Raw genomic sequence first — 55,225 nt, 5'->3', positions numbered from 1 at the left:
ATTTCCCCTGCTCCATCTCAATTGCTACCGGACAGACCCTGTCGCCATCGGCTGGCCGGAGTGGATCAGCGCACACGGGTACAGGAAGACTGCTGCGGAACGGGGCATCCGCTATGCCCATGTCCTCCAAGCACTTGAGGCGGTATTTTCCGATGCCGGGATGCTGATCTGTGGCCTGGCTCTGGTTCAGAGCCAGTTGGAGAGCGGGATAATCTCTTTGCCGTTTGCAATATCCCAGGGGGCATGGACAGAGCATGCATATTACGCGGCTTTCCGCGAAAGCGCCGTTCGCCGGACGCAAGTTGCCGCATTCCGCTCTTGGCTCCTGGAAAAAAGCAGCGAAACAACTGGGCATCTGGAGAAACTGTTGGCGCGAGATTAATCGTTCAAGCCCGGTCTTCGGAGAGCATCCACAAATCTGATGTCCCGATGAGCCGACCCTGCCCGACAAGGCGCGGATGTCCGGTCGCCAGGCCGGCCAGGCAGGGAACGCTACGCTGGCCAGATCCACCGATCGAGAATGGGGGCCGCATCACCCGCCATTGCTTCTGACGGTAAGCCGGAAAGTTGGGGTTCTAAGCCGGAGTTCATAGTGGTGGCGGACTGAATGGTGGGCCCGGAGGGACTCGAACCCCCAACCAAGCGGTTATGAGCCGCCGGCTCTAACCATTGAGCTACAGGCCCCACGCCGGCTGGATAATGTTTTTCCTGTCGCCGCACAAGGCTTTCCCGACGGGCTTCCGCAGATCGCCCAAATCAACCCATAATCGCGCTCTACGCAACCTTTGCGAGCAGATCGCAGACCAAGGAGATTTTCATGACCAGACGCCTTTTGCCTCTCGCGCTCACCGCTGCAATTGCTTTTCCGGCGATGGCTGGAGCCACCGATTTGCCGACGCTGCCCCGCATCATCGTGTCGGGCGAAGGCGAGGCAACCGTAGCCCCCGATCTGGCGGTCCTGACGCTGAGCGTCATGCGAGAGGCCAAGACCGCGCGCGCCGCGCTCGACGCCAACAATGACGCCATGGCCGCCGTGATCGCGGCGATGAAGTCGGCCGGCATCAACGACCGCGACCTGCAGACCGCAGGCATCCAGATCAATCCGCGTTACAACTACACCAACAAGCCGGACGGCAGCCAAGAGGCCGAACTGGTCGCCTATCAGGTGACCAACACGCTTTCGGTGCGGGTGCGCGATGTCGACAAGACCGGCGAGATCCTCGACAAGGCGGTGTCGCTTGGCGTCAACCAGGGCGGCGGCATCGCCTTCACCAATGACAACCCGGCGGCAACAGTCACCGAAGCGCGCAAGAAGGCGGTCGCCAATGCGATGGCCAAGGCCAAGACGCTGGCCGGGGCCGCCGGCGTCAGCCTCGGCAAGGTGCTCGAGATCACCGACCAGAACATCGCGCCGACGCCGATGCCGATCAACGCCAAGGCCTTCGACGCCGCGGGTGCCGCGGCTCCGGTGCAGGCCGGCGAGAATTCCTACAATGTGCAGGTCACCGTCACCTTCGAACTGAACTAAGCGGGCTCTGACGATCCATGGCTGAGGCTTGTCCAGCCACGGATCCGACCACCAGCCACCAACGCGCATGAAAAACCCCGCGGGATCGCCCCCGCGGGGTTTTTCGAGCCACACCCTTCCGGCGGAAAGGGGGCCCGTTAGTCCAGACCGACCTTCGCAGAAGGTCGTATCCCGGCTGATCCTCGCAGAGGATCATGCCGCCTGATCTTCGCAGAAGATCATGTTCTCAGGTTGATTGTCGCAGCAGGCTCATCCACGCAGAAGATCATGCTTCTATGAGTACGGATGAGTCCGGCCTCAGCCTTAGCGGTAGATAACCGGGCAACCGCGCTCGTTGGCGAACACGACCACGACGCGGTCGCCGTCCTGGCGGCCCATCACCTTCACCGTACGACGGCTGACGTCGACGATGCGGGCACGGTAGAGGCCCATGCGTTCGGCCTTGTCGAGGGCGCGGTCCGGCGAACAGCCACGATGCCAGCCGCCGCGGCGTTCATCACGCCAGTCGCCGCGGCGTTCATCATGGCGATAGCGATAGCCGTCGTCGCCGGTATAGACGCCGAAACGCGGGTCGTTGTTGTTGCCGAAGCCAAGATAGAGGCTGTCGGCATGAGCGGGAATAGCCGTCAGCGTGCCGAGACCGACCAGAGCCGAAAGGGCTGCCGTCTTGATGGTGGTGAACATTGTCTTCTCTCCTTTTTGCGGGCTTTCGTCCGTCCTCGTGAACCGATGGAGGGAGAATGCACTGGCCTGTCTGAACTCTTTGCGAACCTGACGTTCATCTCTGGTTCATGTGGCGGGAAAAAGGAAATTGCCCACCATTCGTTCCCGTCCCGGTGAACGATAGGAACGCCGCCTGTTTCCGATCCAACCGATTGGCTGAGGGTCAGGCCTCCCCGGCGCGAACCCTGTGGTTCGTCGTCCCAGCGCGAGCCTCTGGCTCGTCGTCCCCAGCGCGAGCCTCTGGCTCGTCGTCCCAGCGCGAGCCTTACGGCTCCTCGTCGAGCATGTAATCAAAATAGTCTTCCGGCTCGGCGAGATCGGTTTCGCTCGCCTTGACCCGGCCGCGCATCGACATGCCGGCTTCATGCACGGTCTCGGCGCTGCCCGACACCAGCCGGTGCCACCAGTAGAGATCGCGGCCCTCTGCCACCAGCCGGTATGCGCAAGTGCTGGGCAGCCAGGTGATGGTGCGGACATTCTGTGGCGTCAGCCCGACGCAGTCGGGGACGCGTGCCAGCCGGTTGGTGTAGTCCGAACAGCGACAGGTCTGGGCGTCGAACAGCCGGCAGCCGACGCTGGTCCAGTAAATCTCACCAGAATCCTCATCCTCAAGCTTCGACAGGCAGCATTTGCCGCAGCCGTCGCAGAGCGATTCCCACTCGGTCGGGCTCATCGCCTCCAGGGATTTGGTTTTCCAGAATGGCGTTTCCATCCCCGGCATGTGGCCCCAGCCGCCGGCAAGGTCAAGCATGGCAACGGGAGGAATGCGCCGGCGGCGGGTGAAAGACACGAAGTTGCCTTAAAAAGGGCGGCCAATCGCCCTGCGCGGCCTCTATTCACGCCAAACCGGAACCAATCGGCGCAAGATAGGTTTCGGCAAGGATGGGACCCCATAAGGAGAGTTTTCGATGAAACGCCAACCACGGATTCTGGCCGGCACCGCACTTGGCCTGCTGATGGCATCCACGCCTTTGGGCGCGTTCCCGCTTCAGGAAAGTGCCGCGTTCGGCCCTACCCAGCGCACGTCGGTCCCATTCAATTTGGCGCAAGCAGCATGCGCCGAGGGCGAATCAGCAGAAGCCTGCGCAAAGAAGCAGCAGGCGGAGCCGAAACAAAAGCCCGAGCGCAAGAGGCCCGAGCCTGAACAGCAGGCAGCGCCTGCCCAGCGCGAGCAGCCCGCCGAGGAGCAGCAGCCACGCAGGAAGAAGCGCGATCAGCAGCAGCAGATCCAGCAGGCACCGACCGAACAGGCCGCTCCGGCCGAGGAACAGCAGCCGCGCAGAAAGAGGCGCGATCAGCAGCAGCAGATCCAGCAGGCGCCGGCCGAACAGGCCGTTCCGGCCGAAGAACAGCAGCCGCGCAGGAAGAGGCGCGATCAGCAGCAGCAGATCCAGCAGGCGCCGGCCGAACAGGCCGTTCCGGCCGAGGAACAGCAGCCGCGTAGGAAGAAGCGCGATCAGCAGCAGCAGACCCAGCAGGCGCCTGCCGAACAGGCCGCTCCGACCGAGCAACCACAGCCGCGCAGGAAGAAGCGCGACCAGCAGCAGCAGACGGAGCAGGCGCCGGCTGAACAGCCTGCACAGCAGGCCGCCCCGGCAAACGACAACAATCCACAGCCCCTGCGCAAGAAGCACAAGCAGGACCAGCAGATCGAAGCCGCACCCGCCGAACAGGCGCCAGCCAGGAAGCAAGCGCCCGCCGGCGAGCCGGTTCCGCAGGCCGAGCCGCTTCAGCCCGAGCAACAGGCGGCGCCGACCGAGGGCAAACAGCCTCAGGAAAAGAAGAAGCGCGGCAAGAAGCCTGTCGGCCAACAGCCGGCAACGGCAGAGCAGCCGGCCACCGGAGAACAACCATCGACGGCCGAACAACCCGCCAATGGCCGGCAGCCTGTGACTGGCAAACAGCCGGCCCCAGGTGGACAGCCGGCCCAAGGTGAAAATGCGACCCAGACTGAGGCCCCGGCCGACAAGAATGCAGCCCCCATCCTAGACAGCCAGAAGGATGTCCTGCGCAAGCGCAAGGGCAAGAATGGCCGGCAGGGAGGCGAGAATGCGAGTGAGCAGGCCAACCAGCCCACCCAGCAGAATGGTCAGCAGGCGCAGGCTCCAAAGCCTGCTCCGGTCGACCAGGGACCACCACCCACCGACGACAGGGCGGCCCAGCAGGCAATCCAGCCTGAAAAGATCGCTCCCGTGACGGAGGAAAAGGGCAAACGCGTCGAGCGCGCACCCGATGAGAACGTCCGCGACCGCCGGCGTCCGCAAGGCGTCGACGTCGTCAGGGAACTCGGCGACCGCGTCATCCTCCAGTTCAACAACCAGACGATCGTGGAAAGCAGTGACGCTCCACGTATGCATCGCGGCGCCAGGAACGTGTATTATGAGGACCTGTCGGGCGATCGCACCCGGGAAATTGTCGAGCGTGACAACGGTGTCCGGATCATCACCATCCGCAACCGCTACGGCGACATCATCCAGCGTTCGCGAATCGCTCCGGACGGGCACGAGTATGTGCTGAGCTATGTCGACGAGAGCCAGTATGAGGATGAGGGCGACTGGCGCGATCCGGGCGACGACCTGCCGCCGATGCGGCTCACCATTCCGCGCGAGGAGTACATTCTGGACTCCGAGAATGTAGAGGATCCGGACGACTACTACACCTTCCTCGAACAGCCGCCGGTGGAACGGGTGCAACGCCTCTACTCAATCGACGAGGTCAAGCGCTCGGCCCGCGTGCGCGACATCGCACGGCGCGTCGATCTCGATACGCTCAACTTCGATTTCGGTTCGGCCTCGATCTCCGACACCGAGGTGCAGAAGCTCGAGGGCGTCGCCACCGCCATGGAGAAGCTGTTGAAGAAGAACCCGGCCGAGACCTTCCTGATCGAAGGCCACACCGACGCGGTGGGCACGCCGGAGGCAAACCTGGCTCTGTCCGACCGCCGCGCGGAAGCGGTGGCGCAGGCGCTGACCAACGCGTTCGGCATTCCGCCGGAAAACCTGACGACACAGGGCTATGGCGAGGAGTATCTGAAGGTCAACACGGCGGGACCCAACCGCGAGAACCGACGCGTTGCGATCCGCCGTATCACCCCGCTGGTGGCGCCTGTCGCCAGCAACAATTAAGCCATGATTTCAATGCCATGACCTGGTTTGTGGAATCGGCACGAGAAGCATCCATCCCCGGCTTCACCGGGGATGGATCGACGTCCCAAGTTCAAGAAATGTTCCGGTATGCAACCGGGCTCATTGAATAGAAGGCACACCTACCCCAGATTCAGGATTGGGCGTTCCCTGCCCCGTCCCGACTCCAGCGGGACGTATTGAGCCCCGCCGGACCCTCTCCGGCGGGGTTTTGTCTTGCAAATTGCAAGCCGGAGCGACCTAACCGAAATAGCTCCGCAGCCCGCAGGCCGACCGGAACCAGGCGGAGCTCGCTCAGCCCACGGACACGCCATCACGGATCAGCTGACAGCTCGTCAATCGACGCTTGTGGCTCCGCGCTTCTGAGTTCTCCGGAAAACTGCTCTAACTCTTTGTTTTGACGCAATTCCCAAGGGAAAGCCGTTTCACACTTTTCCTGGAATTGCTCTAATAGATCCCTCTTATCTCCGTGCTCGAATTAGCAAACACCTCGTCCGGCACAAAAAAGTCGCCGGCCAGAGGTCCCGTCGCATCTGGTGAATAGGCCGAGAAGTCGCTGACGCCCTCGGCGCGCAGCACCTCTTCGTCGATGTAGAAATTGCCCGTGGTCTGGCGCGCCGGCCGCATGAAGATGGCATGCGCGGCATCGGCCATGATGTCGGGCAAACGGCTCATCGCCGCCACTGTCGCGCCGCCGAGCAGATTGCGCACCGCCGCCGTGTCGATGGTCGAGATCGGCCACAGCGAATTGACCGCAATGCCGTCCCTGGCGAATTCGGCGCTCATCCCCAGCGTGCACATCGACATGCCGAACTTGGCCATCGTGTAGGCGACGTGGTTCTTGAACCATTTGGCCTTCATGTCGAGCGGCGGCGCCAGATTCAGGATATGAGGATTGCTGGCTAACTTCAGGTGTGGAATGCACATTTTGGACACGAGGAAGGTGCCGCGCGTGTTGATCTGATGCATCAGGTCATAGCGTTTCATGTCGGTTTCCAACGTGCCGTTGAGCTGGATGGCGCTGGCATTGTTGACGCAGATGTCGATGCCGCCGAACTTTTCGACGGTTCTGGCGACCGCGTCGGCAACCTGCGCCTCTTCACGGATATCGCACAGCACAGGCAGCGCCTTGCCTCCGGCCCGCTCGATCTCTTCAGCCGCCGTGTAGATCGTGCCCGGCAGCTTGGGATGCGGCTCGGCGGTCTTGGCGGCGATCGTCACATTGGCGCCGTCACGCGCGGCACGCAGCGCGATCGCCAGCCCGATGCCACGCGACCCGCCGGAGATGAACAGCGTCCTTCCCTTGAGCGACATTTTTCCTCCGCCTGCGTATTTTTCCTTGCGCAATCCTTGCCTGTGGCGGTCACGGATACAAGAGCTTGCGGCGGGATGCCATGGTGACGCTGCGGCCTACGGTCCAAACCTATTGGAATTGCTGAGCGTTCGATGTATATATTCTATACAGATAGGTGGAATATAGCATGGCACTGTCGATTAAGAACATGGAAGTCGAGCAAATGGCGCGCGAACTCGCTCGCCGCCGCCGCGTGTCGGTGACCGAGGCCATCCGCCAGAGTCTCGAGCGCGAAGTTGCGCGCGAGCGATTGGTGCCGCGCGATGAAACCAGCGACCTGTTTCAGCGGTTGATGGCTATCTCCGACAGTGCCGGAAAAATCCCCAAACGCGAAAATGCGATGACCGACGACGAAATCCTCGGTTACGACGAGTTCGGGATCCCGACGAAATGATCATCGATTCCTCGGCCCTGGTTGCTATCCTGCGCGCCGAGCCTGGTTACGAGCGTTTCGTGTTGGCGATCGCACAGGCCAAAAGGCGGCTGTTGGCGGCGCCAACGTTTCTTGAAACGACGATGGTGCTCGCCGGCGGCAGGCAGGATGAAATCCTTGATCGCCTAGACGACTTCCTGCGCACCGCCTCGATCGAGACCGTTGCCTTTACCGCCGACCATGCCGCGGTCGCACGCCAGGCCTTCCTGCGCTACGGCAAGGGCCGGCATCCGGCCGCGCTGAATTTTGGCGACTGCATCGCCTACGCCACGGCGCGTCTCGAAGCCATGCCGCTGCTGTTCAAGGGTGATGATTTCCGGCTAACCGACATCGAAGCGGTGTGATGTACAATTAGACCAGCACCAGCCCCTGCCGCATCGCGATAGCGATGGCATCTGTGCGGTTGGCGGCGCCAAGCTTGATCAGGATCGCGGCGACATGAAACTTCGCCGTGTGCACGGAAATGTTCAGCCGCCGTGCGATAACCTTGTTGGGCGCTCCCTCGGCCAGCAGCGCCAATACTTCCGCCTCGCGCGGCGACAGTGTTGGGCGGATCGCATGCTCGTCGGAGGCTTCATCCTCGAACGGCTCGCCGTCGCCCGGATGGAAGTCCTCAAGGCGCCCGCTTCTGCCGTCGCCCGACACGCGATAGCCGGCCGCAGCCAGTCGCGCCGCGGCAGCGATCAACAAATCGTCCGCGTCCACAGGCATGACGGCCAATACCTCGCCAGCGGGTCGCCCGCCATTGGCGCGTCCCGACAGCAGCACCCGTGGCGTGGACACCGGCACGGCGTCCACGCTCCTGTCGTCGATGATGGCGACATCGGCTTTGCCATCACCGGCCACGACCGGCAGCAGGTCTTCGCTCGCGGCAAGCGAGGCAGCCAGGCGCTCGGCGCGCGACGCGTCACCAAGCGCAATCAGCACCACCAGCCGCCGCGAGACGGCACCGTCAGTCATGATCCGGTCGCTGGTGAGCGTATCCATCACTCCTCTCAGGAAAGCGGCTTTTCGCCGACGGACAGCGCGACATCGCGCTGTTCGCCGCCGCGTACGACGCCGAGCGTCACCGAAGCGCCGGCGCTGTCGGGCCCGAGCCTGCGGATCAGGTCGCGCGGACCATGCACGGCCTCGCCGTTCCACGCTACGATGATATCGCCAAGAGAGAGGCCGGCAGCCTTGGCCGGGCCATCCTCGTCGAGGCTCATCACCATCGCGCCATGCGCGTCGCGGTCGCGCACCGGATGCAGGCCGGCGCCCAGATATCCACGCGCGACATGGCCCTTTTCGCGCAGCGTCGCGACCGCTCGCTCGATCGTCTCGTAAGGCATCACCAGCGCACGGTGACGCGGTCCGAACAAGAGCATGCCGATCAGTGCGCCCTTGGCGTCGAGCACCGGGCCACCCTCGAAGCGGCCGCCGGCACCGACCGCAAGATTGATGCGCCGGTCGATGCTGCCGCCGCGCATCGAGCGCCAGGCCGGACCGACCTCGCAGACCGAGCCCGACACGGCCAGAGCGGAACCGTCACTGTTGCCGATGGCGATGGCGACATTGCCGGGCCGAACCGCACCGGCCTTGGCCAAGGGCGCTGCGTTGACGGCAGCAGCCGGCTTCAGCAGGGCAACGCCGGTCGAAGGATCGCGGCCGACGAGCTCGGCCTTCACCGTCTCACCGGAGGCCAACAGCAGCTCGATCTCCTCGCCTGCCTCGACAGCCTCTTCGGCGGTGACGAAGTAGCCGTCACGCCAGTGGAAGGCGCTTGCCGTCCGATGCTGATGCGTGGCAAAACTTGCCGTTGTCGGTGCCGCCTTGGCGGCGAGATCGGCGATGGCTTCCGAAAACGCACTCAGATTGAAATCGCTCATATTGGTCTCCTGGGTTTTCTCATGCCCCAGATATCGCTCGACAGCGCGCCCGAAGGTACTCGCCTGACGGCTAGTTGGCGGTTTGACTGGCCATCTGGTCAGGTCGCGGCCGGTCCGGCCGCTCCGCACATATAGTGCGTGTCGCCCAAAAGTGCTCAGCGGTTTTGGGACCACGGCACGCGCAGGAAAAATCGTCCTTGCGCCCGACAACACGGAACCCCGCCGATGGCCCTCCTCGCCCCGAAATTCGAAACTGACGACAGATTAGCCGACGGCACGCTCCTCGACGCCTATTCGACGACGGTTGCCGACGCGGTCGACCGCATCGGCCCTGCCGTCTGCCGCATCGAGCGCATCAGCGGTCAGGGCGGCCATGGCTCGGGCTTCGTCATCGCGCAGGACGGGCTGGTCGTCACCAATTTTCACGTCGTGGGCGACGCAAGAACGGTGCGCGTCTCGATGCCGGACGGCGCCTCGCGAGAAGGCCACGTGCTCGGCCGCGACCCGGACACCGACATCGCGCTGGTGCGCGCCGACGGCAGCTTTGCCGATATCGCGCCGCTGGGTGATTCCAAACGGCTGCGGCGCGGCCAGATCGCCATTGCCATCGGCAACCCCCTGGGCTTCGAATGGACCGTCACCTCCGGCGTTGTCTCGGCGCTGGGGCGCTCGATGCGCGCTTCCACCGGCCGGCTGATCGACGATGTCATCCAGACCGATGCGGCACTCAACCCCGGCAATTCCGGCGGACCTCTGGTTTCTTCGGCCGGCGAGGTTATCGGCGTCAACACCGCCATGATCCATGGCGCGCAAGGCATCGCCTTCGCGGTCGCTTCCAACACCGCCAACTTCGTCATTTCGGAGATCATTCGTTTCGGCCGCGTGCGCCGCGCCTTCATCGGCGTCTCGGCCGACACCACCATTCTGCCACGCCGCGCCGCGCTTCTGTCGCAAGTGTCGAGCAAGACGGCGGTCCGGCTGCGCAGCGTCGAGAAGAACGGCCCGGCGGCAAAAGCGGGCTTCAAGGAAGGCGACATCATCGCCGCCATCGATGGCCGCCCGGTCACCGGGGTCGACGATTTGGTGCGTATGCTCGACGCCGATCGCATCGGCCGCGAAACGCTGTGCACCGTCGTGCGCCGCACCGGCGTCAGCCAGGTGACGGTGACGCCGGTGGCAAGGGCTGGGTAGGGCTGGCGCTCAGGCTCCCGCCGCCCCGTCCGCATACTGCGCCAGAAATTCCTCACTCGGCGCAATCGGCTTGATGACGTCGATCAGCACGCCATTGGGATCCTTGGTGATGAAATGGCGCTGGCCGAAGGGTTCGTTGCGCAGAGAGCGCAGGATCGGCAGGCCGGCGGCGAGGATCCGCTCATAGACCGCGTCCGGGTCGCGCACCTCGAAATTGATCAACAGGCCCGATGTGCGGCCCCGCCCCTCCTCAGGGATCGTCTCGTGGTCGCCTTGGACAATGCCGAGATTGACACGTTTGCTCTCCACCGATTGCAGATGCACGTACCAGTCGCTTTCAAACAGCGGCTGGAAGCCGAAATGCTCGACATAAAAAGCCGTTGTGCCGGCGACGTCGCCGGTCATCAGCACCGGATAATAGCTCGTGGTCTTCATCTTTCCTTCTCCCGTCTATTAACATACAGTCTGCATGTAGGTTGAATTAACATACAGGCTGCATGTATGCAACAGTACTCCGCGCGCCGTTCCAACCGCGACCGCACCGAGGCGACGCGCGCCGATCTGATTGCCGCTGCGCGAAAGCTGTTCACCGAAAAGTCCTATGCCGAGACCGGCACGCCCGAGATTGTCGCCGCCGCCGGCGTCACGCGCGGCGCGCTCTATCACCATTTCGCCGACAAGCAGGCGCTGTTTGCAGCCGTGGTCGAGCAGGAGGCGGCAGTTGTCGCCGAGGAGATCGAACACGCCTCGCCGCCCTCGCTCAATGCGCGCGACGCGCTGATTGCCGGTTCATGTGCCTATCTCGCGGCCATGCGTGCGCCCGGCCGCACACGGCTGCTGTTACTCGATGGGCCAGCCGTGCTTGGCCGCGCCGCCATGGACGAGATCGACAATCGTCACGGCAACCGCTCGCTGCGCGAAGGTCTGGTTGCGGCAATGCGGGCGCAGACGATGACGAGATTGCCGGCGGAGGCGCTGACGGCGCTCTTTGCCGCTGCCTTCGACCGCGCCGCGCTCGCCATCGAGGCCGGCGCATCAGCGCAGGATTATCACGCCGTGCTCATGGCGCTGATCGATGGGCTGTCTCCGGCCCGTCTTCAGGCACCTCGCCCGGCTCGAACTCGTTGAAGCAGCCGAGTTGGCGCTTGAACCGATCGATCAGCCAGGCCGCTGCCGGCTTCGGGCTGCGATCGTTGCGGTGCATGGCAAACAAGGGAGAGCTCACCTCCCTGAAGGACTCGAGATCGATTTCGACCAGCCGGCCGCTCGCCAGATCGTCGGCGATCAGCCAGCGCGGCAGCCCGCCCCAGCCCAACCCCTCGCGCATCAGCGTATGCTTGGTGCGCATGTCCGTCAGCCGCCATGTGCGGTAGGCGTAGACGCCAAAGTCACGTCCCTTGGTGCGCTCCGATTGGTCGGTGACGACCAGCTGGGTGTGTTCGCGCGCATCCTCGATCGCCACCGGTTTTGGCAGCAACGCCAGCGGGTGGGTGGGCGCGGCTGCCAGCACGATCGACATGAAGCCGATACGCACAAGATGCACGTCGACCTCGCCCAGCAGGCCGCCAATGCCAAGGTCGGCCTGCCCGCTGACGACATGATCGGGGATCAAGCCAAGCGTACCGATGTGCACGCGTAACATCACGGTCGGAAACTGTGCCTCGAATGCCTTCAGCACTCGAACCAGCACCGGTGAGGGCAGCGCCGCGTCGACCGACAGCGCAATTTCAGCCTCAAGTCCCTGATGATGGCTGTCGACGCGCGAGCGCATGCGTTGCAGCACGCCGATCATACGACGCGCATCTTCCAGCATCGCCCGCCCGATATCGGTCAGCTGCGGCTCGCGCGTCCCCTCGCGCTCGAACAGTTTCAACCCAAGCTGCGCCTCAAGATTGGCAATGCCGTAGCTGATGACGGATTGCGATCGGTTGAGCTTACGGCCGGCTGCCGAGAAGCTGCCGCTTTCGGCGACCGTCACCAGTATCTGAAGTTGGTCGAGCGTCGGGTTGGGCTGCATCGCCATATCTACTTTATGGATGGATCGTATAGAAATTATACCCGTTTATCGAATGGGTTGGTAGCCCCATATGAGCCGGGACAAATCATCACAACCCGCTGGAGAGCCAACATGTCCATTCTTCTTGTCACCTCAAGCCCGCGTGGCGCTGCTTCGCACTCGACCCGCATCGCCACCGAATTCGCCGAGAAACTGCTTGCCGCCGATCCGTCCAACACGCTCGTGGTGCGTGATCTGGTTGCCAACCCCCTGCCGCACATCGATGCCGACTATGCGACCGGCATCTATACGCCGGCCGAAGCCCGCTCTGAGCGTCAAGCCGAGGTGGTCGGCGTTTCCGATGTCGTGCTGGACGAGCTGTTCGCCGCCGATACGGTGATCCTCGCCACCGGCTTCATCAATTTCAACATCTCCTCGACGCTGAAGTCCTGGGTTGATCACATCGCCCGCTCCGGCAAGAGCTTTGCTTATGGCGAGAACGGCCCCAAGGGCCTCGTCACCGGCAAGAAGGTCTATATCGTGCTGGCTTCCGGCGGCATCTATTCGGAAGGTGCTGCCGTGCAGTTCGATCACGCCATTCCCTACCTGCGCGGCGTGCTCGGCTTCCTCGGCATGACCGATGTCGACGTCATTCGCATCGAAGGCGTCAGCATGGGGCCTGACGCGGTGGCATCGGCGCTCGCCAAGGCGACCGCAAAGGTCGACGCCGTGGTGGCCGCCACCCGGGATGTCGCGGCGGCAGCGTAAGTCACACCGATCATCTGGATTGAAAAGGCAGGCGCGGCGCGCCTGCCTTTTTTCGTTCTAGCCAATCAGATGCCGCAACAGCCCCGCCGAAGCGACCCCGATCAGAACGGTCGGTAGCATGGACAGCCGCGTCGCGGCGATCAAAGTGATCGCCAGCGCCAGAAGGTCGGCAGGATTCCTCGAAACGAAGGCCGGCGCAATCACCGAGATCAGCACGCAACCGGGCGCTGCCTCCATCGCCGCCGTGGCGCGGGCGCTGAGCGTGCGGTTGCGCAGCAAGACATAGCCGCCGATCCGCGTCAGGTACGTAACGCCGGCCATCAGCACGATGGTAAGCACGGTCGTTGCGTCGATCATACATCACCGGCCATCAGCCAGGCCGCGACCAGCCCCGACACCGCACCGGCGGCGACATACCAGGCGCCCGGGATGAAGAGATAGAACAGCGCCGCGACGACGAGACTGACCAGCCAGGGCCGCGCGGCCGCCATGCCCGTCCACATGCCGCGCATCAGCACCAGGAAGACGGCCGGGAACGCCATGTCGAAACCGTAGGTCTCGACACAGCCCAGCATCGGGCCGAGCAAGGCACCCAGCGTGGTGAAGGCCACCCAGGTGAGATACATCGCCAATGCCGCGCCCATGTAGTAGCGCGGGCTGAAGGCCGGCGTGATGCCGGCAGCCCTGCGCTGCCTGGCGTCGGCCAAGCCCAGCGCCCAGCTTTCGTCGCACATCAAGAACAGCGCCGGAAAGACCTTGCGCCGCGGCAGGGAGCGCAGGAACGGCGCCAGCGCCGCCCCCATCAGCAAATGACGGCTGTTGACGAGGAAGGTGATGGCGACGATGAGCACGATGTGCGGCGGCGACGTCCACAACTGGATCGCCGCGAATTCCGAACCGCCGGCAAAATTCAGTCCCGTCATTGCCGACAGTTCGACAACGCTCAAGCCTCTCTGCGTGGCCTGTGCGCCAAGCACCAGCGCGTAGGGGATGGTGCCGAACACGACAGGCGCGCATGACGCCACGCCACGCCGGAATTCGGATCCGGAGCCATCGCCCGCCGTCTCGACTGCCTGTGTAAAACTCATGGTTATCCATCGACTGGCCTCGCGGCCGCCGCTTCCCTGCGTTTGAAATCAACTGATGTCGCGGCAAACATAGCGATATCGGCCCGCAATTTGGTTGCAAAGATTGTTGTGTTTCATGGAATTTTGGCATTTGGTGTCACCAATCACCGTATAAATGGAATCGAACGCCATGAAACTTGACGAGATCGACAGACGGATCCTGCGGGCGCTGCAACGCGACGGCCGCATGGCCAACAACGATCTGGCCAATGAGGTCGGGCTTTCGCCTTCACCTTGCCTACGGCGCGTGAAGCTGCTGGAGGAAGCCGGCATCATCGACCGCTATGTGGCAGTGCTCAACCCGGCCAGCATCGGCAAGGGCCTGACCTTCTTCACCCGGATCTGGCTGAAGGCACAGGACGAGGACACGATCGAGCATTTCGCCACCGAAGTCGCCAAGCTGCCGCAGGTGATGGAGTGCTATCTGATGCTCGGCGACTGCGATGCCATGGTGCGCGTGGTGGCGGCCGGCATCGATGATTATCGCCGCTTCCAGTCGGAGCATCTGAGCCGCATCAAGGGCGTGCAGAACGTCAAGACGGACGTTCCCAGCCAGACGATCAAATACACGTCGGAACTGCCGATCTGACGCATGCCGCCCAAAAGTGCGAAGCGGTTTCAGGATAATGACGTGCGTCCAAAAAAGGACCACCGAAAAACAGCGCCGTTCAGACTGGATAAAAAATGCAACCGGATTGTAGGATCGGCCTCGATGCCAGCGTCCTTCGGATGCAAGCAGCGTGCAGCGCTGCCCTCTGGCATGGGAGATTTGAATGAGCCTTTCCTATCGTTGGGTCATCGTCGCCGCTGGCGCGCTGATGTCCTGTGTCGCCATCGGAACAATGTTTTCGCTGGCGATCTTCCTTGAGCCGATGGCGATCGACACCAACTGGTCGCGCGCCGGCATTTCGAGCGCCATGACGCTCAACTTCCTGGTGATGGGCCTTGGCGGCTTCGCCTGGGGCGCCCTGTCGGACCGTTTTGGGGCCCGCATCGTCGTGACGATCGGGGCGGTGCTGCTCGGGCTGGCGCTGGTGCTGGCCAGCCGCGCCGGCTCGCTCCTCACCTTCCAGATCACCTATGGCGTGCTGGTCGGCCTCGCCGCCAGCGCCTTCTTTGCGCCGATGATCGCATTGACCACCGGCTGGTTCGACACCAACCGCAGCCTTGCGGTCTCGCTGGTCTCGGCCGGCATGGGCGTGGCGCCGATGACGATCTCACCCTTCGCCCGCTGGCTGATTTCGGCTTATGACTGGCGCACCGCCATGTTTGACATCGGCATCACAGCTTGGGTGCTGCTGTTGCCGGCCGTGCTGCTGGTCCGCCAGCCACCGAAGCCAGCCGTCGCTGACACTGGTTCCGCACCGGCTGCCGATGGTGCTGGCCTGACGGTCGGCCAGGCGCTGCGCTCGCCGCAATTCATCGTACTGGGGCTGACCTTCTTCGCCTGCTGCGCCGCGCATTCCGGGCCGATCTTCCACATGGTCAGCTATGCCATGCTATGCGGCGTCGCCCCAATGGCGGCCGTTTCGATCTACAGTGTCGAGGGCCTTGCCGGCCTCGGCGGGCGGCTTTTCTACGGCGTGCTTGCCGATCGCCTGGGCGTCAAGCCGGTACTGATCGCGGGCCTGGGGATCCAGGCGATCGTCATCGCCGCCTATCTCTCGATCAGCCGGCTCGAGCAGTTCTATATGCTGGCCGTCATCTTCGGCGCCACCTATGGCGGCGTCATGCCGCTCTACGCGGTGCTGGCGCGCGAATACTTTGGCCAACACATCCTCGGCACCGTGTTCGGCGCCGCCACCATGCTGTCCAGCCTCGGCATGGCGCTCGGACCTCTGGCCGGCGGCATGGTGTTCGATGCCTACGCCAACTATTCCTGGCTGTTCATCGGCTCGGCCCTCGTCGGGCTTGGCGCGGTCGGCATCGCGATTGCCTTCCCGCCGCTGCCGCGCAGGGAGTTGCAGCCGGCTTAGTCTTCGGCCGGATCGAGTTCCGACCGGGCGGGTCAGGAGCGCCATGAGCCTGGCCTGTCCGGCGCGATTGCGGGCGTTTGAGCCGGGGCACGCGGCGCCGCCACGGCCAGGTCCATTTTAAGGCCTTGACGAACCTCTTACTTCACCGTGATGGACATACCGCTGAGATCGGCGTTGACCTGCAGGCCTACCTGCTTGCCTGACAGTTCGAGTTGGGCGCCCTTGTCATTGGTCATGACGATCACCTGAGCCCCTTTGCCGAGCGTGCCGCCACCGCCCGCCGCCCCGTATACGCCTGTCACATCCCGGGCGCGCCTGATATGGCGCACGGTGCCTTGGAAATACGTCTTGGAGACCCCGAAGGCGAGGCCGCCCGAGACGCCAGCGACCGAGATGGGGTAGCGACGACCATGGAAGGTCAGCGTGCCCTCGCCTCCGGATCCACCCACGAAGAAGGCCGCCTTGTAGACGGCAAAGCGGATCGTGCCGCTGTCGGCATGCGCGGCGCCGGAAACGCTGACTGCCCCTGCCGCGATGACGGCAACCGCGAGTGAACGAATTCTGGACGAAATCATGATAGGAACTCCTCAAGGTGGCCGCTTGCCCAACGGCTGGGCTCGTCAGCGTTTTGTCGAAGTTACAATTGAACAGTCTCACCCGTCATTGGTTCCAGGCACTCGCGCTGGTCGTGCGCCATACCCGATGCCCAACTAGGAAATGGACAGGATCTCCAGTTCGCGCGGCCCCAGTTGGACAAAGTCGCCAACGGTTTTGCCGGTCAGAGCGATGCCAACCGGAGAACCATGCGATATCGAAGCTTGAGACGGGTTTGCCTCATCCTCGCCGACGATGCGGAAGGTCTGGATGCGGCCATCATCACGCTTGAAAGTGACCGTGTGCCCGAAGGCGATCACTTCATTGGACGTGGGCACCGACATAAGCTGAGCCGTACGGACGCGCTCGGCATAATAGCGCATATCTCGAACCGGAACCGCCGACTGCCGTCGCCTCTCATTGACATCCTCCAGCATGCTGGCGGCCTCGAGAGCCTGCTGAGCGCCAGCCAATTCATCCTGCAGCATCTTGAGGCCCGCCTCCGTAACGAGGTTGATCCGATCGGAGACAGGGCGAGCCGGCAGGATCGTTTCCGATGCTGCCTCAGCACTTTCCTCCTTGGCGAATGCTACGCTCAATTGTCGAGACTCTCTGCTTGCCGCCTACTGCCGTCATTCGAGAAACTGGTGGCGGATTTCCGCCTCCTGCGGGGGCTGACGTTTGTCGCCACGACCAATCCCGTCCCTATCCGAAAATCCGCTCGCCCTGCTCGTCGACCAATTGAATGCCCTTCTTGATCGAGATGTCGACGGCATCGTCGAGCCCGGCGAAGCGGTCGGCGCGGATGAATTTGTGTTCCTTCAGCACACCGTCGACCTCTTTGGAGACGACGCCGCAGGTCTGGTACTGGCCGTCCGCCTTGTAGGGCGTGGCGCTGATCAGAAAACCCTTGTGCTCGACCTGCTTGGCTGGTGCCACGTTTTTTGGTTCGGTCGCTTCATTGCCGCCACCACCGCCGAAAAGACGCTTCAGAAAAGACATCGGGCTTCCTCCAACAGCATTCATCCCACACCATGTAGCGTGGCGCGGGATGAATTTCACTATCGGTCCTTGGCCCAGCGGGCAAGGGCTGCCTCCGGCCGTGCCGGCAGACCTTACTTGTGCGACAGCGCTTCCAGCGCCTCGGCTGCAGCTTCGAGGATGGCGATCGCCTCGGCCTGCTTGTCGGCCGGGGCATCGACGAAGTCGCCCAGAGCCGCGCGCAGCCGGTGGCGCACGGCACGGAACTCGTCGCGTGCTTCCGAACGGCCACCACGACCGCCACGACGGCCGCCCTCGTCGCTCTCGTCGTTCCAGCCGAACCAGTCGCGCGCCTTGGCCATCTTGCGGCCGAAACGCTCGAGATGGTCGAGCACGCCGTCGATCATCTCGCGGTTGTCGGCAAGATGCGCCTGGCCCGCCTCGGTGATCGAGAATACCTTCTTGTTGCCGTCGGCGGCGGAGGCGGCGTAGCCAGCCTCTTCAAGGAAGGTCAAAGTCGGGTAGACCACCCCCGGGCTCGGGCTGTAGATGCCGCTGGTGCGTTCCTCCAGCGCCTTGATGATGTCGTAGCCATGGCGCGGCGCCTCGGCCAGCAGCGACAGCGTGATCAGCTTGAGGTCGCCGTCGGCCAGCATGCGGCCGGCGCGGAACATGTCGCCGGGGCCGCCGCGTCCACCGCCACGACCACCGTGCCCGAACGGGCCGAACCCTCCGCCACGTCCGCCGAATTTGCCGGCCATGTGCATGAACATGCGCTCGCCGAAATGATTGTGCTTGTGCATTGATTGCTCCATGAGTTGTATCTTACGATATATCTTAAGTAGGCAAGCCAATCGATAGAGTCAAGATATATCTTACGATGTATCTGAATGCGACGCCAGAGGCTTGCTTTCGCTCTGCGAGCCGGCCAGCCGATAGCTCGCACGAAAAAGATCCGGAGATGTCCTCCGGACTTTGCACTTCTGGTCATTAATGACGAACCGCTACCAGCGCCCCTTGCGCCGGTTCCAGGCATAGAGCAGGTCGGCGAACCGATCATAGGCAAAGCGTGTCAGCGGCAAAACGAGGGGATTGCCGAACAAAGTCGCCAGCCAGCCCTCGCCCGGCGTGACCTTCCACACGGCGATCGCCACATCGGCCCCGACCAGCAATTGGCCACCAGCGTCGGTGGCGTGCAGCCGGCGGCGGATATCTTCAAGCGACGCGCCGTATCCGGCAAGAGCTGCCGGTTCAAGGTTGATGTCGCGGAATTCGATCCGTCCGGCCTTGACCGCTTCGATCAGCCGCCGCTTCTGCCTGCTGATGCCGGCATCGCAAACCGGGCAGCGCGTGTTGTACCAGACGGTCAGCATAGTCTCGGCATTTGTTTGGTAACGCAACCTGAATGACCACAACCGATCGGGCGCCGTCAAGACGTCGCTCGATCGGTTGCGTGCGAACGAGACTACCCTCGGACCAGCCGGTTCCGGCCCTTTCACCACAGAGCCTATCCGAGCGAGGTGATGATCTCGCGGTAGGCTAATTCGGGAAAGGCCTTCAGCGTCCGCGTCCTGACATTGCCGGCCGCCGCCAGCATCAACGAGAAACGCGCCAGGACCGCATCGTCGGGGGCTTCGACCACCGCCACCATGTCGTATTCGCCCATGGTCAGGTAGAACGCCTTGAACGATCCGCCCATGTCTCCCAGCTGCTTCCTGGCGGCGTCGAGCCGCTTCGGCGAATCGCGAACGTTTCTGGCGCCCTGCTCGGTCCAGTTCATCAGCACGATGTAACTTGTCATGGCACACCTCCCTCCGGGGCCACGGAGCACGGCGGCTTCGCCGGGGCGGGCATCCGGGTTGTCGCCCAAAAAATGCATCCGACGCCGAATTATCCTCCCGAAGGATGCGAGCCGCAAGAGCACGCGCCCTGTACGAAAAAGGGCGCCAGTGGCGCCCTTGAACTCTTCGATCTCGGCAGGTCTTAGCTGTCCAGGAAGCTGCGCAGCTTGCGGCTGCGGCTCGGGTGCTTGAGCTTGCGCAGTGCCTTGGCCTCGATCTGGCGGATGCGCTCGCGGGTGACCGAGAACTGCTGGCCGACCTCTTCCAGCGTATGGTCGGTGTTCATGCCGATGCCGAAGCGCATGCGGAGCACACGTTCCTCGCGCGGCGTCAGCGAGGCCAGCACGCGCGTGGTGGTCTCGCGCAGATTGGCCTGGATCGCCGCGTCGATCGGCAGGATTGCCATCTTGTCCTCGATGAAATCGCCCAGATGCGAATCCTCCTCGTCGCCGACCGGCGTTTCGAGCGAGATCGGCTCCTTGGCGATCTTCAGCACCTTGCGCACTTTTTCGAGCGGCATGGCGAGCTTTTCGGCCAGTTCTTCCGGCGTCGGCTCGCGACCGATCTCGTGCAGCATCTGGCGCGAGGTGCGCACGATCTTGTTGATCGTCTCGATCATGTGCACCGGGATGCGGATGGTGCGTGCCTGATCGGCGATCGAACGGGTGATCGCCTGCCTGATCCACCATGTCGCGTAGGTCGAGAACTTGTAGCCGCGGCGGTATTCGAATTTGTCGACCGCCTTCATCAGGCCGATATTGCCTTCCTGGATCAGGTCGAGGAACTGCAGGCCGCGATTGGTGTATTTCTTGGCGATGGAGATGACTAGGCGCAGATTGGCCTCGACCATTTCCTTCTTGGCGATCGCGGCTTCGCGCTCGCCCTTCTGCACCTGGTTGACGATCTTGCGGAATTCCAGGATCGAGATCGCCGTTTCGGTGGCGAGGTTCTGGATCTCGGCGCGCAGGTCCCTGATCGCGTCCTTCTCGTTCTTGGTGAATTCCTTCCAGCCGCGCGAGGTCAGGTTGCCGATCGCGCGCGTCCAGTTCGGGTCGAGCTCGGAACCCTGATATTCCTTCAGGAACTCCTCGCGGCGCACGCCGTAGCTTTCGGCGAGCCTGAGCAGCTTGCCTTCGTTCTGCACCAGGCGCTTGTTGATGTCGTAGAGCTGCTCGACCAGCGCCTCGATGCGCGCCGTATTGAGCGACAGCGACTTCACCGCCTTGATCAGCTGGTCCTTCAACTCTTTCAGCCGGCGGTCCTGGCTGGGCGACAGCGTGCCGGCGGCGGCCAGACGGTTCTCGACCTGCTGGTCCTGCAGCTTGCGCAGCTTCTTGTAGGTGTCGGCGATGACGTCGAGCGTCTCCATCACCTGCGGGCGCAGTTCCGCTTCCATGGCCGCCAGCGAAAGGCTTGCTTCGTCCTCGTCTTCCTCGTCGTCATCGACCAGCCCGCGCGTATCGGCGGCGACATTGGTGACGTCGTCTTCCTCGTCGCGCGAACGGCGCGGCTTGTCCTCGACCTTGGCTTCCTCGATGCGCTCGACCACCGGTGCCTGCTTGGCTTCGGGTCCGGCATAGGTGGCTTCGAGATCGATGATCTCGCGCAGCAGGATCTTCGATTCGTTGAGCTCGTCACGCCAGATGATGATGGCCTGGAAGGTCAGCGGGCTTTCGCACAGGCCCGCGATCATCGTCTCGCGGCCGGCCTCGATGCGCTTGGCGATGGCGATTTCGCCCTCGCGCGACAGCAACTCGACCGAGCCCATCTCGCGCAGATACATGCGCACCGGATCGTCGGTGCGGTCGGTCGGTTCTTTCTTCGTCGTGGTGGCGGCAACGGCCGTGCCGGTCTGCTCGGCCAGCTCGTTGGCGTCTTCCTCGGCATCGGCCGCGGTGTCGGCGGCCTCGGGCTCCTCACCCTGCTCGTCGTCCTCGACCACGTTGATGCCCATGTCGGACAGCATCGCCATCGTGTCCTCGATCTGCTCGGAGGTTACTTCCTCGGAGGGCAGCACCGAATTCAGCTCGTCCATAGTGACATAGCCGCGCTTCTTGGCGGCCTTGATCATCTTCTTGACAGCATCATCGGAAAGGTCGAGCAGAGGGCCATCGGTGGCGCCTTCGCGTTCGGTTTCGACCTCTTCCTTTTCCTTTGTCGCCATAGTCTTTTTCTTCTCCTAGCGGCCGAACATCAAAGCCGCGTAAGCTGTCGGACCAGTCAAATCGGATGCGCTCGCTTATGAACGCGGTTCACCGGGCCAGTAACTGCATCAACTCGTCGTTTGGTGCATGTCGTTGTCCCCAAAACCGGTTTCCTTTTGGGCGACACGCATTAAGTCCAGATTAACCCTGGTATCTGTGGCAGGCAGGCTGCCTGTCCAGTGACCAGTACCCCCACATCGCTTATTTCCCGTCGACGCGGGTTCGGGTTAACGTTTCGAATCGTCCTGATTCCGTCATTCTGCCAGAAGGTCAAGCGCCTCTCGCATGATTCGCCTTAAAAAAGCGAATCAATTACCCGACTTAGCCCGCCGCGCACCATTTGGACGCGCAACGCCTCACTGTCATTCTCTTGCGAGGCCCGTTCCGCTCCTTGGATCGGAAAGGCCTTGTCATTCTTGGTGGAAGCATGATCTTCTCCGAAAACCGGTTCCCGCTTTTCGGGATCATGCCTTAAGCCCGCCCGGCCCTGCCCGAGGACACACCGAATCCTTCGATCAGCGCTTCCGTTGCCTGTACATCCTGAAATTGCGCCTGAATTTCGATCAGGTGCCGGTAATTTTCGTCTGTGGGATCAGTAGCGAGCGCCGCTTCCGCCTGTTTCAGCTCCTTATGTAAGGTGCGCGCGCTGCGCTGCAAGTGCAGTGCCTGGCTGAAAGCGTCGCGGGCATCGTCAAGGGCGGCGGTCTCCAATGCCGGCCATTGCCGCATTCGCCGGATCAGGCCGACGGCACGCTCCCAGATCTCGGCGCAGCCGGCGCGTTCGATCGTCGCTATAACGGCCTGACGGTCATTCGCCATGTCATGCGCCATCGCATCGAGGATCGCGCCATGCAGCCGCCTCAGGTCCGAGTTGCCAAGATCGAGAAACTCGATATGGGCGAAATTCTCGTCGATCAGCGCCGGATGGTTGACCAGCGCGACGATGATCGTCGCCTCGCGCACCGACATCCCCTCGCTGCCGCGCTTGACCAGTGCCGACTGGCCAAGGCTTTCGGTGATGGCGATGCGGCCGCCACCGCTCTTGGCGAACTGACCGCCGGGCGCGGCGGCCTTGACCTGGCCCGGTCGTCCATCCTGGCGTCCTTGCCTGGTGCTGCGCTGGGAGCCGAAAAAGCTCAGCACGCGTTCGCGCATCTCCTGCTGATAATGGTAGCGCAGGCTTTCGTCGCGGATGCGGCTGGTCAGCTCGCGAAGCGTCTTCTCGAGTTCGGCCCGCCGCTCCGGCGTGTCGAAGACGCCGCCCGCCGTCTCACGCATCCACAACAGATCGACCAGCGGTCGCGCCTCGGCCAGCACGATGCGGAACGCATCCGGTCCGTCGGCCCTGACCAGATCGTCGGGATCCTTGCCTTCCGGCAGCAGCGCGAAGCGCGCCGAGCGCCCGGCCTGCACCGACGGCAGTGCCATGTCGGCGGCTCGCCACGCTGCCTTGAGCCCGGCCTTGTCGCCGTCGAAACACAGCATCGGCTCCGGCGCCATGCGCCAAAGCAGCTCGAGCTGATTTTCGGTGAGCGCGGTGCCGAGCGGCGCCACGACATTCTCGAAGCCGGCCTGCGCCAGCGCGATGACGTCCATGTAGCCTTCGACGGCGATGACCGTGCCGCCCTTGGCCAATGCCTTGCGGGCGCGGGCGAAATTGTAGAGCACATTGCCCTTGTGGAAGAGTTCGGTGTCGGGCGAATTCATGTATTTGGCCAGCGCATCGGGCGCCAGCGCGCGACCGCCAAAGGCGATGATCTTGCCGCGCGAATCCGGGATCGGGAACATGATGCGGTCGCGGAACCAGTCATAGGAGACCGGAATGTCGTCGCCGTGGCGCACCAGCCCGCAGGCCTCGATATCAGCCTTGGGCACCCCCTTGGCGGCAAGATGCTCCTTCAGCGCATTGCGGCTGTCGGGTGCGAAGCCGAGCCGGAACGATTGCTGCGTCGCCGGCGTCAGCCCGCGATCGCGCAGATAGGCGCGGGCCTTTGCCCCCTCTGGCCCTTGCAGCCGCTCCTGGAAGAAAGCGGTCGCCATCTCCATGACGTCGGTCAGGCTGGCGCGTTCCTTTTCGCGTCGCTCCTCTTGCGCATCGCGAACCGGCATCGGCACGCCAGCCATGTCGGCGATCTTTTCGACCGCTTCGGGAAAGCTCATCCCGTCGAGTTCGGTGAGGAACTTGAAATGATCGCCCGACACCGAGCAGCCGAAACAATGGTAGCGGCCCTTCTTGTCCTCGCAGTGGAAGGACGGGCTTTTCTCGCCATGGAACGGGCAGCAGGCCCAATAGTCGCCGCGCGGCGTGTTGGTCTTCTTCCGGTCCCACGCGACGCGCAGGCCGACAACCGATGAAATCGGCACGCGGTCGCGGATCTCGTCGAGGAAGGCGGGTGGGAAGCGCATCGGGGAACTCGTTTCCCCACCATATAATCATGCCCGCGAAATCCGACGACCCCTAATGCGGGCCGTACCCGGTTTCCACAGGGCAAAAAGAAAGGCGGCCGTTGCTGGCCGCCCCCTTTCGCTGCCCGGTAAGCTGCCGGTTACTGCGCGGCAAGCGCGCCGAAGATGACGCCGGAGAGGATGCCGACCAGCACGTAGTCGTTGCCGACGCGGATCCATTCCTGACCGCGACCGGGACGATGCAGGCCGTACCGGCCATAATCGCGGATCGGTTGGTGACGCTTCCAGCTGGAATATTTCTGGCCATTGCGCCAATGGCTGCGCTTCACGACGACGTTCTTCTTCACCACGACGCGCTTACGCACGTCGACATGCTTGCCGGGCTTCTGCCAGTCGACCTGGCTGTAGTTCGACTGCGGCGCGACCGGCGCATTCAGCGACGCGGCCTGGCCGGTGAATGACGTGGCGGCCAGCATCGAGAAAGCGAGGGCCGAAAGGATAATGCGTTTCATGAGAAGTCTCCTTGGTTTTCGACATCAGAGGAATGGCGGGACATCGATGAACCGAAACTGAACGCCTGCATTACAATTATGTAATGAATTCATCTATTTATCCGAGAGAGTTGGACGTCATCGCAAAATCAAGAGCCCAAACGCGCGGCAAACCTGGCCGATCCGCCGCCGCACAGCGGCTTGGCAATGCAACCATTTGCGCCTCAATCCATTTTCCGACACCGTCTGTCGCGGCCTGTCGCGCGGCAACGGCCATTAAAATCGACAATATTTTATTATCCGGCTAAAATATTCGAGTATTATCGGCGACTGCCATGAACATGATTCGTAACCCCGCTTTTCATCCCGCCCGCCACGCTGGTCGCGTCGCGCGCCCTGTTCGCATGCGTGCGGCAAGATGAGCGGCTCCGTCGTTCTTCTGCATCTGGCCGGCGCCGTGGCGCTGATGCTGTTTGCCACCCGCATGGTCAAGACCGGCGTCGAGCGCGCCTATGGCGACGTGCTGCGCCATCGTCTGCGCGCCACCATGCGCAATCCGGTCATGGCGGTGCTGGCCGGCACCGGCCTCGCCATCGCGTTGCAGAGCTCCACCGCCGTCACGCTTCTGGTCGGCTCCTTCGCCGGCTCCGGCATCGTCTCGGGCGCCGCGGGCCAGCTTGCCGTGCGCGGCGCCGAGATCGGCTCGGCGCTGGTGGTCAAGCTGCTGACCTTCGATCTCACCCTGCTGGTGCCGCTCTGCCTGATCACCGGCACGGTGATGTTCATGGCTACCGAGCGCCGCGATTGGCGCCAGTCCGGCCGCATCCTGGTCGGCATCGGTCTTCTGATCCTGTCGCTGGAAATGATCGGCCAAGCATCGGAGCCGTTGCGCAACAGCCAGCTCCTGCCGGTCATCATCAACTACTTCTCGACTGATTCCATCACCGCCTACCTGTTGGCGGCGCTGATCACCTGGCTGTTCCAGTCGAGCATCGCGGCGGTTCTGTTGATGGCGACGCTCGCCGGCCGCGGCCTGATCACGCCGGAACTCGGCGTCGTCCTCATCCTCGGCGTCAATCTCGGCTCTTCGATCATCGCGCCGATGCTGACCCGCTCGTCGAGCCCCGAAGTGCGCGTCGTGCCGGTCGGCAATCTCCTGATGCGCGGGCTTGGCTCGCTGGTCATGCTGATCCTGGTCATGATCTTCAGGCCGCACTTCGCCTTTCTCGGTTCGACGGCCGCGGACCAGATCGTCAACGCCCACATCCTGTTCAATGTGCTGATCCTGCTCGCCGGGCTGCCGCTGGCCGGCTTCGTCTATCGCGCTTCCGAAAAGATCGTAGCGCTTGGCATCAAGCCCGTACCCGCCGCCTCGCTCGATGTCGTCGAGCTATCCGCGCTTAACGAGAGCGCTCTCGACGTGCCAAGCCAGGCGCTGGCCAATGCCACGCGCGAAGTGGTGCGGGTCTGCGAGACAGTCGAGATCATGTTGAAGCGCATCATCGAACTTTATGAAAGTACCGACGCCGACAAGATCAAGGCGCTGGCTGCACTCGACGACCGCGTCGACAGAAAGCACGCCGCGATCAAGCTCTATCTGGCCAAGCTTACCAGGAATTCGTTGACCGAGGACGAGGCCTTGCGGTGCCAGGAGCTGATCGGCGCCTGCGTCAAGCTGGAGCAGGTCGGCGATATCATCGTGCGCAACATGCTGGTGCATGTGAAGAAGAAGTTCGAGCGCGGACTGGAATTCACCGACGAAGGCTGGAGCGAGTTGTTCGCCTTCCACAGCTCGGTGCTCGCCAATGCGCGGCTAGCCTTCAACGTCCTGGTTTCGCGCGACCCCGAGACAGCCCGCCAGCTGGTGCTGGAAAAGGACCGGCTGCGCGATCGCGAGAAGGAAACCAGCGCCAGTCATTTCGTACGGCTGCGCGACGGCACCGCCAAAAGCGTCGAGACCAGTTCGATCCATCTCGACACCATCCGCGACCTGAAGCAGATCAACTCGCTGCTGGCCTCGATGGCCTATCCGGTGCTCGAAGAGCGCGGCCTGCTCACCGGATCGCGGCTGAAGGCGAGCTGATCCACGACACCATCCGGTACCGTACGCGCTTCTGCGGCAAAATACCTTTGCTCTGTTTCCTCCAGTCGGGATAAGGGTTCATTAGCCCAGCCTTTCGGAGGAAATCGATGGATACCCATTCACGCAGTTTTGCCAAGGCGCTCTCCTGGCGCGTGACCGGCACCATCGACACGATGATCATTTCGCTGGTCGTGACGGGAAGCGTCAAGCTCGCCGCGACAATCGGCCTGACCGAGGTCGCCACCAAATCGCTGCTCTACTATGCCCATGAACGCGCCTGGCTGAGAATTCCCTACGGGCGCTAGACCGTAGCATGGCGGCCTTGGCGCGACCGACCCGGGCGCGCCCTCACCGGCTGTCGCGCGAGCAGGTTGCGTTGGGTCTCGATCAAGAAAACCTAAACCGGCGCCAACAATTTCTGAATTGTCCGCGACGTCCGTCCGTGGTTTGACGCCTGCAATCGAGGATCCAATTCCTGCCATGTCGCTTCCGCTCATCGCGCTGTTCATCGCCGCCTTTGCCTTCGGCACCACTGAATTCGTCATTGCCGGCGTGCTGCCGCAAGTGGCGCAAGGGCTCGGCGTTTCGGTTCCCTCCGCCGGTTATCTCGTCTCCGGCTATGCCTGCGGCATCGCCGTCGGCGGCCCGCTGCTGGCGCTCGCCACCAAGTCGCTGTCGCGCAAGAACTTGCTGCTTGGCCTCGCCTTCGCCTTCACCATCGGCCAGGCCGCCTGCGCGCTGGCGCCCGACTTCACCTCGATGCTGCTGTTGCGTATTGCTGTCGCGGTCGCGCACGGCGCCTATTTCGGCGTCGCCATGGTCGTCGCCGTCGGTCTTGTGCGCGAGGACCAACGCGGCATGGCGGTTGCCGTCATCCTGTCCGGCCTTACCGTCTCCAACGTCATCGGCGTGCCCGCCGGCACCGCGATAGGCAACATCTGGGGCTGGCGCGCCACCTTCTGGGTGATGTGCGCGCTGGGCGTGACGGCAATGCTTGCCATGGCAGCGCTGCTGCCGCGCACCACCGGATCGTCGGCGAGGCCCGCCGGCTTTGCCCGCGAGGTTCGCGTGCTGGCGCGGCAGCAGGTCTGGACCTCGCTGATCCTGATGTTGATGCTGATGATCGGCCAGTTTGGCCTGTTCACCTACATCACCCCGACACTGCTGGAGGTCACCGGGCTCGACGAGGGCTGGGTGCCGTGGGTGCTGCTGCTCAATGGCGTCGGCGCCACGCTAGGCGTCTTCCTCGGCGGCAAGCTCTCCGACTGGAAGCTGATGCCGTCGCTGATCTCGATGCTGGCCCTGCAGGCGGCGACGCTAGCCGTCATCTATGTCGTCAGCCCCTTTCCCCTGCCGATGGTCATCGCGATCGTCGTCTGGGGCGGCCTCAACTTCGCCATCGGCACACCGATCCAGACCCGCATCTTGGCCTGGACGGCGGACGCCTCGAACCTCGCTTCGTCGCTCATTCCGTCCGGCTTCAATGTCGGCATCGCGCTTGCCGCGTCGCTGGGCGCTGCCACGCTCAATGCCGGATTTGGCTATCGCAGCCTGCCGCTGCTCGGCGCCGTCGCCATGCTGGTCGCGGTCGCGGTGGCGCTCGCCTCTTATGTCTGGGAAGGACGCAGCAAAGCCACGCCGCCGCTGACGGCCCCAGCGGAGTAGAGCTCGAACAAAGCCCTGATCCGCGCCAGGATCGCCGCCCACAGGCCGCCGACGATGGTGGTGACCAGGAACACCGCCTTCAGCCCCAGCGTCAGGGTGATGTTCTGTCCGATATCGGCCATCATCGCACGCGACAGTTTTGCCATGCGCACGAGGTCCATGCCCTGGCCATGCAGGATCGCCCGCATCCGCCGTTCGACGGCGGCTCGCGCCGAGATGGGCGTCCCTTGTCGTTGTTCGGGGCGGCGTCGCGGCGCAGCGATTGTTCCCCGGAACAAATCAGCAATCCGAAAGTTGGCGGTGATGTGAATAGGTGAAGGAGGGTCGTGCCATCGCCGGTTGGTTTGAAGGCTGACTTCCGCTTTCAGGTGCTCCGCAGATGAAGATAGCCCAGATCGCACCTCTGATCGAGTCGGTACCGCCGAGGCTTTATGGAGGGACTGAGCGTATCGTTTCCTATTTGACGGAAGAGCTGGTTCGACAGGGCCACGAAGTGACGTTGTTCGCCAGCGGCGATTCAAGCACTTCGGCCGAACTGGTCGCGTGTTGCAATGCTGCACTACGGCTGAACCCTGGCGCCCAGAACCATGTTCCGTATCACGTCATGATGCTTGAACAGGTTCGCAGACGGGCGAATGAATTCGATGTGCTGCATTTTCACGTCGATGTTCTCCACTTTCCGATGATCCGTGAGTTCGCGCGGCGAACCGTTACGACCCTACATGGCCGGCTCGACCTTCCGGACCTGGCGCAACTTTACGCGATGTTCGACGACATTCCACTGGTCTCGATTTCCAATGACCAGCGCCGGCCCATGCCACCGGTCGATTGGCTCGGAACAGTTTATCACGGCCTGCCGCCCGACATTCTCCCCTTCCGGCCGAAAGCCTCGGGCTATCTGGCTTTCCTTGGCCGCATCTCACCGGAAAAAGGGCCGGAAGCGGCGATAGAAATCGCAGCGCGCGCCGGAAGGCCGCTGAAGATCGCGGCAAAAATCGACCCGGTGGACCAATCATTTTGGAATGAGAAGGTCGAACCCAAGGTGCTTCGACATTCGAACGTCGAGTTCGTTGGCGAGATCGATGAACGTCAGAAGGCAGATTTTTTGGGCGGAGCGACAGCGCTGCTGTTTCCGATCGACTGGCCCGAACCGTTCGGCCTTGTAACCATCGAGGCAATGGCCTGCGGCACCCCGGTGATCGCCTTCAACCGCGGCGCCGTTCCAGAGGTCATCGACGATGGAGTGTCCGGACTGATCGTGGAAGGTGTTGGCGAAGCTGTTGAGGCCGTCCGGCGGGTAGGCGATCTCGATCGTGCGCGGGTGCGGGAAATTTTTGAAAAGCGGTTCACGGTTGGACGCATGTGCTGCGACTACATGGCGGTCTACCGCTCGCTCGCGGGCGCCAGGCGACTTGCACCTGGCCCCTCAAATGGCTGCGCTGCGGATGCGGCTGCGATGGTCGTGGCCGAGCCGGCCGCCTAGAACCGATGGTTCGAGCGGCGTTTGATCGGGCCGAAAGAGCGAAAGTTGCCAATCATTCGCCAAGAATTCGAACCACGCTGCCCGCGACCGCACGCGCGAGTACGGGACTGATGAACAGGAGGGCTGACATGACCATTGAAGTCGAAGACCGAAAGCTTGATCCAGCTGTGGCTCTCCCGGCACTGGACGAATCGGCGCCGCGCGAGCCGCACAGGCAATTTGCTCTGAAGCATGAGGACTGCTTCATCGTCACCGACAGCTATGGTGACATACGCGGCACTGGCGACGGGCTCTTCCGCGACGATACGCGTGTGCTGTCGCGCTTCCGTCTGTTCATTGGCGGCCGTATGCCCTCGCTGCTCGGCGCCTCGCTGTCGCAGGACAACATTCTATTCAACGCCAATCTCACCAATCTGGCCACCATCGGGCCAAACGGCAGCGAAACGCTGCCAGGCGTCGTCCACATCAATCGGACCCGGTTCATCTGGCAGGACCGCATGTTCGAGCGGATCACCTTCTCGAACTACGCCAGGCGCGAGGTGCTGCTGCCGGTCCGTTTCGACTTTGACGCCGATTTCCGTGATATGTTCGAGGTGCGCGGCACTACCCGAAGCCGCCGTGGTCGTGCGCATGATGCGTTGGTCGGCGAGAAGAGCGTCACGTTCCGATATGAAGGCCTCGACAATGTATCGCGCCAATCTGTCATCGCGTTTTCGATGAGGCCCGATCAGGTGCATCCCAATCACGCCGAGTTTCGCATTCTGGTGGCAAGGCGCGACAGAAGAGAGCTGTATCTGGAGGTCGGTCACAGCGAAGAAGCCCCATCCAGTGATCGTTTCCGCGCGGCCGCGGCACGGGCCCGGTTTGCCATGCGCTCAAAGCGTCGACAGGGCGCCACGGTGTTCAGTTCCGGTCGCGTGTTTAATGACTGGCTCACGCGCACGCGCGCCGACATCGCGTTGCTGACCACTGATCTGGAAACTGGGCCATATCCGTACGCGGGGATTCCCTGGTTCTCGACCGCCTTTGGCCGCGACGGCGTCATTTCCGCCTTGCAGATGTTGTGGCTGAACCCTGAGCTCGCTCGCGGCGTCCTGGCGTACCTTGCCCGCTATCAGTCGACAGAAACGTCGATATTTGACGATGCCGAGCCCGGCAAGATCATGCATGAAACGCGCAAGGGGGAAATGGCTGTACTGCGCGAACTGCCGTTCGGCCGCTACTATGGTGGCGTCGACACCACTCCTCTCTATGTCTACCTGGCTTGCTCCTACGCCGATCGCACCGGCGATCACGAATTCGTCGACCGCATGTGGGATTCCCTGTGTGCCGCGATCGCGTGGATGGAGGAGGTCGGAGCTCGCAACGGAGAGGGCTTCGTGACCTACAACAGGGGGTCGGATACGGGGCTTTTCAACCAAGGCTGGAAGGACAGCGCCGACGCGATCTTCCATGCCGATGGCACGATACCCAAGGGACCAATCGCATTGGTAGAGGTGCAAGGCTATGTCTTTGCGGCCTACCAAGGCATGGCTGCACTGGCGGCAAAGCGCGGCGACGACGCCAAGGCCGCACGCTGGAGCGCTATGGCAGAAAGGATCCGCAGCGCGGTGGAGACGCGGTTTTGGATGCCGGAGAGCAACTTCTACGCCTTGGCAATAGACGGAGAAGGCAAGCAATGCGCCGTGCGAGCCTCCAACGCGGGTCACCTGCTTTATGTCGGGCTACCGTCAGCAGAACGGGCGCAATCGATTGCCGCGCAGCTGCTGTCAGCTCACCTCCACAGCGGTTGGGGCGTTCGCACCCTGGCCGACGACGAGCTTCCATTCAACCCGATGTCCTATCACAACGGTTCGATCTGGCCACATGACACGGCGATCTGCGCCGCTGGGCTCGCCCGCTACCAGGAGCGGACAAGCGTTGTAAAGCTGATGAGCAGTATGTTTGAGGCGGCGGTCCGCTTCAACATGCGGCTGCCGGAACTATTCTGCGGCTTTACGCGCGCGATCGGCGACGCGCCGATCGCCTATCCCGTAGCCTGTCTGCCACAGGCATGGTCGGCCGGATCCGCCTTTATGTTGCTGCAGGCCTGCCTGGGGATTCGAGTCGACGGTTGGAAACACGAGATCAATGTCCAGCAGCCCCGGTTGCCGATCGGCATCGACAACATCGTGATCCGGCACCTAGCGGTCGGTAAGGCGAAGGTCGACCTTACGTTTCAGCGCATCGGCGACCACATGGTCTGCTATCTCGATGAGCGGCACGAGGGCCTCGTGCCGCTGGTGGTGCACTCTTAGTGATCGGATCGCACAATGCGATCACTGATGCCCGACGTGCGCGTCGGCCAATGCACGCTGCTCAACACCGGCGTGACCGCGATCCTCCGGTAAGACTGTCGACTCACCCGCGCCAGCGCAGCAGGCGCATGGCGTTGGCGGTGACCAGCACGGTGGCGCCGGTATCGGCCAGGATCGCCGGCCACAGTCCGGTGATGCCGGCGATGGTGGTGACCAGGAACACCGCCTTCAGCCCGAGTGCCACCCCGATGTTCTGGCCGATATTGGCCATCACCGCCCGCGACAGTTTTACCATGCGCACGACGTCCATGACCCGGCCATGCAGGATCGCAGCGTCGGCGGTTTCCAGCGCCACATCGGTGCCGCCACCCATGGCGATGCCGATATCGGCGGCGGCGAGCGCCGGCGCGTCGTTGATGCCGTCGCCGACCTTGGCGACTTTCAACCCCTCGCACTGCAGCTCACCGACGATGCGCAGCTTGTCCTGTGGCAGCAACTCTGCCCGCGCCTCGATGCCGAGCGAAGCGGCGATGGCTTCGGCGGTGCGGCGGTTGTCGCCAGTCAGCATCACCGCCCGGATGCCCTCGGCCTTCAGTGCCGCAATACCCGACGCCGCATCCGGTCTCGGCTCATCGCGCATGGCGATCAACCCCGCCACCACGCCATCGGCAACAAGCACCGACACCGTCTTGCCTTGGCCGTTGAACCTGTCGACGGCAAGGCGCTCCGCTTTGGTCATCACGGCGCGTTCGCTCGCCGCGTGACCGGAGCCCAGGAAGACAGCGACGGCGCCGACGCTGCCCTCGACGCCCTTGCCGGAAATCGCCTTCGCCGCCAGCGCCGGCGGCACCGGCGCCTTGGCAGTCTTGGCCCTCTCCAGGATCGCCATCGCCAACGGATGGCTGGAGCCTTGCTCCAGTGCTGCCGCCAATGCCAGCACGGTGCGTTCGTCGCGCCCATAGGCCGCGATGTCGGTGACGACTGGTTTGCCCGCCGTCAGCGTGCCGGTCTTGTCGAAGGCGACCGCCGTAATCCCGCGAAACCCTTCCAGCACGGCACCGCCCTTCATCAGCAGGCCACGCCGCGCGCCGGCCGCAAGACCTGCGGCGATCGCCGCCGGCGTCGAGATGACCAGCGCGCAGGGGCAGCCGATCAGCAGGATCGCCAGGCCCTTGTATATCCACTCGTTCCAGTCGCTGCCGGCAAACAGCGGCGGCAGCAGCGCCACCAGCGCGCCGACGGCCAGCACAGCTGGCGTATAATAACGCGAGAAGCGGTCGATGAAGCGCTCGGTGGGCGCCTTGGCCTCTTGCGCTTCTTCCACCAGCCGCACGATGCGGGCGATGGTGTTGTCCGACGCGGCTGCCGTCACCCGCACCTTGAGCACGCCGTCTGTGCTGATCGTGCCGGCGAAGACGACTTCCGCGACACCCCTGCGCTTCGGTGTGCTCTCGCCGGTCACCGGCGCCTCGTCCATATCGCTCGAACCCTCGACGATCTCGCCATCGGCGGGAATACGGTCGCCCGGCCGCACCACGATGACGTCACCGATCGCAAGGTCTTCAGCGGGAATCTCCGATGTGCCGCCTGCGCGCTCGACCAGTGCCGTCTTCGGCACCATATCGGCAAGTCGCTGGATGCTCGCCCGCGCACGGCCGGCGGCAACACCTTCCAGGAGTTCGCCGATCAGGAACAGCACCACCACGGCGGTCGCTTCTTCCGTCGCGCCGATCATCACGGCGCCTGTCGCCGCGATGGCCATCAGCATCTCGATCGAGAACGGCGTGCCGGCCAGTCCCGCCATCAGCGCGCGCCGCGCGACCGGCAGCAGGCCGACCAGCAGCGCGGCCAGGAACACCCAGCGCTCGGACACTGGGAACAGATGACCGATGCCGTAGGCGGCAAGAAGTACCGCCGCGCAAGCCAGCGTCAGCGTCGCGCGGCGGGAATGCCACCACGCCTGCCCCGGCTCGCCACCCATGTATGAAGCGATGGCCTGCTTGCTGGCCGGCTCGCCATGATCGTGGCCTTCGTGGTCATGATCAGCATGGTCATACGCTTTGACTGCTGAAGCGTGCCCATCGATCCTGGCTTCGGCCTTTTTGATGCCATACCCAAGCCGCGCAACCTGCCGCAGCACCTTGTCTTCCGGCAGTGCGCCACCGTGACTGACCGTCATGCTGGCGCCGATCACTGAAACCGAGACATCAGCGACGCCGTCGAGACGGCGAACCGCCGTGTCGATCTTGGCCGCGCAGGAGGCGCAATCCATACCGCCGATCCTGAACCGCGTCTGCTTGAGAGGCACCGTCATCGCATCACCTATCTGTCTTGCCCGTGCGGCGTCGCCGCATGGGTCTTGAATGCTGATGCTAGGCACAGTAATTGCTCTAGTCACTAGAGCTTCAAGAGGCAAAACCCATGTTTTCGATCGGTGATCTCTCGCGCCGCACCGGAGTCAAGGTACCGACCATCCGCTACTACGAGCAGATGGGCCTGGTAGCCGCACCCGAACGCTCGGAAGGTAACCAGCGCCGCTATTCCAGGCAGGAACTGGAGCGGCTGGCCTTCATCCGCCACGCCCGCGACCTCGGTTTCGCTGTCGAGGACATCCGCTCGCTGATCGAATTGAGCGGCCATCCTGAGCAGCCCTGCGGCCACGCCGACAGGATCGCCGAGGAACAATTGATCTCGGTGCAGGACAAGATCGCCCAGTTGAAGCGGCTGGAGGCCGAACTCGAACGCATCGCCACCTGCTGCAATGGCAAGACGGTCGGCGACTGCTACGTTATCCGCGCGCTGTCCGACCACGCGCTGTGCACTGACGAGCATGGGTGAGAGGCTGGTGCTGGCAGCGATCCAGGAGCTGTGAGGACAGAAAGCAGACCTCGCACCGCCGCTGCAAGGCTTGGGTTCCTCGCCCCACGAAAGTGGGGGGAGGTGGCCGCGAAGCGGTCGGAGAGGGGCTGCGCCAGCGGATATAAGGGGATTTCTCCCAGCCTGCCCCGGATAAGATTGCGCCATTCCCCTACAACTCGATCCGAAACCGCAAACTTTCCACCCCGCCATAGGCGGCGTCCTCGAAGAAGCGCTCGACCAGCCTGCCGCCATTGGCAAGGATGACACTGTGCGAGGCTGGATTGCCTGGTTTGGCGGTGATCTCGACATAGGACAAGCCGACCGCCCTTGCCTCGTCCAGCATCTGCCGCAGCGCCTCGGTGGCGTAGCCGCGCCGCCGCTTCCACGGCACCACCGCATAGCCGATATGGCCAAGCACATGTGGCGGCAGCTCTGCCGTTCCCAGCTGCCAGCGGAAGCCGATCGAGCCCGATGCCTCGCCGTCCCAGATCCAGCGGCGGAAGCCCGGCAGGCGCGGCACTTGCTTGCCATCGGGCAAGGTGATCGGACCGCCCCTGGCCTGTGGATCGTCGAGGTCGGCGAGAAAGGCCACCGGATCTTTTTCGATTGCCGCAAGCTGCTCGCGCGTCGCTTCCATCAGCCGCACATTGTCCGGCGACCAGCCACGCTCGAGCGCCGCCTTGTAGGACGGCAAATGTTCAAGCGCGGGTTTGACGATTTCGACCATGGTGCACCAGCGGAGACGCTACGCAGACGAGATAGCAGTATTGCCCGGCAAGGCACGATCCACCAAGGGGCAGCCTCTTGCGACAGGGCCGCGTTCCCATCGCTGGAAACGCGGCCCTGATCCAAGCCGTGGGAGGATTGGCGCTCCGGCAAGGCCGGATCGCCACTAGAGCATTTTGCAGCCAAGCGGAATCGCTTGGCGTCGCAGAAATGCGGCTAAAACAAACAGTTAGAGCGGGATGCCAGGTTCAATTCAAATGCATCCCGCTCTAGCGATCTCAGGCGATGTCGAAGCGGTCGGCGTTCATCACCTTGGTCCATGCCGCCACGAAATCCCTGGCGAATTTCTGCCCGGCGTCCGCGGAGCCATAGACCTCGGCAAGTGCGCGCAATTGTGCGTGCGAACCGAAGATCAGGTCTGCGCGCGTGCCGGTCCACTTGACGGCATTGGTCTTACGATCGCGCGCTTCATAGACTTCGTCGGAGCCGGAGGCCGGATCCCAGACCGTGTTCATGCTGAGCAGGTTGACGAAGAAGTCGTTGGTCAGTGTTCCCGGCCGGTCGGTGAACACGCCATGCTTCGACTTGGCCGTGTTGGCGCCAAGCACCCGCAAGCCGCCGACCAGCACCGTCATCTCCGGCGCCGTCAGCGACAGCAATTGCGCCCGATCGACCAGCATGGCTTCGGTCGACATCGGCTGCTTGCCCCTGGCATAGTTGCGGAAGCCATCGATTTTCGGCTCGAGCGGCGCAAAGGAATGAACATCCGTCTGTTCCTGAGAGGCGTCCATGCGGCCTGGCGTGAAGGGCACCTTCACCTCATGGCCCCCATCCTTCGCGGCTTTTTCGACCGCGGCGACGCCGCCGAGCACGATGAGGTCGGCAAGCGAAACCTTCTTGCCGCCGGTCTGTGCCGCGTTGAACTCGCTGTGGATGCCTTCAAGCCTGGCAAGCACCTTCGACAGTTCGGCCGGCTGATTGACCTCCCAGTCCTTCTGCGGCGCGAGCCGGATGCGGGCACCGTTGGCGCCGCCGCGCTTGTCGGAATTGCGGAACGTCGAGGCCGACGCCCAAGCGGTCGAGACCAACTCGGAGACCGACAGGCCCGATGCCAGGATCTTCGACTTCAGGGATGCGATATCCTGCTCGCTGACCAATTCGTGGTCGACCGCCGGGATCGGATCCTGCCAGATCAGCACTTCCTTCGGCACGAGCGGGCCGAGATAGCGAGCAACCGGGCCCATGTCGCGGTGGGTCAGCTTGTACCAGGCGCGGGCAAACGCGTCGGCAAACTGGTCTGGATGCTCGTGGAAACGCCGCGAGATCTTTTCATAGGCAGGATCCACCCTCAGCGCGAGATCGGTGGTCAGCATGGAAGGCGCGCGGCGCTTTGACGGATCATGCGCATCCGGCACGGTGCCGGCACCAGCGCCGCCCTTCGGCGTCCACTGGTGAGCGCCCGCCGGGCTTTTCGTCAGCTCCCATTCGTAGTTGAACAGATTGTCGAAGAAGTTGTTGCTCCACTTTGTCGGCGTCGTGGTCCAGGTCACCTCGAGACCCGAGGTGATCGCGTCCCCGGCAATGCCGGTGGCGTACTTGCTCGACCAGCCGAGGCCCTGCGCTTCGATGCCGGCGCCTTCCGGTTCGGCCCCCACCAACGAGGCATCGCCGGCGCCGTGCGTCTTGCCGAAGGTGTGACCGCCGGCAATCAGCGCCACGGTCTCTTCGTCGTTCATCGCCATGCGGCTGAAGGTTTCGCGGATGTCACGTGCCGAGGCCAGCGGATCAGGTTTGCCATTCGGCCCTTCCGGATTGACGTAGATCAGGCCCATCTGGACGGCGCCGAGATTGCCTTGGAGTTCGCGGTCGCCGGAGTAGCGCTCGTCGTCGAGCCACTTGGTTTCCGAACCCCAATCCACGTCCTGCTCGGGCTCCCAGACGTCGGCGCGGCCACCGGCGAAGCCGAAGGTCTTAAAGCCCATCGATTCGAGCGCGACATTGCCAGCGAGGATCAACAGGTCGGCCCAGGAGATCTTCCGGCCATATTTCTGCTTGACCGGCCACAGCAGCCGACGCGCCTTGTCGAGATTGGCATTGTCCGGCCAGCTGTTGAGCGGCGCGAAACGCTGCTGGCCGGCGCCGGCGCCGCCACGGCCGTCGCCGATGCGATACGTGCCGGCACTGTGCCAGGCCATGCGGATGAACAGCGGTCCGTAGTGGCCGAAATCGGCGGGCCACCAATCCTGCGAATCCGTCATCACGTGGTGCAGATCCTTGATCACCGCATCGAGATCGAGCGACTTGAATTCCTCGGCATAGTCGAACGCCTCGCCCATCGGATCCGAAAGGTTCGATTGCTGGTGCAGAACGCCGAGGTCAAGTTGGTTTGGCCACCAGTCACGGTTGCTCCTGCGGGAGGACCCATGCGCAACCGGGCATTTGCCCTTGCTGTTGTCGTCTGTGTTGGCGTCCATGTTTTTCTCCGATCGTGGCTGTGTTGAGCTGTTTCAACGGCTGCGTGAGCAAGGACACTGGATGCCCCTGGAGGTGGTCCGTTTCATGGCAGGCGCGATGACCTGTGCCCGATACGCGACCGAATATCTTGGATGTCCGTCGCTGCGAGCGCCTGGACCAGATGGTCCCGGCTGCTCCTGATCTTCCTCGCAGTTCCTATAGCAAAGTCGCGTGATTAATTTAAGTTGGATTTCCTGATTGCAGCGATAAGATTACGCTATGACAAACCTGACGCTGAAGCAGCTGCGTTATTTCGAAGCGCTGGCCAGACACAACCATTTCGGACGCGCGGCGGATGCCTGCGCCATCTCCCAGCCCGCCATCTCGGTGCAGATCAAGGAATTGGAGGAAACGCTGGGCACGGAGCTTTTTGAACGAGGTCCGCGACAGGTCCGGCTGACCAATTTCGGCGAGGAGTTTGCCTTGCGCGTCCGCGACATCCTGCGCTCGGTAGATGAACTGACGGATCTGGCCCGCGCCTCGCGCGACCGGCTCGTGGGCCGGCTGCGCATCGGCGTGATCCCGACGATCGCGCCCTACCTTCTGCCTGCCATCATCGGCAACCTTTCCCGCATGCATGACGGCCTCGAAATCCACGTGCGCGAGACGCAGACGCAGAAGCTGATCCAGGAACTGGCCGACGGCCGGCTCGACGCGGCCATCGTCGCGCTGCCGGTTTCGGAAGCGTCGCTGACCGAAATCGTGCTGTTTGCCGAGAACTTCGTGCTGGTCCGGCCCGGCGAGGACGAGGGAAAGCCGGTGCCCAATCGCGAAATGCTGCGCGAGATGCGGCTGCTTTTGCTGGAGGAGGGCCATTGTTTCCGCGATCAGGCGCTGTCGTTCTGCAATATGCATTCGGCACGGCCAAGGGAGTTGCTGGACGGCAGCTCGCTGTCGACCTTGGTACAAATGGTCGGCGCCGGCGTCGGCGTCACTTTGATCCCGGAAATGGCCGTGCCGGTGGAGACACGCTCGGCGTCGGTTTCCATCGCCCACTTCGCCAGTCCTCAGCCGTCGCGGACCATCGGCATGATCTGGCGCAAGACAAGCCCGATAGCCAAACAGCTGCTGCTGATCTCCGAAGTGGTTCGCCAGTCGTCCGATGCGCTGCGCGCGCAGTACGATCCGGCATCGGTTGAGCAGGCTGAAACTACCTCAACGCGCTAAACAAGATGTGTTTCGCCGATTGATGCGGGACCATTTATGATCGATTCTCGGCGGCGCAAGGAATCGCAAAGCGCTTCGATAGGAGAATTGATCCGGTGCGGTTAAGATCTGTCTATCTGGGTGTCGTCGCCAGCCTTCTTGTCATGGTTATCGCAGTGGCGGTGTCGGCCCGATCCTTTGCCGCACCATCTGACGTTCCGGCCTGGCTACAAGCCCATGTCGGCGACAGCGACGGGCAGATCTCACAAGTGGTGCTGGAACGGGCGCGCGCGCTCTACCTCAAGAAGGTGGCGCAAGGTGCGGTCAAAAACCCCTGCTATTTCGCCATGGACGCGACGCGCCCCAGCGATCTGGGCGATGGCAAGCCCGGACACCGCTACTATGTCATTTGCGAAGCCAGCCAGTCGTTTCGCGCGATTTCGTCGGGCCACGGCAGCGGCCGGAATTTGAAAGGCGTCGTCGACTTCGCCAACGGCAGACGCTGCGCGAAGAACTTCGGCAATGCGATGGATTCATCATTGACCGCCGGCGGCGCCTATATGACCAGCGAGGCGAAAACCTCCTTCAAGGGCTACTATCGCGTCGGCGCGAAACAGGACGCGGTTTTCCAGCGCACCTTCATACAGTTCGACGGCGAGGGCGAAGCCGCGAACGCCAGGCAGCGGGTGATCGGCGGCCACGCTGCCCAAGTGCTGCACGGCATGTGCCTGCGCAAAAATCCCAACAGCTCGCACGCCGACCACGATGGCTACGTGCCGTTCGGCAAGCTGGTGGACTATGCAAGCGGCCGCAGCAATGGCTGCACCAGCTGGTCGCCGGCGGATGCCCAGCAGATCATCCCAATGGTCAAGGATAACCCGACGACGCTCTACATCTACCCTGAATCACGCGACATCGCCGCGGTAGCGTCCAGCCATTCGCAGTCAGGCGCTTACTGGAACGCATCCTGCCTGAAGGAAATAGGCACTCCGAAATTCTGGCCGCGAAAGACCCTCGAGCCGATCATCGCTCAGTACAGCAAGGACCACCCGGCACCACCGCCGCAGCCGGTGCCGATTTGCAAAGGGCCATGAAGCTCACACCGTGCGGACTTCACTCAGCCATGCCGAGGCTCAGCGTAGAAAACCGAGCACGGCCCGCGTGAAATCGGCTGGATGCTCCAGCCAGCAAGCGACCTCCACGACACCGGCGTGACGCCGCGGCTGCCTCGGTCGTGAATGGATCAGCCGCAATGTCGGCAGCCGGCGCTTGTCCTGCGCCTTCACAGCGCTCTTCAGGGTTCGGCGATTTTGCCGCGCATGGTGCATTCTCCTTCGACCGCCGCCGGCGGCGGTTCGCGCATGAAAATGGGTACCAAAAGGTGCCGGCAGGCTATTTGCGCGTGCAGACCGAAACCGTGGAACGTTTTCCAATGGCGCTCATTCAAGCATCAGCTGGCGCGGGGCCGCAGAACGTGAGGAGGTTACGATGAGAATTGCCGATTGTATGACGAAAGACGTCCAGATCGCCAATCCGGAACAAACCATACGCGAGGCCGCTCGAACCATGGGCCGTCTCGACGCCGGCGTCATGCCGGTGGGTGAGAACGACCGGCTTGTCGGCATGATAACGGACCGGGATATCGCGATCCGCGGCATCGCCCAAGGCAAAGGACCCGATGCCAAAATTCGCGAGGTGATGACCCCTGACGTCGAATATTGTTTCGGTGACGAAGACGCAGACGACGTCCTTCACAGAATGGGTGAGCTTCAAGTAAGGCGCCTGCCGGTGTTGAACCGCGACAAGCGGCTGATCGGCATTGTTTCGCTGGGCGACCTCGCCATGAATGGCGAATCGGCAGAAGCGGGTGAGGCATTGAGCGGCATCTCGCGGCATGGCGGACAGCATTCGCAGATGCATTGAGGCCAGCCTGACAAGGGCGGCGTTGGCTGCGGGCACCAGATTGCGATAGCCGGCCCAAACAGAGGCGGATGTCGCTTCGTATGCCGCAACCGCATGGTCAGTCCGTTCGGGTTGGTGCCAATGTTGCATGACGTCGACTATGTACTGCGAAAACTTGATTGGATGCGCGCCGACGGCATCTGGCCTAACGGCTTGCGGTATCTCTGGACTGATGCGTTCGGGGTCGTGCTCTACGTCTCACTCTACACGGAAACAGGCGAGACGCGCTGGTTGGATGAGGCTGAGCGGCTGGTGGCCGATGTAGAGCGCGTGCTCGGTCGTCGGCGCGGATTGAGGATCGGGGAAGCGGCTGATCGTGACGGTCAATACTTCCACTACCTGGCGATGTGGCTGTTTGCCTTGGCGCGTCTCGGCGATCTGAAACCGCGATACCGCGCGCGCGGTGTCGCACTGGCGCGTGACATTCACCCGGCTTTTGTGATCCCCGGCCGCGGTGTGATCTGGAAGATGCAGGAGGACTTGAGCAGTCCTTATCCCGGCTATGGCCTCGGCAGCATGGACGCTTATGATGGCTATGTCTCCTACCGGATTCTCGATGAAGACGAGCTGGCGCCCGAAATCGCGCAGATGCGTGACCTGATCGAGCACGATTGGCAAACGCTCGATATCGAACAGGATCTCGGTCTCGGCATGATGCTGTGGCTCGCCCACTTCTTCCCCGCGGAGCCATGGGCCGAGGTCCAGACGAGGCGATCGCTTAGAACCCTGGAAACGATGTGGGTCGACCCGCCAGGTTATTTCAGCCGCGCGCCGTGGCTGCGCGACACGAAGTTCGCTTTCACCAATTTCGGCGTGTCACTGGGGCTGCAGGCCAGCGACGTCTGGCCCGAGCGTGTCGGCACGTTGAACGCCTTCTTCGAGGACTGGCGCTCTGGTGACGAATATGATCGAGAGGCGATCACATGGGTGATGGCCTGCACCTCGCACCTTCCCGCTGCGTTTGTATCGCGCGGGCCGATCAAGAGTCGCTGAATGCTCCCAGCCGAGGAAAAAAATGCCCGCCACCACGCTCAGCCGGTGGTGCTCCAGATTTGTTGATTGGAACCAATGGCCTGCAACACAGTTACAGTGCCAGCAAGTCCGGTTGTAGCCTTGCCTCCATGTGGACCGGCGGTTTCAAGGCCAGCCGACTGAGCTTCGGAAGCGTGGAAAGCACGCTTGATGGAGAAAAATCATGAACCAGTGGTCAAACGCCAAGCTTTGTGACGTGGCAAATCTAATCCTCGGAGCAGTTCTCTTTTTCTCTCCCTGGATATTCGCCTTCGCGGCGGGGACGCAGTCCCAGAACGCCATGGGCAGCGGCATCGTGATTTTCTTGCTTTCGGTTGCCGCCCTCTCCGCCTTTGCTATCTGGGAAGAGTGGTTGAACCTCGTTGTGGGTCTTTGGGTAATCGTGTCTCCCTGGGTGCTTGGATTCCAGGCAAGCACGGCCATGAGCGTGCATGTGGTAATCGGCGTTCTGGTCGCGGTCCTTGCTGCGATCGAGCTGTGGATGATGTACCAGAACCCTCCAACGCAATCTACGGCCTAGCAGGACTGGCGTCGCTGCGGCAGCGAGTGTGATGAAGCCGATTTGGCGGTCGGACCAAGATGCCTCTGACCGCCAGGCCGACGGCCTGCCCGTTCGAATGGCAGCCGCCAAATCCGGCGCTCTGTTCATCGCCGATGAACGCCCTCGGACGCCATAGCAACCGGAGCCGCACAGCGGCTAACGGTGACACTGTCGCCAACTGCCAGCGAAGAGGAGATATGTCGACATGAAAGCAGTCCGCATCCATGCTTTTGGCGGACCTGAGGTTCTTTCGATCGATCAAGTCCCCTTTCCTCAGCCCGTTGACGACGAGGTTGTGCTCAGGGTTCGCGCGGCGAGCGTCAATCCGGTCGATTACAAGACCCGCGAGGGTTCGGCGGGTCAGGCATTGCCCGTCACATTGGGGCGTGACGTGTCCGGCGTGGTGGAAACGTGCGGTACGCGGGCTCATACGTTGAAGAAGGGCGACCCGCTATTTGCCATGCTTGGTCATGATCGGGGCGGCGATGCCGAATATGTCGTGGTCAAGGCGACGGAGGCGGCTGCGAAGCCGGAACGTCTAAGCCACGTCGAAGCCGCTGCGGTGCCGCTTGCGGGCATCACTGCTTGGCAGGGCCTGTTTGAGCATGGCGGCCTCAAATCCGGGCAAAGGGTTCTCATCCATGGCGGAGCCGGCGGCGTTGGCCATCTGGCGATCCAACTGGCCAAGGCCGCCGGCGCGTTCTTCGCCACAACCGTCTCCGCCCAAGACTTCGTTTTTGTCCATGAGCTAGGTGCAGATCAGGCGGTCGACTACAAGGATCAGCGTTTCGAAGAGGTCGTCGATGCGGTCGACCTGGTGTTCGACTTGGTAGCGGGCGACACCCAGGACCGCTCCTGGGACGTTCTCAAGCCAGGAGGGACGCTCGTTTCAACTCTTTCTCAACCCTCGCAGGAAAAGGCACATTTGCGTCGGGCACGTGGCGTCTCCTATATGGCCGAGCCGAATGCGGCGCACCTCGCGCAGATCGGCCGTCTCATCGACGCCGGCAAGGTCACCCCGTTCGTGCAAGCCGTCTATCCGCTTGGAGAGGTCGCCAAGGCGGAGGAACGGCTGGAAAACGAACATGTGCGCGGCAAGATCGTGCTTGAGGTGTCCGCCTAAGCTTCCCGCCAAGTGGCCCGGTTCGGCCGAGCGCTCACTTGCTGAATTAGGTTCCTGGCTACCGCCCGCTCTTCGGAGCCTTGGCATCCTTTGAACGACGCTCGGCGACCGCCGGACTGGCGCTGGACGCCCTTTGTGTCGCGGCACTCGGCGCGGCTCGCCTCGGCGGGTTTTGTCCCTCCGACTGGCGGGTTCGGTCTTCCACTTCGCCCATCCGGCGGGTGAGCCCCATGCCGCCGGCAGGCTTCTTGTTGCCGGCCGCGTCCTGGGAGAATTCATCGGAAGCGTCGGCACCGGTCTTTGCCGGATACTTCGTCGCGCCGGTTTCATAGCGGGTTTCGTTCTCAGTCATGACATCTCTCCAGTTGCATGACGGATAAACATCTCGCCGGTATCCGAGTTCCAAATTTCAGGACTTGGACTCGCCAGGTGGGGGCCCCGCATCTGGCGTGGCAGGTCTGAAGCAGCGTTTTTATGGCTTCCACATGCGGCGTGGACTATTGGATTCTAACGCTGCCTGTGGAGACGTCGGTCATGCTTTTCCGGCGACGAGACGAGCACTACTGCAACAGTGCCTTGACGATGCCGCTCGCCTTGCCGAAATCCATATGGCCGGCATATTTCTGCTTCAGTGCGGCGATCACCTTGCCCATGTCCTTCTGGCTGGCCGCGCCCGTCGCCGCGATCGCCTCGCGCGCCGCAGCCTGGATGGCGGCATCGTCAAGCTGCGTCGGCAGGAACGCGCGGATGATCTCCATCTCGCCGCGCTCCTGTGCGGCCAGTTCCGGCCGCTTGCCGTCTTCGAATGCCTTGGCCGATTCCTCGCGCTGCTTCACCATCTTGGCCAGGATCTGCAGGATCTCCTCGTCGCTGGCCGGCTCCTTGCCCGAGCCGCGATTGGCGATGTCGCGATCGTGGATGGCGGCTTGAATCAGCCGCAATGTCGGCAGCCGTTGCTTGTCTTGCGCCTTCATCGCGCTCTTCAGGGATTCGGCGATTTTGCCGCGCATGGTGCATTCTCCTTCGATCGGCGCGGACAATAGCGCCGGGGACGAGCCAACGCAAACCCTGAAATGCCAGGGCAAGCCTCTGATATTGCTAGATGAAATAAATCGAAGCTGCATTTCGCATGATCATTGACCGCCCTGCCCCCTTCCCCTATGTACTGGGCCTTGCATGAACTGAAGCTTGACTGCGTGGAAGCTGCGAAATCGCCGTTTGCTGCGCGGATGGCCCGCCGGGCCTATGGAAGCGCGCAGCCCGATAGGAGTGCCGCCATGGCCGATATGACCGCCGCCTTGACGCCCGCCTGGGCAACAGAAAAGCCGACCGCCCTTCTGGTGCTGGCCGACGGCACCGTCATCGAGGGTCGCGGCCTGGGCGCCACCGGTTCCGCCGTCGCCGAAGTCTGCTTCAACACAGCACTCACCGGCTACCAGGAAATCCTCACAGACCCGTCCTATGCCGGCCAGATCGTCACCTTCACATTCCCGCATGTCGGCAACATCGGCACAAATGACGAGGACATCGAGGACCTCAACCCGGTCGCCCGCGCCGGCGCCGTCGGCGCCGTGTTCAAGGCCGATGTCACCAACCCGTCCAACTACCGCGCCGGCACCGGTCTCGACCAGTGGCTGAAGAAGCGCGGCATCGTCGCCCTGTCGGGCATCGACACCCGCGCGCTGACCGCGCTGATCCGCGAAAAGGGCATGCCCAACGCCGTCATCGCGCATGCGCCCGATGGCGTGTTCGACCTCGACGACCTGAAGCGCCGCGCCGCGGCATGGTCCGGCCTGATCGGGCTCGATCTCGCCAAGGAGGTCACGTCAGGCCAGTCGTCGGCCTGGCGCGAGACGCCATGGGTGTGGAACGAAGGCTTTGGCGAACAGACCGAGCCTTCGATGCACGTCGTTGCCATCGACTACGGCGTCAAGCGCAACATCTTGCGCCTGCTCGCCGGCCTCGGCGCCAGGGTCACAGTGGTGCCAGCCAAGACCGGCGCCGAAGAAATCCTCGCCATGCAGCCGGACGGCATTTTTCTCTCCAACGGTCCCGGCGACCCGGAGGCCACCGGCGACTATGCCGTCCCGGTCATCCAGGACCTGTTGAAGACCGACATTCCGGTGTTCGGCATCTGCCTTGGCCACCAGATGCTGGCGCTGGCGCTGGGCGGCAAGACCGCCAAGATGCACCAGGGCCATCACGGCGCCAACCATCCGGTCAAGGACCACACCACCGGCAAGGTCGAGATCGTCTCGATGAACCACGGCTTTGCCGTCGATGCCGACTCGCTGCCATCAGGCGTCGAGGAAACCCACGTCTCGCTGTTCGACGGCTCGAACTGCGGCATCACGCTGACCGGCCGGCCGGTGTTCTCGGTCCAGCATCACCCCGAAGCCTCGCCCGGCCCGCAGGATTCGCACTATCTGTTCCGCCGCTTCGTCAACCTGATCCGCGAAAAGCGCGGCGAGGAATTGCTGGCCGAGCGGGCCTGACTCGACGCGTCAGCGCTGCCCCCAACGCCCTGCCGGGCACGTCTTTCTGAGACGGGGCCTCATATCTGTGCTCCATCTTCGGCGACGCCGGTAGTGACACTTGTGCGCGCCACCGGCCTCGCAACTTTCGTGACGAAGACGATGAGCGCCAGCGCCAGGAAGCACGCGCCGACCAGATAGGGCGCGCCGCCGAAGGTCACGGGAGCGCTCGGCCCGGTGAACCAGGAAAAGATCGCCGTATAGAGCAGTGGCGTGACGATCGAGGTGATCGAGAAGATCGAGGTCATCGCACCCTGCAGTTCGCCCTGCGCCGAAGGCGGCACCTTGGCGGCGGCGAGGCTCCTCAGCGGTGGATCGGCCAGCGCTTCCAGACAGCCGAAGACGATCACCGCATAGATCATCCAGCCTTGCGACGCGAACGCGTAGCCGAAGGCGCTGAGTGCCGTAAAGGCAAGACCGATGACCGCCGTCCTCCACTCGCCAAGCCGGGGGATCACCCGCGGCAGCACCGTCGCCATGACGATCGCGCCGCACAGGCCGAAGGCGCCGAGCGAGAAGCCGATCTGCTGCTCACTCCAGCCATAACGGTAATTGGAAACGAACGACCAGACCGCCGGATACATCATGTGCCCGAGCGTCATCAGGAAGAAAACAAGCCCGATCCAGCCAATGCCCTTGTATTGGCGCATCTGGAGGAGCGTGCCGACCGGATTGGCGCGCTTCCACTCGAAGCGGCGGCGATGCTTGTCGTCGAGTGTTTCCGGCAACAGGAACAGCGCGATCAGGAAATTCACGAAGGCGAGCCCGGCAGCGAAATAGAACGGCACGCGCGGCCCGAACGCGCCGAGCAATCCGCCCAGGACCGGCCCGATGACGAAGCCAACGCCAAAGGCGATGCCGAGCAGGCCGAAATTCTTCGCCCGGTTCTCGTCGTTCGAAATGTCGGCGATGAAGGCGGATGTCGTCGAATAGCTGGCGCCCGAAATGCCGGCCAGCACACGGCCGATGAACAGCATCGGGTAGGACCAGGCCACGGCGCAGATCAAATTGTCGACGGAAAAGGTCAGCACCGAGGCAAGCAGGATCGGCCGCCGCCCGAACCGGTCACTTAACCCGCCCATGATGGGTGCGAAGAAGAACTGCATGGCCGCATAGACGAAGAACAGCCAGCCGCCTTCGATCGCCGCTCCGCTGATGCTGACCCCGGTCAATTCCCTGAGATAGGCCGGCAGCACCGGCATGATCATGCCGAAACCGATGATGTCGAGCAGCAGTGTGGTGAAGACGAGCGCAAGGCCCCGTCTGGCGGTTTTGGGATCGATCATGGCGGGTCCCGGCTCCTGTGGTCGCCCTGGGGCGCAGGCGGACGCATCTTATAGGCGAGTCCGATGTAAGGAACAATGCGGGAACGGATCGGATTCTTTCATCCTGACAGCCCCTGACGGCGCCTTGGCGTCAGGGCAGCGCCCGGAAGCGGCTATTCAAATTGGCCCGCTCAGCGTGTTGCAATCCGAAAGCTTGCCGCTCTTGTAGCCGCGCGCCAGCCAAGTCTGCCGCTGCTGCGAGGTGCCGTGGTTGAAGCTTTCCGGCACGACATAGCCTTGCATCTTCTTTTGCAGCGTGTCGTCGCCGATCTGCTTGGCGGCGTTCAGCGCGCTTTCGATGTCGCCCTGCTCCAATATGCCTTTCTGGTCGGTGTAATGCGCCCACACGCCGGCGAAGCAGTCGGCCTGAAGCTCGATGCGCACCGACATCTGGTTGGCCTCGACCTCGCCCATGCTTTGCCGCATCTGATTGAACTTGGACATGATACCGGTCAGGTTCTGCACGTGATGGCCGATCTCATGCGCGATCACATAGGCGCGGGCAAATTCGCCCGAGGCGCCGAATTGCTGATCGAGCTCCTGGAAGAAGGTCATGTCGAGATAGACCTTGTGGTCGCCGGGGCAATAGAACGGTCCGGCGGCCGCGGAGGCAAAGCCGCAGGCCGAGCGGACCTGGCCGCTGAACAGCACCAGCTTCGGATCCTCGTAGGTCAGGCCCTGCGATTTGAAGATGCCGGTCCAGGTGTCCTCGGTCTCGGCCAGCACCGTCGCCACGAACTGCTTCATCTCGTCACTGGCGGGCGCACCCGCGCCGCTGCCCTGGCCACCGCCGCTGTTGTCGGTGATCTGGCCACCGCCGCCATCGCCACCGCCCAGGATCGTCGATGGATCGAAGCCGAAATACCATCCGGCCAGCACCACCAGGATGACGAGGAAGATGCTGCCGCCGCCGCCGGCGCGACCGCCGATCGGAATGCGGAACTGGCCGGGGCTGCCGCTGCCGAGCCCGCCGCCACTGTCGCTGCGGTCGTCCTCGACATTGTCACTCTGACGACGGCCCTTCCAGAGCATGGCAACTCCTCGCGCTGCAAACTTCCCCCGTTGCCCGGTAAAGCCGGCTCAACCGAACAACAATTATCCCAACGGTTGCGGCAAGTCACAGCATTTTTCGACGGCCTCAAGGCCAGATAGAACGCCTGCGGCTACACCATCAGGCCCACAAGACGCTCTCTCGCTGGGTCGCTTTCGCAGGTTTCCCTGAAGTCGTGCGCGATATAGAATTCGCCGGTTCTCTATGGAAGCGAGGGGCGCTTGCGGACGATCGGCCAATTCCTGCTGTCGCTGACGGCACTGACCTGTTTTGGCATTGGGTCCGCCCACGCCGTCACGCTCGATTCCAGCGTCGCTGTCACCGATCCCGCCACCCTGCAGGCGCTCGAACGCGGCGGCCTGTCGATCAGCCGCCTGCTCGGACCCGCACTCGGCCTCACCCGCGAGGTCGACAATCGCGGCCTGTTTTCGGTGCCGGCGCTGGCCACGGTGCGCGACACCGTCAAGCTTGAGATCGCCAACGAACCGAAGACCAGCCCGGACCCTTATGTTGCTGATATGGCGAAGTCGAAGGACACCAGCCAGAAATTCAATCCAAAATACATCGACGACGACGGCTCGACGCTCGACCTGACCGGCGTCATCAACCGCATGGATCGCGGCTATCTCGGCCACACCGAATGCGGCGAGATCCGGCTGATCTACCGCTTCCACTATTCGGTCGCGGAAAAGCCGGCCAAGGGAAAGGCTGACCAGCGCATTTCCTCGCGCCTGCCGCTGACCATGAGCCTGGTGTTCAGCGCCAAACCCAGGCGGGCGCAAGCCCGCGCCTCGAAGGACTTGCCAAGCGCCACCGATGTGTCCTGCGCCGATGTCGCCCAGCGCTGGCTGGCTGCCGGGAAACAGAACCTGCCGCCCGATCAGCTTGCCGCCTGGCTGCGCTCCGACGCGGGACCGCTGTCGGGTGCCATGCTGAATTCCTCGCAGATCATGCGGCTGGAACTCAACATGCAGGTGCTTCGGCTGTCGGCCTCGACGCGGCGCGATTTCGGCGGCCATGCCGAATATCTGCTGAAGATCTTCAAATGGGATCCGGCCAGCTCGACATTTTACGAATCGAAGATGGAGAACCAGATCGATCGGACCACGGTGCTGGCCGACAAGCCGTCCTTCGCCAAATGGCTGCTCACCGACCGCAACATCTACGACCTCGATCATGGCCGGCTGGTCATCGACGAAAAATTCCTGGCCAAGAGCGCCGTTTCCGTCGCACCCGGTGGCCTCAGCCGGTCGCAGAACAACATCGCCTACGGGCTGGTCGACGACGCCGACGTCGACAAGGCGTTGAAGGACTATGTCGCCAAGGGCAACACGCTCGCCTCCATCAGGTCTGTGGCCGGTTTCGAATTGCGCCTCAACGAGATGAGCTGCACCGGCTGCCACCAGACGCATGGCATTGCCGGGTTCCACTACACCGGCGCCGATCCGGCCAGCGAGCCGCGCCGCAACGCCGTCTTCGTGCCGGGCTCGGCCGTCTTCTTCGCCGATCTGCCGCGCCGCCGCGCTATCGTCGAGCAGTTCGCCGCCGGCGGTCACCCGGACTTTACGCGCGGCTTCGCCGCCCGTCCGGACCAGAAATATGCGGAGGCGCTGAAGGGCACCGACCTCTACAATGGGTGGGGCTCGATCTGCTATCGCGGCGAGGACCTAAGCTTCAAGGACTGGACCTGCGGCGCGGGCCTGCGCTGCGCCGGCGTCCATGAAAGCTCCATCCATCCAGGCTTCGGCACCTGCGTCAGCGAGGCAGGCACCGCGGTCGGTGATCCCGTCGAGTTCGGCGAGATCAAGATGTCGACCTGGGGCAACGACCAGTATTGCCGCCTGTCGCCAGCCACCGCCAAGACCTGTGCCATCGATCCGGCTCGTGACAAGAAGCCAGCGGTCAAGCTCGCCGGCTACGGTGCGGCGCGCCAGCGCTACGACAATCCCGAACAGAAGACCGGTGGCTTTCCCGGCGGCATGCTGCGCAAGGCGAGCTGCGACAAGCTGCCCGACGAGGCGACCTGTGGCCGGCTCGCCAAGACCGGTTTCAACGACTGCGTCGCCTCGGGCAAGGACCACAAATTCTGCACCAGCGAATTCACCAAGACCGCCGGCCTGCGCGCCTGCGACAAGGCGCATCCCTGCCGCGAGGATTATATCTGCACATCAGGCTATGACGATCTGGCACAAGCGAAAGCCGGCAAGGGCACCTGCATTCCGCCCTATTTCATCTTCCAGTTCCGCGTCGACGGCCACCCGCGCAGTTGGGTGCAGGATGTCAGGGAGTGAGAGAACGGTTTGCCGAAGGCGAATTGAAAGATCCGGTTCGGTGCCGGCGGCTGGGAAATCCGGCGGCGGGTGCGGTTCAGCGCGCCGCCGTCATCGCCTTGCGAAACGCTTCCAGCGTCTCGGCGCTGACATGGTGCTCGATGCCTTCTGCGTCGATGCGCGCGGTTTCCGCACTGACACCGAGCGAGCGCAAAAAAGCTTCCACCGTTTGGTGGCGGATGCGGCTTTCCTCCGCGACCTTGCGGCCGGCATCGGTCAGGAACACGCCGCGATAGGGCTTTCTCGACACCAGCCCGTCGGCGCACAACCTGGTCAGCATCTTGGCCACCGTCGGCTGGGCAACGCCAAGCCGTGCGGCGATATCGACCTGGCGCGCCTCGTTGCCGTCCTCGATCAGGTCTGCGATCAGCTCGACATAATCCTCGACCAGCGCACTGCGGCGCGCTTCGCGCGTCTGCCGGAAGCCTTCCGAATGAACGTCGGCGTCAGGCAGCGGTTTTTCGCGCGGGACCGATCTGTTCTTCAGCGCCAATACGCGCTCCTCCCGAGGCTTTTGCTGTCCATGCATCCATAGCACGGGCTCTGATTCTTCAGGCCGTTTATTTGCATTCCGCCACCGGTGCAACCAGCGTCTCCAATTGCCCCTCTTCGTGCGCTAAGGGCTACCGCTCAAAAAGCACGAACAATGAAATATAGCATATTGCATAATGTTGAGCCATGGCATAGCTTTAGGGCAACATCGCCCAGTTTCGCGGAAAGCCCTCGTTCATGTCCGACGTCGAAGCCACAGTTTCCCGCTCCTCATGGCGCTTCGCCAGGCCGGAGGAGGACGAACAGCCCAGCCTGCGCGAAGTCAATTCTTCCATCGCCGTGCCAGGTTCGGGCGTCTGGTTCCGGCGCCTGGCCGCCTTCATGGGCCCGGGCTACATGGTCTCGGTCGGCTACATGGATCCGGGCAACTGGGCGACCGACCTCGCCGGCGGCGCCCAGTTCGGCTACACGCTGCTGTTCGTCATCATGCTGTCCAACCTTATGGCGATCCTGCTCCAGGCGCTGGCAGCACGGCTCGGCATCGCCACCGGCCGTGACCTCGCCCAGGCCTGCCGCGCCTATTATCCCCGTCCGGTCAATTTCGTGCTGTGGATCGCCTGCGAACTGGCCATCATCGCTTGTGACCTAGCCGAGGTCATCGGCACCGCGATCGCGCTGCAGCTTCTGTTCGGCATTCCGCTGATCGGCGGCGCCATGCTGACGGCGCTCGATGCCTTCCTCGTGCTTCTCTTGATGAACAAGGGCTTCCGCTATCTCGAAGCCTTCGTCATCGCGCTGCTGATCATCATCTTCGGCTGCTTTGCCATCCAGATCTTCGCCGCCGCCCCGCCGGCCGGCTCGATCCTGCATGCGATGTTCGTGCCGTCGTCGGCAATCGTCACCAATCCGGCGATGCTTTACATCGCCATCGGCATCATCGGCGCCACCGTCATGCCGCACAACCTCTATCTGCACTCCTCGATCGTGCAGACCCGCGCCTATGAACGCACCGACAAGGGCAAGCGCGACGCCATCAAATGGGCAACGACGGACTCGACCATCGCCCTGATGCTGGCCTTGTTCGTCAACGCCTCGATCCTGATCGTGTCTGCGGTCGCTTTCCATAACACTGGTCACCATGACGTCGCCGAGATCAGCCAAGCCTTCGAGCTGTTGTCGCCGCTGCTCGGCCTCGGCATAGCCTCGATCCTGTTTGCGGTGGCGCTGTTGGCTTCCGGCCTCAACTCGACGGTGACGGCGACGCTGGCTGGCCAGATCGTCATGGAAGGCTTCCTGCGCCTGCGCATTCCCAACTGGGCGCGCCGTCTTTTGACGCGCGGCCTCGCCATCGTCCCGGTGGTGGTCGTCACTGCGCTCTATGGCGAAAAGGGCACCGGCCAGCTGCTGGTGTTCAGCCAGGTGATCCTGTCGATGCAGCTGCCCTTCGCGGTCATTCCGCTGGTGCAGTTCGTCTCCGACAAGAAGAAGATGGGCAACCTCGCCATCCCGCGCGGCGTCGCTGCTCTTGCCTGGGTGGTAGCCGCGATCATCCTGGTGCTCAATTTCAAGCTGCTCTACGAGACAATGTTCGGGGTCGGCTGAACTCAGCCCCGCCGGGAAATCGAACTGCCCCTCCGCGCAGAGGGGAGCTTCCACGACAATTCGACGATCCGCGCTATGTTCTCCGGCATCATGCCCCGGATCGAAGACATCAGGAAGTTCTACGCGCGGCTGATGGCCGCCAATGCCGGATCGCCCGACCCGCGCCTGGAGGCGGTTTTCGCCGAGGTGCCGCGCGAGGCGTTCCTCGGTCCCGGGCCGTGGACGATCATCGCCGGCAACGGCAAGATCACCACGCCGAGCGCCGATCCGGCGCACATCTACCAGAATGTGTTGGTAGCGCTCGATGCCGACAAGGGCATCAACAATGGCGAGCCGTTCCTGCACGCCATGTGGATCGGGAAGCTTGCGCCGAAACCTGGCGAAGCCGTTACTCATATCGGCGCCGGCACCGGCTACTACACCGCTGTGCTGGCCAGGCTGGTTTCACCAGGCGGCACCGTCACCGCTTTCGAACTCGATGAAAATCTAGCCAACCTCGCGCGACGAAATCTTGAAGCCTATGGCAATGTAACCGTCGTCCATTGCAATGCGGTGACGATGCCCTTGCCGCCATCCGACATCGTCTATGTCAATGCCGGCGTGGCCGCGCCGCCGGCCGGATGGCTGAAGGTGCTGCGACCAGGCGGCCGCATGATCTTTCCCTGGCGCCCGGCCGAGCGTGTGCCTCTCGCGGTGATGGTGACCCGCACCGAAAAGGGCTTCGCTTGCGATCCGTTCATGCGGTCGTGGTTCATTCCCTGTGTCGGCGCCTCGGTTGCGGGCCCCGCGGTTAGAATCCCGACACGCGAGCAGGCCGCGCGCAGCCGCTCGATCTGGCTGATGGAGGACAAGGCGCCGGACCGCACGGCCACCGCAGTCTTCGGCGATGTCTGGTTCTCATCGAAAAATCTCGATGGCGGCCCGCGCACCAGGCCTCGCAAATGAACCAGCTTCGCCAAAATTTCATATGTCCTGTCGGACCGGCGAGCGGGCGTCCGTCCTTGGGTTGAACTCTGGCCACAACGGCATGGAGTGAAGAAAAGGGAGCTTTGAAATGAGAAAGATCATCGCTGCGACATTCGTTAGCCTCGACGGCGTCATGCAGGCACCCGGCGGTCCGGAAGAGGATCCTGTCGGCGGCTTCAAGTTCGGCGGCTGGACGTTCCATTACTTTGACGAGGTGGCGGGCGCGGCAATAGATGAACTCTTCTCCAAACCCTTCGCCCTGCTGCTCGGCCGCAGAACCTACGACATCTTCGCCGCGTACTGGCCGTATCAAAAAGATTCGATCGCGGATGCCTTCAACCCCGCGACCAAATATGTGGCGACGCATCGGCCTGACACCCTCACCTGGCAGAACACGCAATCGCTTGGGCCGGATATCGTCGCGACATTGCGCCGCCTCAAGCAGGAGGATGGACCTGACCTGCTCATCCAGGGATCGGGCAATCTGATCCAGACCTTGCTCGCCAACGGGCTGATCGACGAGATCCGGCTGATGACCTTTCCGCTGTTGCTGGGCAAGGGCAAGCGGCTGTTCGGCGATGACGCGATGCCGGCCGCCTTCAGGCTTGCCAAGTCGCAGGTCTCCAGCACCGGCGTCATCATGGCAACTTACGAGCGCGCGGGCGAAATCAAGGTCGGCTCCTTTGTCACGGGAGAGCCATCGGAAGCCGAACTCGAGCGGCGCAAGAACTGGAAGTAGAATTGCAGGGCCTGGGTTCCTCGCCCCCATGACATGGGGGAGTGGTGGCCGGGGCGGGGGCGGGGGGGGGGGGGGGGTGGGGGGGTGGGGTGTGGGGGAGAGAGGATGGATCGAGGGGGGAAGAAGACAGG

55 protein-coding genes and 1 tRNA gene (1 of these 56 cut by a window edge) are annotated in these 55,225 nt (G+C 63.0%); 28 read left to right on the top strand and 28 right to left on the bottom strand.

The window, feature by feature from the left end:
- Positions 1-382, top strand: the 3' portion of a protein-coding gene (locus NKJ89_RS30255; protein ID WP_352607944.1) for a LysR family transcriptional regulator. It extends 548 nt beyond the left edge of the window; the window shows 382 of its 930 coding nt (coding positions 549-930); the start codon falls outside the window, past its left edge; the stop codon is at positions 380-382.
- 226 nt (positions 383-608) lie between these two features.
- Here NKJ89_RS30255 and NKJ89_RS30250 read toward each other — a convergent pair.
- A tRNA-Ile gene (locus tag NKJ89_RS30250) sits at positions 609-684 on the bottom strand.
- Positions 685-817: 133 nt separating this feature from the next.
- Here NKJ89_RS30250 and NKJ89_RS30245 point away from each other — a divergent pair.
- Positions 818-1,528, top strand: coding sequence for an SIMPL domain-containing protein (locus NKJ89_RS30245; RefSeq protein WP_352607942.1), 711 nt, complete (start codon positions 818-820; stop codon positions 1,526-1,528).
- 303 nt (positions 1,529-1,831) lie between these two features.
- On the opposite strand, the gene NKJ89_RS30240 is transcribed toward NKJ89_RS30245, so the two are convergent.
- On the bottom strand, positions 1,832-2,212 hold the full coding sequence (locus NKJ89_RS30240) for a hypothetical protein (protein ID WP_352607940.1): 381 nt from the start codon (positions 2,210-2,212) through the stop codon (positions 1,832-1,834).
- Positions 2,213-2,516: 304 nt separating this feature from the next.
- On the bottom strand, positions 2,517-2,963 hold the full coding sequence (locus NKJ89_RS30235; RefSeq protein WP_352607952.1) for a YcgN family cysteine cluster protein: 447 nt from the start codon (positions 2,961-2,963) through the stop codon (positions 2,517-2,519).
- A 196-nt stretch (positions 2,964-3,159) separates the two neighbouring features.
- Here NKJ89_RS30235 and NKJ89_RS35830 point away from each other — a divergent pair, with 196 nt between their 5' ends.
- Positions 3,160-5,376 carry an OmpA family protein gene (locus NKJ89_RS35830; protein ID WP_502904180.1) on the top strand — a complete coding sequence of 739 codons (2,217 nt, stop codon included), beginning with the start codon at positions 3,160-3,162 and terminating at the stop codon, positions 5,374-5,376.
- A gap of 465 nt (positions 5,377-5,841) precedes the next feature.
- Here the strand turns inward: NKJ89_RS35830 and NKJ89_RS30220 are convergent, their stop codons facing one another.
- Positions 5,842-6,708, bottom strand: a complete 867-nt coding sequence (locus NKJ89_RS30220) for an SDR family oxidoreductase (RefSeq protein ID WP_352607934.1) — start codon at positions 6,706-6,708, stop codon at positions 5,842-5,844.
- Positions 6,709-6,875: 167 nt separating this feature from the next.
- On the opposite strand from NKJ89_RS30220, the gene NKJ89_RS30215 reads away from it, so the two are divergent.
- Positions 6,876-7,142 carry a type II toxin-antitoxin system VapB family antitoxin gene (locus tag NKJ89_RS30215; RefSeq protein WP_352607932.1) on the top strand — a complete coding sequence of 89 codons (267 nt, stop codon included), beginning with the start codon at positions 6,876-6,878 and terminating at the stop codon, positions 7,140-7,142.
- Positions 7,139-7,525, top strand: a complete 387-nt coding sequence (locus NKJ89_RS30210) for a type II toxin-antitoxin system VapC family toxin (RefSeq protein ID WP_352607930.1) — start codon at positions 7,139-7,141, stop codon at positions 7,523-7,525. Before NKJ89_RS30215 ends, NKJ89_RS30210 begins: the two co-directional genes overlap by 4 nt.
- Before the next feature lie 7 nt (positions 7,526-7,532).
- Here the strand turns inward: NKJ89_RS30210 and NKJ89_RS30205 are convergent, their stop codons facing one another.
- Complete coding sequence (locus NKJ89_RS30205) at positions 7,533-8,168, bottom strand: helix-turn-helix transcriptional regulator (RefSeq protein WP_023761818.1); 636 nt, start codon at positions 8,166-8,168, stop codon at positions 7,533-7,535.
- A gap of 8 nt (positions 8,169-8,176) precedes the next feature.
- Positions 8,177-9,049: a S1C family serine protease gene (locus tag NKJ89_RS30200; RefSeq protein ID WP_352607928.1), complete on the bottom strand. Its 873-nt coding sequence runs from the start codon at positions 9,047-9,049 to the stop codon at positions 8,177-8,179.
- Between the two features lie 225 nt (positions 9,050-9,274).
- Between NKJ89_RS30200 and NKJ89_RS30195 the strand changes: the two genes are divergently transcribed.
- On the top strand, positions 9,275-10,240 hold the full coding sequence (locus tag NKJ89_RS30195) for a S1C family serine protease (protein WP_352607927.1): 966 nt from the start codon (positions 9,275-9,277) through the stop codon (positions 10,238-10,240).
- A 9-nt stretch (positions 10,241-10,249) separates the two neighbouring features.
- Here NKJ89_RS30195 and NKJ89_RS30190 read toward each other — a convergent pair whose 3' ends face one another.
- Positions 10,250-10,675 carry a VOC family protein gene (locus NKJ89_RS30190; RefSeq protein WP_352607925.1) on the bottom strand — a complete coding sequence of 142 codons (426 nt, stop codon included), beginning with the start codon at positions 10,673-10,675 and terminating at the stop codon, positions 10,250-10,252.
- Between the two features lie 66 nt (positions 10,676-10,741).
- Here NKJ89_RS30190 and NKJ89_RS30185 point away from each other — a divergent pair, with 66 nt between their 5' ends.
- Positions 10,742-11,368, top strand: a complete 627-nt coding sequence (locus NKJ89_RS30185; protein ID WP_352607923.1) for a TetR/AcrR family transcriptional regulator — start codon at positions 10,742-10,744, stop codon at positions 11,366-11,368.
- On the opposite strand, the gene NKJ89_RS30180 is transcribed toward NKJ89_RS30185, so the two are convergent.
- A complete protein-coding gene (locus NKJ89_RS30180) occupies positions 11,301-12,257 on the bottom strand; it encodes a LysR family transcriptional regulator (RefSeq protein WP_352607921.1) in 957 nt (318 codons plus the stop codon). The two genes, NKJ89_RS30185 and NKJ89_RS30180, sit on opposite strands and share 68 nt — an antisense overlap.
- A gap of 111 nt (positions 12,258-12,368) precedes the next feature.
- Here NKJ89_RS30180 and NKJ89_RS30175 point away from each other — a divergent pair, with 111 nt between their 5' ends.
- A complete protein-coding gene (locus NKJ89_RS30175) occupies positions 12,369-13,004 on the top strand; it encodes an FMN-dependent NADH-azoreductase (RefSeq protein ID WP_023761824.1) in 636 nt (211 codons plus the stop codon).
- Positions 13,005-13,061: 57 nt separating this feature from the next.
- Here NKJ89_RS30175 and NKJ89_RS30170 read toward each other — a convergent pair whose 3' ends face one another.
- Together NKJ89_RS30170 and NKJ89_RS30165 are read right to left on the bottom strand one after the other, a co-directional pair.
- Complete coding sequence (locus tag NKJ89_RS30170; protein ID WP_352607918.1) at positions 13,062-13,361, bottom strand: AzlD family protein; 300 nt, start codon at positions 13,359-13,361, stop codon at positions 13,062-13,064.
- On the bottom strand, positions 13,358-14,092 hold the full coding sequence (locus tag NKJ89_RS30165; protein ID WP_352607916.1) for an AzlC family ABC transporter permease: 735 nt from the start codon (positions 14,090-14,092) through the stop codon (positions 13,358-13,360). Before NKJ89_RS30165 ends, NKJ89_RS30170 begins: the two co-directional genes overlap by 4 nt.
- A 169-nt stretch (positions 14,093-14,261) precedes the next feature.
- Here NKJ89_RS30165 and NKJ89_RS30160 point away from each other — a divergent pair, with 169 nt between their 5' ends.
- Both NKJ89_RS30160 and NKJ89_RS30155 read left to right on the top strand, forming a co-directional pair.
- Complete coding sequence (locus NKJ89_RS30160) at positions 14,262-14,720, top strand: Lrp/AsnC family transcriptional regulator (RefSeq protein ID WP_023761827.1); 459 nt, start codon at positions 14,262-14,264, stop codon at positions 14,718-14,720.
- A 184-nt stretch (positions 14,721-14,904) separates the two neighbouring features.
- Positions 14,905-16,107 (top strand): MFS transporter, encoded by a 1,203-nt coding sequence (locus tag NKJ89_RS30155; protein ID WP_352607914.1) that lies wholly within the window; start codon positions 14,905-14,907, stop codon positions 16,105-16,107.
- A 137-nt stretch (positions 16,108-16,244) separates the two neighbouring features.
- Here the strand turns inward: NKJ89_RS30155 and NKJ89_RS30150 are convergent, their stop codons facing one another.
- The 9 genes from NKJ89_RS30150 to NKJ89_RS30110 all read right to left on the bottom strand — a co-directional run bounded on the left by NKJ89_RS30150 (position 16,245) and on the right by NKJ89_RS30110 (position 24,645).
- Positions 16,245-16,685 carry a lipid-binding SYLF domain-containing protein gene (locus NKJ89_RS30150; RefSeq protein ID WP_023761829.1) on the bottom strand — a complete coding sequence of 147 codons (441 nt, stop codon included), beginning with the start codon at positions 16,683-16,685 and terminating at the stop codon, positions 16,245-16,247.
- Positions 16,686-16,817: 132 nt separating this feature from the next.
- Positions 16,818-17,300: a transcription elongation factor GreA gene (greA, locus tag NKJ89_RS30145; RefSeq protein ID WP_352607912.1), complete on the bottom strand. Its 483-nt coding sequence runs from the start codon at positions 17,298-17,300 to the stop codon at positions 16,818-16,820.
- 106 nt (positions 17,301-17,406) lie between these two features.
- A complete protein-coding gene (locus NKJ89_RS30140) occupies positions 17,407-17,703 on the bottom strand; it encodes an HlyU family transcriptional regulator (protein WP_352607910.1) in 297 nt (98 codons plus the stop codon).
- 113 nt (positions 17,704-17,816) lie between these two features.
- Positions 17,817-18,485, bottom strand: coding sequence for a PadR family transcriptional regulator (locus tag NKJ89_RS30135; protein ID WP_352607908.1), 669 nt, complete (start codon positions 18,483-18,485; stop codon positions 17,817-17,819).
- Positions 18,486-18,686: 201 nt separating this feature from the next.
- Complete coding sequence (locus NKJ89_RS30130) at positions 18,687-19,055, bottom strand: thiol-disulfide oxidoreductase DCC family protein (RefSeq protein ID WP_352607950.1); 369 nt, start codon at positions 19,053-19,055, stop codon at positions 18,687-18,689.
- A gap of 134 nt (positions 19,056-19,189) precedes the next feature.
- Positions 19,190-19,483 carry a GYD domain-containing protein gene (locus NKJ89_RS30125; protein ID WP_023761834.1) on the bottom strand — a complete coding sequence of 98 codons (294 nt, stop codon included), beginning with the start codon at positions 19,481-19,483 and terminating at the stop codon, positions 19,190-19,192.
- Between the two features lie 182 nt (positions 19,484-19,665).
- Complete coding sequence (gene rpoD, locus NKJ89_RS30120) at positions 19,666-21,687, bottom strand: RNA polymerase sigma factor RpoD (RefSeq protein ID WP_023761835.1); 2,022 nt, start codon at positions 21,685-21,687, stop codon at positions 19,666-19,668.
- A 511-nt stretch (positions 21,688-22,198) separates the two neighbouring features.
- Positions 22,199-24,133: a DNA primase gene (gene dnaG, locus NKJ89_RS30115; RefSeq protein ID WP_352607906.1), complete on the bottom strand. Its 1,935-nt coding sequence runs from the start codon at positions 24,131-24,133 to the stop codon at positions 22,199-22,201.
- Between the two features lie 140 nt (positions 24,134-24,273).
- Positions 24,274-24,645: an RcnB family protein gene (locus NKJ89_RS30110; protein ID WP_352607904.1), complete on the bottom strand. Its 372-nt coding sequence runs from the start codon at positions 24,643-24,645 to the stop codon at positions 24,274-24,276.
- Between the two features lie 397 nt (positions 24,646-25,042).
- On the opposite strand from NKJ89_RS30110, the gene NKJ89_RS30105 reads away from it, so the two are divergent.
- From NKJ89_RS30105 to NKJ89_RS30095, 3 genes are all read left to right on the top strand, one after another.
- Positions 25,043-26,707, top strand: a complete 1,665-nt coding sequence (locus tag NKJ89_RS30105; RefSeq protein ID WP_023761837.1) for a Na/Pi cotransporter family protein — start codon at positions 25,043-25,045, stop codon at positions 26,705-26,707.
- A gap of 107 nt (positions 26,708-26,814) precedes the next feature.
- Entirely contained in the window at positions 26,815-27,012 is a 198-nt protein-coding gene (locus NKJ89_RS30100) for a DUF2061 domain-containing protein (protein ID WP_023761838.1), read from the top strand.
- A gap of 175 nt (positions 27,013-27,187) precedes the next feature.
- Complete coding sequence (locus tag NKJ89_RS30095) at positions 27,188-28,372, top strand: MFS transporter (protein WP_352607902.1); 1,185 nt, start codon at positions 27,188-27,190, stop codon at positions 28,370-28,372.
- On the opposite strand, the gene NKJ89_RS30090 is transcribed toward NKJ89_RS30095, so the two are convergent.
- Positions 28,315-28,560, bottom strand: a complete 246-nt coding sequence (locus tag NKJ89_RS30090; RefSeq protein ID WP_352607900.1) for a hypothetical protein — start codon at positions 28,558-28,560, stop codon at positions 28,315-28,317. The genes NKJ89_RS30095 and NKJ89_RS30090 overlap by 58 nt on opposite strands.
- A gap of 191 nt (positions 28,561-28,751) precedes the next feature.
- Between NKJ89_RS30090 and NKJ89_RS30085 the strand changes: the two genes are divergently transcribed.
- Positions 28,752-29,855 carry a glycosyltransferase family 4 protein gene (locus NKJ89_RS30085; RefSeq protein ID WP_352607898.1) on the top strand — a complete coding sequence of 368 codons (1,104 nt, stop codon included), beginning with the start codon at positions 28,752-28,754 and terminating at the stop codon, positions 29,853-29,855.
- Between the two features lie 128 nt (positions 29,856-29,983).
- On the top strand, positions 29,984-32,152 hold the full coding sequence (locus NKJ89_RS30080; RefSeq protein ID WP_352607896.1) for an amylo-alpha-1,6-glucosidase: 2,169 nt from the start codon (positions 29,984-29,986) through the stop codon (positions 32,150-32,152).
- 103 nt (positions 32,153-32,255) lie between these two features.
- Here the strand turns inward: NKJ89_RS30080 and NKJ89_RS30075 are convergent, their stop codons facing one another.
- On the bottom strand, positions 32,256-34,466 hold the full coding sequence (locus tag NKJ89_RS30075; protein WP_352607894.1) for a heavy metal translocating P-type ATPase: 2,211 nt from the start codon (positions 34,464-34,466) through the stop codon (positions 32,256-32,258).
- A 107-nt stretch (positions 34,467-34,573) separates the two neighbouring features.
- Here NKJ89_RS30075 and NKJ89_RS30070 point away from each other — a divergent pair, with 107 nt between their 5' ends.
- Positions 34,574-34,990 carry a MerR family transcriptional regulator gene (locus NKJ89_RS30070; RefSeq protein ID WP_352607892.1) on the top strand — a complete coding sequence of 139 codons (417 nt, stop codon included), beginning with the start codon at positions 34,574-34,576 and terminating at the stop codon, positions 34,988-34,990.
- Positions 34,991-35,180: 190 nt separating this feature from the next.
- Here the strand turns inward: NKJ89_RS30070 and NKJ89_RS30065 are convergent, their stop codons facing one another.
- Positions 35,181-35,738 carry a GNAT family N-acetyltransferase gene (locus NKJ89_RS30065; RefSeq protein WP_352607890.1) on the bottom strand — a complete coding sequence of 186 codons (558 nt, stop codon included), beginning with the start codon at positions 35,736-35,738 and terminating at the stop codon, positions 35,181-35,183.
- Positions 35,739-36,015: 277 nt separating this feature from the next.
- Positions 36,016-38,211, bottom strand: a complete 2,196-nt coding sequence (gene katG / locus NKJ89_RS30060; protein WP_352607888.1) for a catalase/peroxidase HPI — start codon at positions 38,209-38,211, stop codon at positions 36,016-36,018.
- A 259-nt stretch (positions 38,212-38,470) separates the two neighbouring features.
- Between katG and NKJ89_RS30055 the strand changes: the two genes are divergently transcribed.
- The 7 genes from NKJ89_RS30055 to NKJ89_RS30025 all read left to right on the top strand — a co-directional run bounded on the left by NKJ89_RS30055 (position 38,471) and on the right by NKJ89_RS30025 (position 44,055).
- Complete coding sequence (locus NKJ89_RS30055) at positions 38,471-39,418, top strand: hydrogen peroxide-inducible genes activator (protein WP_352607886.1); 948 nt, start codon at positions 38,471-38,473, stop codon at positions 39,416-39,418.
- A 95-nt stretch (positions 39,419-39,513) separates the two neighbouring features.
- On the top strand, positions 39,514-40,491 hold the full coding sequence (locus NKJ89_RS30050) for a hypothetical protein (RefSeq protein WP_352607884.1): 978 nt from the start codon (positions 39,514-39,516) through the stop codon (positions 40,489-40,491).
- 158 nt (positions 40,492-40,649) lie between these two features.
- Entirely contained in the window at positions 40,650-40,889 is a 240-nt protein-coding gene (locus tag NKJ89_RS30045; protein WP_352607882.1) for a hypothetical protein, read from the top strand.
- The gene (locus tag NKJ89_RS30040; RefSeq protein WP_352607880.1) at positions 40,886-41,320 is read left to right on the top strand and encodes a CBS domain-containing protein; all 435 of its coding nucleotides are present in this window, start codon (positions 40,886-40,888) and stop codon (positions 41,318-41,320) included. The genes NKJ89_RS30045 and NKJ89_RS30040 overlap by 4 nt, the downstream gene beginning before the upstream one ends.
- Positions 41,321-41,482: 162 nt before the next feature.
- Positions 41,483-42,352 carry a hypothetical protein gene (locus tag NKJ89_RS30035; protein WP_352607878.1) on the top strand — a complete coding sequence of 290 codons (870 nt, stop codon included), beginning with the start codon at positions 41,483-41,485 and terminating at the stop codon, positions 42,350-42,352.
- A gap of 202 nt (positions 42,353-42,554) precedes the next feature.
- Positions 42,555-42,911: an SPW repeat protein gene (locus NKJ89_RS30030; RefSeq protein WP_352607876.1), complete on the top strand. Its 357-nt coding sequence runs from the start codon at positions 42,555-42,557 to the stop codon at positions 42,909-42,911.
- A gap of 226 nt (positions 42,912-43,137) precedes the next feature.
- Positions 43,138-44,055 (top strand): NADP-dependent oxidoreductase, encoded by a 918-nt coding sequence (locus tag NKJ89_RS30025; protein WP_352607873.1) that lies wholly within the window; start codon positions 43,138-43,140, stop codon positions 44,053-44,055.
- A gap of 58 nt (positions 44,056-44,113) precedes the next feature.
- Here the strand turns inward: NKJ89_RS30025 and NKJ89_RS30020 are convergent, their stop codons facing one another.
- Positions 44,114-44,407, bottom strand: coding sequence for a hypothetical protein (locus NKJ89_RS30020; protein ID WP_352607870.1), 294 nt, complete (start codon positions 44,405-44,407; stop codon positions 44,114-44,116).
- Between the two features lie 208 nt (positions 44,408-44,615).
- Positions 44,616-45,065 carry a GatB/YqeY domain-containing protein gene (locus NKJ89_RS30015; protein WP_352607868.1) on the bottom strand — a complete coding sequence of 150 codons (450 nt, stop codon included), beginning with the start codon at positions 45,063-45,065 and terminating at the stop codon, positions 44,616-44,618.
- 267 nt (positions 45,066-45,332) lie between these two features.
- Between NKJ89_RS30015 and carA the strand changes: the two genes are divergently transcribed.
- Positions 45,333-46,550 (top strand): glutamine-hydrolyzing carbamoyl-phosphate synthase small subunit, encoded by a 1,218-nt coding sequence (gene carA, locus NKJ89_RS30010; RefSeq protein WP_352607866.1) that lies wholly within the window; start codon positions 45,333-45,335, stop codon positions 46,548-46,550.
- Between the two features lie 59 nt (positions 46,551-46,609).
- Here carA and NKJ89_RS30005 read toward each other — a convergent pair whose 3' ends face one another.
- Together NKJ89_RS30005 and ypfJ are read right to left on the bottom strand one after the other, a co-directional pair.
- Positions 46,610-47,875, bottom strand: a complete 1,266-nt coding sequence (locus NKJ89_RS30005) for a TCR/Tet family MFS transporter (RefSeq protein ID WP_352607864.1) — start codon at positions 47,873-47,875, stop codon at positions 46,610-46,612.
- A 156-nt stretch (positions 47,876-48,031) separates the two neighbouring features.
- Entirely contained in the window at positions 48,032-48,946 is a 915-nt protein-coding gene (gene ypfJ / locus NKJ89_RS30000; protein WP_352607861.1) for a KPN_02809 family neutral zinc metallopeptidase, read from the bottom strand.
- Positions 48,947-49,186: 240 nt separating this feature from the next.
- Between ypfJ and NKJ89_RS29995 the strand changes: the two genes are divergently transcribed.
- Positions 49,187-51,256 carry a hypothetical protein gene (locus NKJ89_RS29995; protein ID WP_352607858.1) on the top strand — a complete coding sequence of 690 codons (2,070 nt, stop codon included), beginning with the start codon at positions 49,187-49,189 and terminating at the stop codon, positions 51,254-51,256.
- A 76-nt stretch (positions 51,257-51,332) separates the two neighbouring features.
- On the opposite strand, the gene mntR is transcribed toward NKJ89_RS29995, so the two are convergent.
- Positions 51,333-51,788 carry a manganese-binding transcriptional regulator MntR gene (gene mntR, locus NKJ89_RS29990; protein WP_023761861.1) on the bottom strand — a complete coding sequence of 152 codons (456 nt, stop codon included), beginning with the start codon at positions 51,786-51,788 and terminating at the stop codon, positions 51,333-51,335.
- Positions 51,789-52,024: 236 nt separating this feature from the next.
- Between mntR and NKJ89_RS29985 the strand changes: the two genes are divergently transcribed.
- From NKJ89_RS29985 to NKJ89_RS29975, 3 genes are all read left to right on the top strand, one after another.
- Positions 52,025-53,389, top strand: a complete 1,365-nt coding sequence (locus NKJ89_RS29985; protein ID WP_023761862.1) for an Nramp family divalent metal transporter — start codon at positions 52,025-52,027, stop codon at positions 53,387-53,389.
- A 90-nt stretch (positions 53,390-53,479) separates the two neighbouring features.
- Positions 53,480-54,334: a protein-L-isoaspartate O-methyltransferase family protein gene (locus tag NKJ89_RS29980; protein WP_352607948.1), complete on the top strand. Its 855-nt coding sequence runs from the start codon at positions 53,480-53,482 to the stop codon at positions 54,332-54,334.
- A 109-nt stretch (positions 54,335-54,443) separates the two neighbouring features.
- A complete protein-coding gene (locus tag NKJ89_RS29975; protein WP_352607855.1) occupies positions 54,444-55,094 on the top strand; it encodes a dihydrofolate reductase family protein in 651 nt (216 codons plus the stop codon).
- The last annotated feature ends 131 nt before the right edge of the window (positions 55,095-55,225 follow it).

Source organism: Mesorhizobium sp. M0047 (assembly GCF_040323315.1).
Classification (GTDB): Bacteria; Pseudomonadota; Alphaproteobacteria; order Rhizobiales; family Rhizobiaceae; genus Mesorhizobium.
This window is presented reverse-complemented; position numbering and strand designations above follow the sequence as displayed.

Bases quoted from the DNA above. Each gene is read 5' to 3' on its own strand.
- NKJ89_RS30245 (WP_352607942.1), top strand. From the start codon at position 818: ATGACCAGACGCCTTTTGCCTCTCGCGCTCACCGCTGCAATTGCTTTT.
- NKJ89_RS30240 (WP_352607940.1), bottom strand. From the start codon at position 2,212: ATGTTCACCACCATCAAGACGGCAGCCCTTTCGGCTCTGGTCGGTCTC.
- NKJ89_RS30235 (WP_352607952.1), bottom strand. From the start codon at position 2,963: ATGGAAACGCCATTCTGGAAAACCAAATCCCTGGAGGCGATGAGCCCG.
- NKJ89_RS35830 (WP_502904180.1), top strand. From the start codon at position 3,160: ATGAAACGCCAACCACGGATTCTGGCCGGCACCGCACTTGGCCTGCTG.
- NKJ89_RS30220 (WP_352607934.1), bottom strand. From the start codon at position 6,708: ATGTCGCTCAAGGGAAGGACGCTGTTCATCTCCGGCGGGTCGCGTGGC.
- NKJ89_RS30215 (WP_352607932.1), top strand. From the start codon at position 6,876: ATGGCACTGTCGATTAAGAACATGGAAGTCGAGCAAATGGCGCGCGAA.
- NKJ89_RS30210 (WP_352607930.1), top strand. From the start codon at position 7,139: ATGATCATCGATTCCTCGGCCCTGGTTGCTATCCTGCGCGCCGAGCCT.
- NKJ89_RS30205 (WP_023761818.1), bottom strand. From the start codon at position 8,168: ATGGATACGCTCACCAGCGACCGGATCATGACTGACGGTGCCGTCTCG.
- NKJ89_RS30200 (WP_352607928.1), bottom strand. From the start codon at position 9,049: ATGAGCGATTTCAATCTGAGTGCGTTTTCGGAAGCCATCGCCGATCTC.
- NKJ89_RS30195 (WP_352607927.1), top strand. From the start codon at position 9,275: ATGGCCCTCCTCGCCCCGAAATTCGAAACTGACGACAGATTAGCCGAC.
- NKJ89_RS30190 (WP_352607925.1), bottom strand. From the start codon at position 10,675: ATGAAGACCACGAGCTATTATCCGGTGCTGATGACCGGCGACGTCGCC.
- NKJ89_RS30185 (WP_352607923.1), top strand. From the start codon at position 10,742: ATGCAACAGTACTCCGCGCGCCGTTCCAACCGCGACCGCACCGAGGCG.
- NKJ89_RS30180 (WP_352607921.1), bottom strand. From the start codon at position 12,257: ATGCAGCCCAACCCGACGCTCGACCAACTTCAGATACTGGTGACGGTC.
- NKJ89_RS30175 (WP_023761824.1), top strand. From the start codon at position 12,369: ATGTCCATTCTTCTTGTCACCTCAAGCCCGCGTGGCGCTGCTTCGCAC.
- NKJ89_RS30170 (WP_352607918.1), bottom strand. From the start codon at position 13,361: ATGATCGACGCAACGACCGTGCTTACCATCGTGCTGATGGCCGGCGTT.
- NKJ89_RS30165 (WP_352607916.1), bottom strand. From the start codon at position 14,092: ATGAGTTTTACACAGGCAGTCGAGACGGCGGGCGATGGCTCCGGATCC.
- NKJ89_RS30160 (WP_023761827.1), top strand. From the start codon at position 14,262: ATGAAACTTGACGAGATCGACAGACGGATCCTGCGGGCGCTGCAACGC.
- NKJ89_RS30155 (WP_352607914.1), top strand. From the start codon at position 14,905: ATGAGCCTTTCCTATCGTTGGGTCATCGTCGCCGCTGGCGCGCTGATG.
- NKJ89_RS30140 (WP_352607910.1), bottom strand. From the start codon at position 17,703: ATGTCTTTTCTGAAGCGTCTTTTCGGCGGTGGTGGCGGCAATGAAGCG.
- NKJ89_RS30135 (WP_352607908.1), bottom strand. From the start codon at position 18,485: ATGCACAAGCACAATCATTTCGGCGAGCGCATGTTCATGCACATGGCC.
- NKJ89_RS30130 (WP_352607950.1), bottom strand. From the start codon at position 19,055: ATGCTGACCGTCTGGTACAACACGCGCTGCCCGGTTTGCGATGCCGGC.
- NKJ89_RS30125 (WP_023761834.1), bottom strand. From the start codon at position 19,483: ATGACAAGTTACATCGTGCTGATGAACTGGACCGAGCAGGGCGCCAGA.
- rpoD (WP_023761835.1), bottom strand. From the start codon at position 21,687: ATGGCGACAAAGGAAAAGGAAGAGGTCGAAACCGAACGCGAAGGCGCC.
- dnaG (WP_352607906.1), bottom strand. From the start codon at position 24,133: ATGCGCTTCCCACCCGCCTTCCTCGACGAGATCCGCGACCGCGTGCCG.
- NKJ89_RS30110 (WP_352607904.1), bottom strand. From the start codon at position 24,645: ATGAAACGCATTATCCTTTCGGCCCTCGCTTTCTCGATGCTGGCCGCC.
- NKJ89_RS30105 (WP_023761837.1), top strand. From the start codon at position 25,043: ATGAGCGGCTCCGTCGTTCTTCTGCATCTGGCCGGCGCCGTGGCGCTG.
- NKJ89_RS30100 (WP_023761838.1), top strand. From the start codon at position 26,815: ATGGATACCCATTCACGCAGTTTTGCCAAGGCGCTCTCCTGGCGCGTG.
- NKJ89_RS30095 (WP_352607902.1), top strand. From the start codon at position 27,188: ATGTCGCTTCCGCTCATCGCGCTGTTCATCGCCGCCTTTGCCTTCGGC.
- NKJ89_RS30090 (WP_352607900.1), bottom strand. From the start codon at position 28,560: ATGCGGGCGATCCTGCATGGCCAGGGCATGGACCTCGTGCGCATGGCA.
- NKJ89_RS30085 (WP_352607898.1), top strand. From the start codon at position 28,752: ATGAAGATAGCCCAGATCGCACCTCTGATCGAGTCGGTACCGCCGAGG.
- NKJ89_RS30080 (WP_352607896.1), top strand. From the start codon at position 29,984: ATGACCATTGAAGTCGAAGACCGAAAGCTTGATCCAGCTGTGGCTCTC.
- NKJ89_RS30075 (WP_352607894.1), bottom strand. From the start codon at position 34,466: ATGACGGTGCCTCTCAAGCAGACGCGGTTCAGGATCGGCGGTATGGAT.
- NKJ89_RS30070 (WP_352607892.1), top strand. From the start codon at position 34,574: ATGTTTTCGATCGGTGATCTCTCGCGCCGCACCGGAGTCAAGGTACCG.
- NKJ89_RS30065 (WP_352607890.1), bottom strand. From the start codon at position 35,738: ATGGTCGAAATCGTCAAACCCGCGCTTGAACATTTGCCGTCCTACAAG.
- katG (WP_352607888.1), bottom strand. From the start codon at position 38,211: ATGGACGCCAACACAGACGACAACAGCAAGGGCAAATGCCCGGTTGCG.
- NKJ89_RS30055 (WP_352607886.1), top strand. From the start codon at position 38,471: ATGACAAACCTGACGCTGAAGCAGCTGCGTTATTTCGAAGCGCTGGCC.
- NKJ89_RS30045 (WP_352607882.1), top strand. From the start codon at position 40,650: ATGTCGGCAGCCGGCGCTTGTCCTGCGCCTTCACAGCGCTCTTCAGGG.
- NKJ89_RS30040 (WP_352607880.1), top strand. From the start codon at position 40,886: ATGAGAATTGCCGATTGTATGACGAAAGACGTCCAGATCGCCAATCCG.
- NKJ89_RS30035 (WP_352607878.1), top strand. From the start codon at position 41,483: ATGCGCGCCGACGGCATCTGGCCTAACGGCTTGCGGTATCTCTGGACT.
- NKJ89_RS30030 (WP_352607876.1), top strand. From the start codon at position 42,555: ATGAACCAGTGGTCAAACGCCAAGCTTTGTGACGTGGCAAATCTAATC.
- NKJ89_RS30025 (WP_352607873.1), top strand. From the start codon at position 43,138: ATGAAAGCAGTCCGCATCCATGCTTTTGGCGGACCTGAGGTTCTTTCG.
- NKJ89_RS30020 (WP_352607870.1), bottom strand. From the start codon at position 44,407: ATGACTGAGAACGAAACCCGCTATGAAACCGGCGCGACGAAGTATCCG.
- NKJ89_RS30015 (WP_352607868.1), bottom strand. From the start codon at position 45,065: ATGCGCGGCAAAATCGCCGAATCCCTGAAGAGCGCGATGAAGGCGCAA.
- carA (WP_352607866.1), top strand. From the start codon at position 45,333: ATGGCCGATATGACCGCCGCCTTGACGCCCGCCTGGGCAACAGAAAAG.
- NKJ89_RS30005 (WP_352607864.1), bottom strand. From the start codon at position 47,875: ATGATCGATCCCAAAACCGCCAGACGGGGCCTTGCGCTCGTCTTCACC.
- ypfJ (WP_352607861.1), bottom strand. From the start codon at position 48,946: ATGCTCTGGAAGGGCCGTCGTCAGAGTGACAATGTCGAGGACGACCGC.
- NKJ89_RS29985 (WP_023761862.1), top strand. From the start codon at position 52,025: ATGTCCGACGTCGAAGCCACAGTTTCCCGCTCCTCATGGCGCTTCGCC.
- NKJ89_RS29980 (WP_352607948.1), top strand. From the start codon at position 53,480: ATGCCCCGGATCGAAGACATCAGGAAGTTCTACGCGCGGCTGATGGCC.
- NKJ89_RS29975 (WP_352607855.1), top strand. From the start codon at position 54,444: ATGAGAAAGATCATCGCTGCGACATTCGTTAGCCTCGACGGCGTCATG.